Source organism: Stenotrophomonas sp. Sm10, from assembly GCF_030985515.1.
Lineage (GTDB): Bacteria > Pseudomonadota > Gammaproteobacteria > Xanthomonadales > Xanthomonadaceae > Stenotrophomonas > Stenotrophomonas hibiscicola.
In genome coordinates this window covers 1-56,554 of the sequence record NZ_JAPTFO010000001.1, presented here as the reverse complement: position 1 = coordinate 56,554, position 56,554 = coordinate 1, and the positions used below count along the sequence as shown (strand labels likewise).

Below are 56,554 nucleotides of genomic sequence, written 5' to 3'. Positions count from 1 at the left end.
GGATCATCTCCGTCGTGCTCGTGCTGATCGGCCTGGCCACGTTGAAGGTGCGCTGAGATGAACGACCTGTCCCGCCAGGCAACACGCCTTGAAGCCATCGAAGGCAGCTACGACAAGTGGCTGCTGGGCGCGATCATCGCGCTCACCGGCATTGGCGTGGTGATGGTGGCGTCCAGCTCGATCGCGCTGATGAGCAGCCCGTTCTACTACCTCAACCGCCACCTGATCTTCCTGGCGGTGGGTATCGTGCTGGCGGTGCTTGCCGCCCGTACCGAGCTGAAGTCCATCGAGCAGTACAACCAGATGCTGCTGCTGGGCTGCTTCGTGCTGCTGCTGGCGGTGTTCACGCCGGGCCTGGGCAGCACGGTCAACGGTGCGCGCCGCTGGATCAACCTGGGCATCTCCAAGTTCCAGACGGTCGAGGCGGTGAAAGTGCTCTACATCGTCTGGCTGTCCAGCTACCTGGTGCGCTTCCGCGACGAGGTCAACGCGACCTGGCCGGCGATGCTCAAGCCGCTGGGCGTGGCCGGTGCGCTGGTGGTGCTGCTGCTGCTGCAGCCGGACTTCGGCTCGTCCACCCTGCTGCTGGCGATCACCGCCGGCATGCTGGTATTGGGCGGGGTGAACATGCCGCGCATGTCGATGCCGGTGATCATCGGCCTGGTCGGCATGAGCGCGCTGGCGATCATCGAGCCGTACCGCATGCGCCGCATCACCTCCTTCCTGGACCCGTGGGCCGACCAGCAGGGCGACGGCTACCAGCTGTCCAACGCGCTGATGGCGGTGGGCCGTGGCGAGTGGACCGGCGTCGGCCTGGGCAACTCGGTGCAGAAGCTGTACTACCTGCCCGAAGCGCATACCGACTTCATCTTCTCGGTCACCGCCGAGGAATTCGGCTTCCTGGGCACCTGCGTGATCGTGGCCCTGTACGCGCTGCTGGTCGGCCGGACCTTCTGGCTGGGCATGCGCTGCGTGGAAATGAAGCGCCACTTCTCTGGCTACATCGCCTTCGGCATCGGCCTGTGGATCAGCATGCAGACCTTCGTCTCGATCGGCGTGAACCTGGGCATCCTGCCGACCAAGGGACTGACTCTGCCGCTGATTTCCTCCGGCGGTTCGTCGGTGCTGATGACCTGCGTTGCGATGGGCCTGTTGCTGCGCGTGTCCTATGAACTCAAGCGTGCCGAGCGCCGCCAGGCCGTGCGCATCGGTGGTGCCGAAGACGCAGCTGCTGAGCCGGTGGGCGAGCCAGCCGTGCAGGTGGCCGCCAGCGCGCCGATCAGCGCCGGGGCGACGGCCGCAGCTCCAGCAAACGCCGCGCGCGGCACCAGCCGCCTTCAGTCGCGTATCGAACCGACCTTCGGGAGGCTGTCATGAGCGCGGCCACCGATAGCGTGCGCCCGGTGATGATCCTGGCCGGTGGCACCGGCGGTCACATCTTTCCCGGCCTGGCTGTGGCCCGCGTGCTGCGCGAGCGCGGCGTGCCGGTGACCTGGATGGGCGCCGACGGCGCGATGGAAACGCGACTGGTGCCGCAGCACGACATTCCAATCGACACGCTGGCCATCACCGGCCTGCGCGGCAAGGGCAAGCTGGCCCTGCTGGGCGCGCCTTGGCGGCTGATGCGCGCGCTGCGCGCTGCCGGCATGATCATCCGCAAGCGCCAGCCGCGCGCGGTGGTCGCCTTCGGTGGCTTTGCCTCCGGCCCCGGTGGCATGGCCACCCGCCTGCACGGCCTCCCGCTGCTGGTGCACGAACAGAATCGCGCGCCCGGCATGACCAACCGCATCCTGTCGCGCTATGCGCGCCGCCTCCTCACCGGCTTCCCGGGTACCTTCGCCGAGCGTGAGGAGTTCGTCGGCAATCCGGTGCGCGCAGAGATCGCCGCCACCGCACCGCCGGAACAGCGCTTCGCCGACCGCCACGGACCGCTGCGCGTGCTGGTGGTTGGCGGCAGCCAGGGCGCGCGTGCACTGAACACCGGCGTGCCGCAGGCGATCGCCGCACTCGGCCCCGGCATTCCGGTACAGGTGCGCCACCAGAGTGGCGAGAAAATGCACGCCGAAGCGGTGGAGGCGTATGCAAAGGCCGGCGTGCTGGCCGACATCACGCCGTTCATCGCCGACATGGCCGAGGCCTTCGCCTGGGCCGACCTGGTGGTGTGCCGCGCGGGCGCTTCGACGCTGGCCGAGCTGTGCGCGGTCGGTGTCGGCAGTGTGCTGGTGCCATTCCCCGCTGCCGTCGACGATCACCAGACCCGCAATGCGGAGTATCTGGTCGAGCGCGGTGCTGCGGTTTTGCTGAAGCAGGACGGAACGCTGGCCGACGGCATTGCCGCACTGCTGCGCGATCTGTCCGAAAATCCCGCCCGCCGCATGCAGATGGCGCAAGCCGCGCGTGCCCTGGCCAAGGTCGATGCCGCCGAGCGCATCGCCGATATCATTCTTGAGGAAGCTGTATGAAGAAGGCATGCCACCGCGCCTGCCCTGCGCGAGGCCGCGCATGATCCGTCGCCTGCACGACACCAACGACCTGGTGCGCGCGTTCCCGCGCGTGCATTTCGTCGGCATCGGCGGCACCGGCATGAGCGGTATCGCCGAAGTGATGCTGACGCTGGGCTATGAGGTGTCCGGCTCGGACAACGCCGACAACGTGGCAACCCGTCGGCTGGCCAGCCTGGGTGCGCGCATCATGCGCGGCCACTCGGCAGCCAACGTACTGGGCACCGACTGCGTGGTGGTCTCCAGTGCCATCCGCGAAGACAACCCGGAACTGATGGAAGCGCGCAGCCAGCGCATTCCGATCATGCCGCGTGCGGCGATGCTGGCCGAGCTGATGCGCTTCCGCCGCGGCATCGCCGTGGCCGGTACCCATGGCAAGACCACCACCACCAGCCTGACTGCTGCGGTGCTGAGCGAAGGTGGCCTGGACCCGACGTTCGTGATCGGTGGCCAGCTGCTGGCGGCCGGTGCCAACGCCAAGCTGGGCGGAGGCCAGTGGCTGGTGGCCGAGGCCGACGAAAGCGATGGCAGCTTCCTGCGCCTGAACCCGCTGATGTCGATCATCACCAACATTGATGCCGACCATCTGGAAAACTACGGCAACGACTTTGCCCGCGTGCAGGCGGCGTTCGCCGAATTCCTGCAGCGCCTGCCGTTCTACGGCCTGGCCGTGCTGTGCATTGACGACCCGGAAGTGGCCGCGCTGGCCGCCAAAACCCCGCGTCACGTGATGAGCTACGGCATGAGCCCGCAGGCCGACGTGCGCGCCGAGAACGTGGTGCAGGAAGGGCCGCGCATGCGCTTCACCCTGCGCCTGCCGCAGGGCACCAGCCAGGAAGTGGTGCTGGCGCTGCCGGGCAGGCACAACGTGCTCAACGCGCTGGCCGCCGCCGCAGTGGGCTGGCAGCTGGGCGTGGCGCCGGATGCCATCGCGCGCGCGTTGGAAAGCTTCGCCGGTGTCGGCCGTCGCTTCAACGATCTGGGCGAAGTGACCACCGCCAGTGGTGCCAAGGTCCGTATCATCGATGACTACGGCCATCACCCGAGCGAGCTGGAGGCCGTGTTCGCCGCGGCCCGCGGTGGCTGGGCTGACAAGCGCCTGGTGGTGGCCTTCCAGCCGCACCGCTACAGCCGCACCCGTGACCAGTTCGACAAGTTCGCTGCGGTGCTGTCCAGCGTCGACGCACTGGTACTGAGCGAGGTCTACCCGGCCGGTGAGGAACCGATTGCCGGTGCCGACTCGCATGCGCTGGCCCGCGCCATCCGCGCCCGCGGCCGCAGCGAGCCGGTGGTGGTGGGCAAGGCTGCCGAACTGGCCAGCGTGCTGCCGGACGTGCTGCAGGACGGTGACCTGCTGCTGATGATGGGGGCGGGCGATATTGGCGCCGTGGCCACCCACATCGCGGTGGAAGGCTTCAAGGGGGAGGGCGAGGCGTGAGCACGCTGACCTTCCCGCCGCTGCGCGTGACCGACCCAGCCGAGTTCGGCCGCGTCGCCGTGCTGCTCGGCGGCAGTTCCAGCGAACGCGAGGTGTCGCTGGATTCGGGCCGCAACGTGCTCGAAGCCCTGCGGTCGCGCGGCGTCGATGCGTTCGCCGTCGATGGCATCCCGGCGTTGGCCAAGGCGCTGGCTGCCGGCGGCATCGACCGTGTGTTCAACATCCTGCACGGCCACAACGGTGGTGGTGAGGACGGCATCGTGCAGGGCCTGATGGACGCCTTCGGCGTGCCGTACACCGGCTCGGACGTGCTGGGCTCTGCGCTGAGCATGGACAAGATCCGTACCAAGCAGGTGTGGTTGTCGCTGGGCCTGCCGACCCCGCAATACCGCAAGGTCGACGCATCGAACGTGCATGCACTGGCGGCCGAGCTGGGCCTGCCGGTGGTGGTCAAGCCGGCCAACGAAGGCTCCAGCGTGGGCATCAGCCGGGTCACCGACGAGGCTGGCCTGGACGAGGCCGTGACCCTGGCCGCGCGCTACGACGGCCAGCTGCTGATGGAGCAGATGGTGGTGGGCGATGAGCTGACCGTGGCCATCCTCGGCGACGTTGCCCTGCCGTCGATCCGCATCGTGCCCAAGGGCCAGTGGTACGACTACAACGCCAAGTACATCGCCGAGGACACCCAGTACCTCTGCCCGGGCCTGGAGGGTGACGACGAAGCGGAAATCCGGCGCATCGCGCTGGCCGCGTTCCGCGCGGCCGGCTGCCGTGGCTGGGGCCGCGTGGACGTGATGCGCGACCGCAGCAGCGGCCGTTTCTTCCTGCTGGAGGTGAACACCGCGCCGGGCATGACCAGCCATTCGCTGGTACCCAAGGCGGCCCGTCAGGCCGGCATCGGTTTCGAGGAACTGGTGTGGCGCGTGCTGGAACAGACCCTGGAGGCTTCGCACGCATGAACGCGGTGCTGCGCATCTTCGTCTGGCTGTTGGCGCTGTCGGTGGTTGCACTGCCGGTGGTGGCCGTGGTCAATGGCTGGGTCGGCGCCGAGCGCTGGCCGCTGGCGAAGCTGCGCGTGCATGGCGAGTTCAAGCGGGTACCGGCCGAGCAGCTGCAGCAGGTGCTGCTGCCGTATGCGCGCGCCGGCTTCTTCGCGGTCAAGCTGCAGGACGCGCAGGACGCACTGGAAAAACTGCCGTGGGTGGAAAGCGCGCGGGTGCGCAAGCAGTGGCCGGACGTGCTGGAAGTGACCCTGGTCGAGCACAAGCCGTTCGCGCGCTGGGGCAACGACCGCCTGGTTTCCGAGCAGGGCAAGTTGTTCCCCACGCCGAAGAAGCTGGCCGACCTGGCGTTGCCCGAACTGGACGGCCCGGACAGCCAGACCGAAGAAGTGATGAAGCTGTACAGCGACTCGCGTGCATTGTTCGCACCGGCCGGCGTCGATGTGCGCCGGGTAACGATGGATGCACGCGGCAGCTGGTCGCTGGTGCTGAGCAACGGCACCGAAGTGGTGGTCGGCCGTGACGATGCGCGCTCGCGCCTGCAGCGCTTCGTCAAGGTACTGCCACAGCTCAACCGCCAGGACGCGCCGATCGAGCGCGCCGACCTCCGCTACACCAATGGTTTCACGCTGAGCTGGGGTACCCCGGCCACGCCGGCGAAAACGCCGGCGACCCCAGCCAGCAGGACGCAGGAAAGGACATGAATCGCAAGGGTGACAAATCGCTGATCGTTGGCCTGGACATCGGCACCTCCAAGGTGGTGGCGCTGGTGGGCGAGTATTCGCCGGGCAACCCGATCGAAGTGATCGGCATCGGCTCGCACGAATCGCGCGGGTTGAAGCGCGGCGTGGTGGTGGACATCGAATCGACCGTGCAGTCGATCCAGCGCGCGGTGGAAGAAGCCGAGCTGATGGCCGGCTGCGAGATCCGCTCGGTGTACGCCTCGATCTCCGGTAACCACGTGCAGTGCAAGAACTCGCCCGGCATCGTGCCGATCCGCGACGGGGAAGTGACCTGGGGCGACCTGGATCGCGTGCTCGATGCGGCCAAGGCGGTGGCGATTCCGGCCGACCAGAAGATCCTGCACGCGATCCCGCGCGAGTACGTGCTGGACGATTCGCAGGAAGGCATCCGCAACCCGGTCGGCATGACCGGCGTGCGCCTGGAGGTGCATGCGCACCTGGTGGTGTGCGCGCAGTCGGCCGCGGCCAACATCAGCAAGTGCGTACAGCGCTGTGGCCTGCAGGTGGACGACCTGGTGCTGTCCTCGCTGGCCTCCAGCGTGGCGGTGCTGACCGCTGACGAACGCGAGCTGGGCGTGGTGCTGGTCGACATGGGCGCCGGCACCACCGACATCGCGGTGTTCGTGCAGGGCGCGATCTGCCACACGGCCTCGCTGCCGATTGCCGGCGACCACGTCACCAACGATATCGCGCACATGCTGCGCACGCCCACCCCGGAAGCCGAGCAGATCAAGGTGCGCTACGCCTGCGCCCTGGCCCAGCTGGCCACCGCCGAGGAAAGCATCCAGGTGCCGTCGGTGGGCGACCGTCCACCGCGCCGCATGCCGCGCCATTCGCTGGCGCAGGCGGTGCAGGGCCGCTACGAGGAGATCTTCGAGATGGTGCAGGCCGAACTGCGCCGCTCCGGCTTCGAGGAACTGGTGCGCGCCGGCATGGTGCTGACCGGTGGCGCCTCGAAGATGGAGGGCGTGGTCGAACTGGCCGAGGAAATGCTGCAGATGCCGGTGCGCGTGGGCATCCCGCAGCACGTCACCGGCCTGGGCGAAGTGGTGGGCAACCCGGTGCACGCCACCGGCGTGGGCCTGCTGCTGATGGGCAGCCAGATCGAGCACCCGCGGCGGCCATCGCTGCCGACCGGGCGCGCTGGAAGCATGTTCAAGAAACTCAAGACCTGGTTCCGCGGCGAGTTCTGACGCGGAACCCGCAACTCCGGGCCCGGCCCGGCGCAACACCCGCAGTACCCGCATCACAACGCAACAACGCAATACACAACCCACACAGCCGCAACGGCAACATGACACGCGAAGGCAGGAGGCCCGACCGTCCATGCCACCGACAAGCGGATACAACGAGGACACGGACATGGCGCATTTTGAACTGATCGAAAAGATGGCACCCAATGCGGTGATCAAGGTGGTTGGCGTGGGCGGCGGCGGCGGCAATGCCGTGGCGCACATGGTCAACTCGGCGGTGGACGGCGTGGAATTCATCACCGCCAACACCGACTCGCAGGCCATCAAGAATTGTGGTGCCAAGCTGCAGCTGCAGCTGGGTACCAACGTGACCAAGGGCCTGGGCGCAGGCGCGAACCCGGAAGTCGGCCGCCAGGCCGCGCTGGAAGACCGTGAGCGCATCATGGACGCGCTGCAGGGCGCGGACATGGTGTTCATCACCGCCGGCATGGGCGGCGGCACCGGCACCGGCGCTGCGCCGGTGGTGGCACAGCTGGCCAAGGAAATGGGCATCCTGACCGTGGCCGTGGTCACCAAGCCGTTCCCGTTCGAAGGCCGTCGCCGCATGCAGGTGGCGCTGAAGGGCATCGAGGAACTGAGCCAGCACTGCGACTCGCTGATCACCATTCCGAACGAGAAGCTGATCACCGTGCTGGGTCGCAACGCGACCATGATCCAGGCCTTCCGCGCCGCCAACGACGTGCTGCAGGGTGCCGTGCAGGGCATCGCCGACCTGATCGTGCGTCCGGGCCTGATCAACGTCGACTTCGCCGACGTGCGTACCGTCATGTCCGAAATGGGCCTGGCGATGATGGGCACCGGCACCGCCCGTGGCGATGACCGCGCCCAGGCCGCCGCCGAAGCCGCCATCCAGAACCCGCTGCTGGATGATGTGAACCTGGCCGGTGCCAACGGCATCCTGGTCAACATCACCGCCGGCGCCGACTTCACCATGGCCGAGTTCGACGAGATCGGCCGCACCATCGATGGCTTCGCTTCCGAAGACGCCACCGTGGTGGTCGGTACCGTGCTGGATCCGGACATGCAGGACGAAGTGCGCGTGACCGTGGTCGCTACCGGCCTGAACCGCGTTTCGGCCAGCAAGACCCAGCGTCCGGGCGAGCGTGCGCCGATCAAGCTGGTCCGCAATGCCACGACCGGCCAGCCGGAGTTCGGCGACTTCGACAACGGTGGCGACGCCGTGTCCAAGGCCGTCGGCGGCATGGGCCTGGGCCTGCGTCGCGCCAGCAGCGATACCGCGGCCGCTTCGGCCCCGTCGGCGCCGTCCTCCTCGGCCCCGGCTGCGGCGGAACTGCCGAACGACTACCTGGACATCCCGGCGTTCCTGCGCCGCCAGGCGGACTGAGCGGGGCGGCCCGGGGTTGTCCTCCCCGGGTAGCGCCACCATGTCCTGAAAACGCGGGCGCCGGGCCAGGATGGGCCCGGCCGCCCTGCTTCACGCGCGTCCTGCCGGCGTTTCAGCCGGGGTAGGGGAGCGTGCGTGTTAATCTAATGTGTCACTTCCGGTCCATCCCCCATGATCCAGCAACGCACCCTCAAGAACACGATCCGCGCCACCGGCGTTGGCCTGCACAGCGGCGACAAGGTCTACATGACCCTGCGCCCGGCACCGGTCAACCATGGCATCGTGTTCCGCCGCGTGGACCTGGACCCGGTGGTGGAAGTGCCGGCCAAGGCCGAGCTGGTCACCGAAGTGACCCTGTGCACCGGCCTGACCTGCAACGACGCCAAGATCCAGACCGTCGAACACCTGATGTCGGCGCTGGCTGGCCTGGGTGTGGACAACATCATCGTCGAACTGTCCTCGGCCGAGCTGCCGATCATGGACGGTTCGGCCGGCCCGTTCGTGTTCCTGCTGCAGTCGGCAGGCATCGTGGAACAGGATGCGCCCAAGCGCTTCATCCGCGTGCTGAAGACCGTGGAAGTGACCGAGGGCGACAAGGTGGCCCGCTTCACCCCGTACGAGGGTTACAAGCTGGGCTTCACCATCCAGTTCGACCACCCGATGATCCCGGCCAAGCAGTCGCGCCAGGAAATCGAGTTCTCGACGCTGGCCTACACCAAGGAAATCTCCCGCGCGCGCACCTTCGGTTTCATGCGCGACCTGGAATACATGCGCGAGCGCAACCTGGGCCTGGGCGGTTCGATGGACAACGCCATCGTGCTGGACGAGTTCCGCGTGCTCAACGAAGACGGCCTGCGCTACGCCGACGAATTCGTGCGCCACAAGATCCTCGATGCGATCGGCGACCTCTACCTGGCCGGTGGCCAGGTGCTGGGCGCTTACGAGGGCTTCAAATCCGGCCACGCGCTCAACAACAAGCTGGTGCGGGCGCTGATGGCCGACGCCACTGCCTGGGAATGGGTCAGCTTCGACTCGCCTGCCACCCCGGGTCCGGTCGAATACGCCACTCCGGCCTATGCCTGATTCCGTAGGCCGTTGAATTTAAAGATAAAAACGCCGCCATCCAAGGCGGCGTTGTTGTTTCCGGCGCAGACGACGCATTCAGTGTGCTTGAAAAGGCATCAAGGCCGGTTCGAGGTCACGGTTTTGTGAACCTGTTGGATCCGAAGCCTGAATTTAACGCCGTTTTAACAACAATCTAACGACAGGCCCCTGGATGGCCGCTAGGATGCGACCCGGCCCCCGAAATGTTTCACGCCGTGGTGACACGCGCGACGGGGAGCGGAGCCGGATGCTCCGTTGCCATCATGACCGTTTCTTCGGTTTGGAAGGAACGTCCTGCAGGCAAGCCAAGGCGTCGCGTAGCCCTTTGTGCGTGGCGGCTGAAACTGCGTGGGGTCCATTCCGGTTGTCGAGCGCTGGGGAGCGCGTGGGAGTGGGAGACGCAGTCTTGATGGTCACCTTGGTGGCCTTCAGCCCGATGGAACGGGCCGCGTCGAGCAACTGGGCTTCGGCAAGCCGCAACTTGGCATGCCAGACCGGGGATTCGACGAGAAAAACGAGGTGTTCCCCGTCCACATTGGCCAGTCGGCAGCGGCTGCGCAGAGGTGGCGGCAACTGGGGGCGCAACTGTCGGTCCAGCGCGTCGAGCCACAGGGCACGCCGCAGCGGGTTCCCGCTTTTGTCCGCCATTACCGCATCCAGCGCCGGTTTCGGTGCCGACGCGGGGCGAACGCTGGATTTCGGCTCAGACATGAAAACTCACTGATGGCATTCAAAAAGATCGTAATCAAAACGCGTGAAGGACAGGCCAAATCGTCGCCGATCACGCGTTTGCGGTTCTATTTCGAGGACCGCCCCCGCGCCCTGCTGGGCAGCGTGCTCGGGGTAGGCTGCATTATCGGCCTTGCTGGCGGCATTGGCGTCAGCGCGCTGAATGATTCCCGGCTGCAGGCCAAGGTCGAGCGCCAGGATGCGGAGCTGGCCAAGGTCAAGCGCGATGCGCAGACCCAGGTCAACGCGCTGGCGGCCCGTCTCGGCGAGCTGCAGGCCCAGGCCACCCGCCTCAACGCGCTCGGCGAACGGCTGACCCAGATGGGCAAGCTGGAGGATGGCGAGTTCGACTTCAACGAGACCCCCGGTCTCGGTGACGGTGACGCAGGCGGTCCGACCAGCGACATCCCGGTCAAGGACGTCAACGCCGACTTACAGGTGCTGGAGCAGCGCTTCGCTGCTTCAGGCCGCCAGTTGTCGGTGATGGAGTCGCTGATGTTCGACCACCAGCTGCAGCAGAACGCCGTGCCTTCGCGCATGCCGATCCGCAACAGCTACGTGACCTCCGGCTTCGGCACCCGTGCCGACCCGTTCGGCCGAGGCGCCGCCACCCACAAGGGCATGGACTTCCACGCCAAGGTCGGTGACCCGGTGATGGCCGTGGCCGAAGGCGTGGTCAGCTTCGCCGGCGTGAAGGGGGGCTACGGCAACGTGGTCGACGTCGACCACGGAAATGGCTACGTCACCCGCTACGCGCACAATTCCCGCCTGGTGGTGAAGGCCGGCGACCTGGTCCGTGCCGGCCAGGAAGTGGCCAAGGCCGGTTCCACCGGTCGTTCGACCGGCGCCCACGTGCACTTCGAGGTGTGGGAGAACGGCAACGTGGTCAACCCGCGCAAATTCCTCGGCGACGGCGGCAACACGCCGGTCGGCCGCGTCAGCCGCGGCTGATCCCGGGTCGGATCCCTTCCGCGCCGCGGGAGGGCTCTGACCCGATGCGGTTGACCTGGTAGTGCCGGCCGCTGGCCGGCAACCTCATGATCTTCGGCAGCATCGCGGATCACCGGCCAGCGGCCGGCACTACCCCCTCGGGGTTGAAACCTCAGCCGCCCGTCCCAAGCTACAATGGGTGTTGCCATCGACAGGGCGCCAGGCGCCCTGTTTCGTTTGCGGCGGACGGATCCCCAGGGGGAGGCCGGGCGTCGTGTCCATCCAACCCGGTTCCTTCAATGATCAACAGCCTGCTTACCCGCGTATTTGGCAGTCGTAACGAACGACAGCTGCGCCAGCTCAACCGCATCGTCGCCAAGATCAATGCGCTGGAGCCGGAGATCGAGAAGCTTTCCGACGAGCAGCTTCAGGCCAAGACGCCGGAGTTCAAGCAGCGCATTGCCGGTGGTGAAGCCCTGGACAAGGTGCTGCCGGAAGCGTTCGCGGTGTGCCGCGAAGCCGGCCGCCGCGTGCTGGGCATGCGCCATTACGATGTGCAGCTGATCGGCGGCATGGTGCTTCACCTGGGCAAGATCGCAGAAATGCGTACCGGTGAAGGCAAGACCCTGGTGGCGACCCTGCCGGTGTACCTCAACGCGCTGGAAGGCAAGGGCGTGCACGTGGTCACCGTGAACGACTACCTGGCCCGCCGCGACGCCGCGCAGATGGGCAAGCTGTACAACTGGCTGGGCCTGAGCGTGGGCGTGGTGTATCCGGGCATGCCGCACAGCGACAAGCGCGAAGCCTACGCTGCGGATATCACCTACGGCACCAACAACGAATTCGGTTTCGACTACCTGCGCGACAACATGGCGCTGTCCAAGGCCGACCGCTACCAGCGCGGCCTGCACTACGCCATCGTCGACGAAGTCGACTCCATCCTGATCGACGAAGCGCGTACTCCGCTGATCATCTCCGGTCCGGCCGACGATTCCCCGGAGCTGTACATCCGTGTCAACCGCGTCGTGCCGCACCTGGTCAAGCAGGAGAGCGAGGACGGCGAAGGTGATTTCTGGGTCGATGAGAAGGGCAAGCAGGTGCACCTGTCCGAAGCGGGCATGGAGCACGCCGAGCAGCTGCTGGTTGAAGCCGGCATCCTCAACGGCGAAACCGAAGGCCTGTACGCGGCGCAGAACCTGACCGTGGTCCACCATCTCAACGCCGCCCTGCGCGCGCACGCGATCTACCAGCGCGACGTTGACTACATCGTGCGCGACGGCGAAGTGGTCATCGTCGACGAGTTCACCGGGCGTACCCTGGCCGGCCGCCGCTGGTCCGATGGCCTGCACCAGGCGGTGGAAGCGAAGGAAGGCGTGCCGGTCCAGCGCGAGAACCAGACGCTGGCGAGCATCACCTTCCAGAACCTGTTCCGCATGTACAAGAAGCTGTCCGGCATGACCGGCACGGCCGATACCGAAGCCTTCGAGTTCCAGAGCATCTACGGCCTGGAAGTGGTGGTGATCCCGACCAACCGCCCGACCATCCGCAAGGACAGCCCGGACCAGGTGTTCCTCAACCGCAAGGGCAAGTTCAATGCGGTGCTGGCCGACATTGAAGAGTGCGCCAAGCGCGGCCAGCCGGTGCTGGTCGGTACCACCTCGATTGAAACTTCGGAAATGCTGTCCGAGCACCTGAGCAAGGCCGGTGTGAAGCACGAAGTGCTCAATGCCAAGCAGCACGACCGCGAAGCGACCATCGTCGCCAACGCCGGCCGTCCGGGCGCGGTGACCATCGCCACCAACATGGCCGGCCGTGGTACCGACATCGTGCTGGGCGGTTCGCTGGAAGCAGAGCTCCACGCGCTGGGCGAGGACGCGACCGACGAGCAGAAGGCCGCGGTCAAGGCCGACTGGCAGAAGCGCCACGAGGCAGTGAAGGCGGCGGGCGGCCTGCACATCGTCGGCACCGAGCGCCATGAGTCGCGCCGTATCGACAACCAGCTGCGTGGCCGTTCCGGCCGCCAGGGTGACCCGGGTTCGTCCCGCTTCTACCTGTCGCTGGAAGACAACCTGATGCGCATCTTCGCCTCCGACTGGGTGCAGAAGGCCATGCGCATGATGGGCATGAAGGAAGACGACGTCATCGAAGACCGCCTGGTCAGCCGCCAGATCGAGAAGGCGCAGCGCAAGGTCGAGGCCCACAACTTCGACATCCGCAAGAACCTGCTGGACTTCGACGACGTCAACAACGACCAGCGCAAGGTGATCTACGCCCAGCGCGACGAGCTGCTGGACGCCGAATCGGTGAAGGACAACGTCGACGGCATCCGCGACGACGTGATCTTCGACGTGGTGGCCCGCTTCGTGCCGCCGAACTCGATCGACGAGCAGTGGGACCTGCGTGGCCTGGAAGCGACCCTCGAGTCGGACTTCGGCCTGCAGATGTCGCTGACCGACCTGGTCAAGGAACACGAGGAGCTGGACGCCGAGGCGATTGCCGCCAAGGTTCAGGAACGCGTCAACCAGCACTTCGCCGAGAAGGAAGCCGGCGTGGGCGAAGAGACCATGCGCGCGCTGGAGAAGCACGTGATGCTGACCGTTCTGGACCAGAGCTGGAAGGAGCACCTGGCGCGCATGGATTACCTGCGCCAGGGCATCTACCTGCGTGGTTACGCGCAGAAGCAGCCGAAGCAGGAATACAAGAAGGAAGCCTTCGAGCTGTTCTCGGACATGCTGGAAAACGTCAAGCGCGAAGTGGTGACCCTGCTGTCGCGCGTGCGCATCCGCAGCGACGAGGAAGTGCAGGCGCTGGAAGCGGCCGAACGCCAGCAGGCCGAAGCCCGCCTGAGCCAGTCGCAGTTCCAGCACCAGGACGTGGGCGGCTACAGCGCCGACGAGGAAGCCGCGCAGGTGCAGGCTGCCCAGCAGGGCGTGGCGCAGATGCAGCGCGACGAGCCGAAGATCGGCCGCAACGATCCGTGCCCGTGCGGCAGTGGCAAGAAGTACAAGCACTGCCACGGCCAGCTGAGCTGATGCCGAAGAGCCCCGCGAAAGCGGGGCTTTTCGTTTGTGGCAGGGGAGTTGCAGCGGATCCGTGATTGCGCCGGCCGCCCTGTTCTGGGCATGCTTCCCCCCATGCCTTCCCCCACCCGATCGATCCATGTCGTGGCCGCCGTCATCACCGACGCCCGTGGCCGCGTGCTGCTCAACCGCCGTACCGAGAACCGCGACATGGCCGGCCTGTGGGAGTTTCCCGGCGGCAAACGCGAATCCGGCGAGACCTCCGAACAGGCGCTGGTGCGCGAGCTGCGCGAGGAACTGGGCATCGAGGCCGATGTCGGCGAGTGGCTGATGGATGTGCCGCAGCGCTATCCGGACAAGCACCTGACCCTGGAGGTGCGCCATGTGCGCAGCTGGAAGGGGACACCGCGTGGGCGGGAGGGCCAGGCGATCACCTGGGTGGCGCCGGACAAGCTGGGCCGCTATTCAATGCCGCCGGCAGACCTGCCGGTGGTGGCCGCCCTGCGCCAGCCCGACCGCTACCTGATCACCCCGGCGCCGGCCGATGATGAGGGCGGAGTGCAGCATTGGCATGAACAGCTGCAGCGCGTGGTGGCTGCGGGCCAGCAGCGCATCCAACTGCGGTTGCCGACGGCCCATCCGCAGCGGCAGGCGATGGTCGAGCAGGCCCTGCGCGCGCATCGTCGCAGCGGCGTGCAGTGGCTGCTCAACCGCGATATCGAGCTGGCACGCGCACTGGGCGTGGGCGTGCATCTGGGCAGCGAACAGCTGCTGGAGCTGTCGCAGCGCCCGCTACCCCAAGGCCAGCTGGTGGCTGCATCCTGCCACGACCTGCAGCAACTGCAGGCCGCACAACAGTTGGGCTGCGACTTCGCTGTGCTGGGCCCGGTGCAGGCCACGCCCAGCCATCCAGATGCCGTGCCGATGGGTTGGGATGCCTTCGCCGAGCTGCGCGCGCAGGTGTCACTGCCGATCTACGCGCTGGGTGGCATGGGCAGTGGCCACATCAGTGAGGCGCGTCGCCATGGCGGGCAAGGCATTGCCGCCATTCGCGGGCTGTGGCCGGAGTGAGCCGGCATGCGGGGTCAGATCCCTGCGCAGCAGGGCTCTGACCCCTCCCGATCACAACGTGATCCAGAAACACCCGTACTGCCGCCGTAATCCCACCACCGTCGAGGCACGCGCCACGCTGCCTGGCAGGGTCTGCTCCAGGCGCAGGCCGACCGGATGGCGAACAGCCGTCGGCTCAGGGGCGGATCCCTGCGCAGCAGGGCCCTGGCCCTCGTCAGTCACTGCGTCCTGGCCCTGTCCTGGATACACCGGCACGACGTCCACCAGCGGCCGCCGCACCAGCGATTCCAGTTGACCGAGGATTCGCTGCGCGCCCGCATCGGAGACCGCGCCCCACAGGTACAGCGAGGACAGCCGGTTCACATCATTGCTGACGATGCCGTTGCGCAATGCGTCCACCAGTTCACTCAGCCGCCGCGGGCAGCGTGCCCCCAGGGTATCGCGCTGCAGGATGTTGCCGCTGGGCGCAGGCGGTGGCACCTGCGACCGCGCACCCACACTGTCGCAAGGTCGGTCGGTATACACGCTTTGGCCCTGCGCATCGGTACAGCGGTTCAGGCGCATGGACTGTGCCTGGGCGACGCTCGGCAGCACGCACAGCGGCAGCAGCAACAGCAGGAAGGAAAGCCGGATCATTCCTGCAGGGTAGCGCCGATCACGCTTGCGCGTCGTGCTCTCAGCCCTGCAGCAGCTTCAGCACCGAGGTGGTCGGCTTGGCCAGGTTCAGGGTGTAGAAGTGCAGGCCGGGTGCGCCGCCCTCGATCAGGCGCTGGCACAGCCGGGCCACCACTTCCGTGCCGAATGCACGCACCGACTCCGCATCATCGCCATAGGCCTGCATCTTGCGACTGATCCAGCGCGGAATCTCCGCACCACACTGTTCGGAGAAGCGGCGCAGCTGGCTGAAGTTGGCGATCGGCATGATGCCCGGCGTGATCGGCACCTGCACGCCCAGCCGCCGCACTTCATCGACGAAATGGAAGTACGCGTCCGGATTGAAGAAATACTGGGTGATGGCCGCATCGGCACCGGCATCGATCTTGGCCTTGAAGTGCTTCAGGTCAGCCAGTGAATCGGAGGCCTGCGGATGCGTCTCCGGATACGCGCCCACTTCGATGTGGAACGCATCGCCGTGCTCGGCGCGGATGAAGGCGATCAGTTCGGCGGCATAGCGCATGTCGCCGGGAAAGCCCATGCCCGAGGGCAGGTCGCCACGCAGCGCGACCAAGCGGCGGCAGCCGATGGCGCGGTACAGCTTGAGCAGCTCGCGGATCTCCTGGCGGGTGCCGCCCACGCATGACAGGTGCGGCGCCGCATCGAACCCATGGTGCTGGTTGAGGTGGCGCACGGTCTCGGAGGTGTAGCTCAGGGTCGAGCCACCGGCGCCGAAGGTACACGACACGTACTCGGGGGCGTAGTCCTTCAGCTTGGCCGCAGCACGGTCCAGCTGGCTGCGCTGTTCGTCGGTCTTGGGCGGATAGAACTCGAAGCTGATGGCGGTCATGGCGCGGATGGCGGCGGTCGGTGCGAAGCAGTATATCTCTTCATCAAGATGGATGCTTGAAGATTGCGTGAGGGCCAGCCGTCCCCAACCCGCGGCCGTTCGCCCCGCCGTCCGGCCGCTGCTCCGAAATCGCAACCGGCATGCGTCCGCCGGGCCCACGCTGCTCCCATCCCGGCAGCACCCACCCGATGAAGGAGCAGACGATGAAGATCTTCCTGGCACTGTGGTACGCAATGAAGGCGCTGGCCCGGCTGGCGATGATCGGCATGGCGATGGCGGTGCTCGGCTCCGGTTCGGCCCATGCGGCGGCCGCCACCGGCACCGGCAAGGTGCAGGTCGAGGTGGTCGGCAAGGGCCGTCCGCTGCTGATGATCCCCGGCCTGAACAGCAGCGCCGAGGTCTGGCGCGAGACCTGCCTGGCGCTGAAGGACGTGCAGTGCCATCTGGTGCAGCTGCCGGGCTTTGCCGGCGCTGCGCCTGCCGACCCGCGCCCGGCCGAATTCCTGACGGCGATGCGCGGGCAGCTGCTGGCCTACCTGCACGACCAACAGCTGGGCCCGGTGGTGGTGATCGGCCACAGTCTTGGCGGCCTGCTGGGGCTGCAGGTGGCGCAGGCCGAGCCGAAGGCGGTCAGCGCACTGGTGGTGGTCGATGCATTGCCGTTCCTGCCGGCCGCGCGTGACCCGAACGCCACCGCAGACAGCGTGCGGCCGATGGCCGACCAGCTGCGCAAGGGCATGCTCGCCGCCGATGTCGCGCAGTGGCAGGCGCAGCTGAAAGCCGGCCTGCCGGGCATGACCCGCGATCCGCAGCGGCAGGCCGAACTGGGGCGCTGGAGCGAAGCCAGCGACCGCCAGACCACCGCTGACGCCATGCATGCGGTGATGACCACTGACCTGCGCGACAGCATCGCCTCGATCACCGCACCGACACTGGTGCTAGGCAGCTGGGCCGGCTACCAGCCGATGGGCGGCACCGAGGACAGCACGCGCGCGGTGTTCCAGGCGCAGTACGCGAAACTGCAGGGCGTGCAGATCGCGATGAGCGCGCAGGGTTTCCACTTCCTGATGTGGGATGATCCGCGCTGTCTGCAGGAGCAGGTGCAGCGTTTCCTCGCCGCGCACCCCTGACCCTTGTCCTCGCCGAGAGCCCGCATGGACGCCACCACCTCATCCCGCCGTTTCTGGACGCTCAATGCATTGGCATGGGCGGGTTATGCGATGTACGGGCTGTGGGCGGGGATGCGGATCGGCGGCGGCGTGGTGTTCAGCGGCATCGTGTTGATCACCGTCAGCGTGGCCGCCTGCCTGTGGCTGTGCAGCGGCATGCTGCGCGCGGTGGCGCTGCGCCAGCGCTGGTGGGAGGGGAGCCTGGGCAGCCTGGTGTTGAAATTGGCCGCCGGTGTGGTGGCCGGTGCCAGCGTCGCACAGGCGATGACGGCGGCGTTGCTGCTGCCGGCGCTGGCACTGGGCTGGGTGCAGCTGCCCGGTGGCCACGCGGATTACCGATGGTCTTCGCTGCCGGTGTACTGGATGAACACCGCGCTGTTCCTGCTGATGTGGACCGGCCTGTGGGCCGGCCTGCACGGTCTGCGCCGGGCGCGCCACAGTGAACTGGCCCGGCTGCGAGCCGAAGCCGAACGCAGCGCACTGGAGCGCGATGCACTGCGCGCACGGCTCAACCCGCACTTCATGTTCAATGCGCTGAACAACCTGCGCGCGCTGATCCTGGAAGACCCGGAGCGGGCCCGCGACATGGTCACCCGCCTGTCGCGCACGCTGCGGCAGGCGCTGGCGAACAACCGCAGCGAGCAGGTCACGCTGGCCGAGGAACTGGCGGTCGTGGACGATTACCTGGCCATCGAGGCGATCCACTTCGAGCAGCGCCTGCAGGTAGGACAGCACATCGATGCCGGCGCCCTGCAGGCACAATTGCCGGCGATGGCGCTGCAGTTGCTGGTTGAAAATGCCATCAAGCACGGCATCGCCAGCCGCCCGGGCGGCGGCGGGATAGAGATCCGGGCCACGCTGGACAATGACGTACTGCGCCTGCAGGTGGACAATCCGCTGGGCGGCGCCAACGAGCCCACCCACGGCCATGGCGTCGGCCTTGCCTACCTGCGTGCGCAGCTTGGCACGCAGGGGAGTTTCATGTTGCAGCCGGTCGGCGACCGCATGCAGGCCCTGCTGGAGATTCCGCAATGAGTGCCATGCTGCGTGTGTTGATCGTTGATGATGCACGGCTGGCGCGCCAGGAACTGCGCACGCTGTTGTCGGCGCTGCCGTGGGTGCAGTGCGTGGGCGAGGCCGACGATGTGCCCGCTGCACGCGAGGCGATCGCCACACTGGCCCCGGACCTGGTGCTGCTGGATGTACAGATGCCCTCCGGCAGCGGCTTCGATGTGCTGGATGGGTTGGAGGCGGTGCCGGCGGTGGTGTTCGTTACTGCCTACGACACCTACGCGGTGCGCGCCTTCCAGGCCAATGCGCTGGACTATCTGGTGAAGCCGGTCGAGGCGCCGCGCTTGCTGGAAGCGTTGCAGCGGGCGCGCCAGCGCGAGGTGGTGGCGGGCGAAACGCCGGAGCCGCGCAGCACGCTGGGCGCGCAGGACCAGGTGTTCGTGCGCGAGGGCGAACGCTGCTGGTTCGTCGCGGTCTCGGAGATCCGTCGGCTGGTGGTGGATGGCAACTACACACGGCTATGGTTCCGCGACCAGAACGCCCTGCTGACCCGCAGCCTGAGCGCGTTGGAAGCACGCCTGCCGCAGGATCTGTTCTTCCGTGCCAACCGCAATACCCTGGTCAACCTGCGCCGCATCCGTGGCGTAACGCCCAGCATTGCCGATGGTTACGAGCTGACGCTGGATGATGGCAGTGAGGTGGAAGTGTCGCGGCGGCAGGCGCGTGAACTGCGCGAGCGGATGGCGTTGTAGGGGCGGCTACAGCTCGGCACTGACCGGGCTGGTGATGAAGCCCCACAGCAGGCGTGCCATTACGGCGGGTGAGCGTGCCTGCCCGCGCGCATAGGCCAGCAGCGCATCCAGCCGCGGGCGGTCATAGAGGTGGCCGGCCAGCAGTACCGCATGCACGCGACGGGTATTGGCGGTGTCGTGCAGCGGGTTGCCATCAAGCAGCACCAGGTCTGCGGCTTTGCCGACTTCGACGCTGCCATGCGATGCCTGCAACTGCAGATGACGCGCGGCCTGCAGCGTGGCTGCGCGCAGCACGTCGGCCTGGCTCAGGCCGGCGTGCCGCAGCCACTGCAGTTCATCGTGGTAGCGGAAGCCGCTCAATCCGGTATCGGTGCCGACCAGCACGGTGACGCCGGCACGATGCGCCGCACCGGTCAGTGCCAACCCATGCTCGAAGTAGGTCTTCAGTGCGTCTTCGCCGCGTCGGCCGGGATAGCGCGCCACGGTGGCCTGCAGGTCATCACGCCACGCCCAGCGTGAGAGCGGGTCCAGATAGGCCAGGCGCGGATCGTTGACGAAGGCGGGGTCGCGTGCACGTGCATCTTCTTCGCGGGTGACATGCGTTGGCACGAATGCTGCAGCACTGGCCTGCATCATACCGAACGCTTTGCTGCAGAGCGCGGGCTGATAGCTGGCCACCATGCGTTCGGCCAGTCCAGTCGGGTCTTCGCCGTCAAGCGCGCCACCGCGCCATGCCGCCGCGTTGTCGAAGCAGTGGCGCACGAACAGATGGGCGTGTTCGAAGCTTCGCTGGCCTGCCTGCACCGCGTCTTCCAGAGGCACAGCCCTGGGCAGGTGGCCGACCAGTGGACGGTGCAGTTGCCGTGCCTCGGTGGCCAGCCGCTGGTAGGTATCCGCACGCAGCTTGTTGTAGACCTTCAACGCGTCGACGCCACGGGCGCTGTACGCGTGCGCCCGCAATGCGGCAGCCTCTGGCGAGAGTGATGGATCCTCGAAATAGAAGCTGGCGATCTGCACGAAGCGTGGTGCGACCTGTTGCCCTGCGATGGCCTGTGCAGTCCAGCGGCGCTTGTCAGCCACGCAGGCGATCAGCGGGTCGGTAGCCTGCGGGCAGTCCATCATGTCGCGGGTGCCGGTAATGCCATTGGCCAGCATCAGTGCGAACTGCAGTTGCGGTGACAGCTGCAGTGCATGGGTATGCATGTCCCAGAAGCCGGGCACCAGCCAGCGGCCACCGGCATCGAGCACTGGCAATGTGGTGTCCCGTGGAGCTTTGCCAATGGCAGTGATCGTGCCGTCGCGCACTGTCACTGTGGTGGGGGCGCTGACCTGGCCACGCGCGACGTCCACCACCCGCGCGTTGACGATCACGCGGCTGTTGCCCGGCTCGGGCAACGGCGGTGCCGACAGCGGCCAGAACAGGGCGGCGGCGAACAGCAATGGCGGCGCCAGCAGGAGGATGGCCAGAACGATCGGCCATCGCCGACGGTGGGCGGAACGGGGCAACGCGCGTGCTGCATCCATGAGCCGGCAATCCTTGCATTGGGTCGTCCGCAGGGTGCTGCAAGCCGGACACGGGCACCAGTGACCATCGACATCTGCCCGGCCTGGCTCCGGGGCGGTTACCCTGTGCGGTGGAACTCCTGATCACGCCCTGCCATGTCCATCGTCCTGACCGATTTCGCCCGTCCCCGCCTGTTCCCGCGCGTGCCGCGTGGCAACACCATCCAGGACTGCACCGCCGAGCAGTTCGAGGCACATCTCAATGCGCATGCGCCACTGAAGGTACTCGACGGCTACGCCCCGTTCTGCAAGCTGTTCGTCTACGAGAACTGGACCAGCACGCGCTGCCTGACGGTGCCGGTCACCGAGGCCAACCGCCACCTGCTGCGCAGTGGTTACGAAGCGCGCAACCGCGAGGAATTGCCGGTGCTGGTGCGTTGGTTCGAGGGCGTGGAATCGCCGCGTGCGAACTACCTGGTGGTGATCCTGTACAGCGCCGAGCAGCTGGCCAGGGAAGGTTCGCCGATCGAGGCCGACTGGGGCATCGTCGGCTGCATCTACACCCCCGAACCGGAAGAGGTGCCAATGGCGCCGATCACGATGATGCGCAATGCGCTGGGCGTGGAGGAGGGCGGCTCCGGCGTGCCGCTGGACCGTGAGGCGTACCGGCGTTCTGTCGAGTTCTGGGAGAACAACGCGAACTGGCGGCCGTGAGCAATATTTGCCATCCACGCATCGCGTGAATGTGCGGACCGCAGTAGAGCCACGCCATGCGTGGCTGCTTGGCCTTCAGGCAGCTTTCCATTCCCACCATGGGTAATGGTACTCGCGGTCGATGGCCTGCCAATGCTGGCCGCATTGCGTGCAGGCAACGGTGTGGCAATCGCCCCAACCATCCTCGGCCTCCTGCAACGAGAGCAGCTGCATCTGCCCTTGTTCGATCAGGCGACGCGGATCGAAGAACGAGTAGCCGGGGTTGAGCGCACACAGGCATCCCTTACGCGCCTGCCAGTAGCGTAGCCGTTGCAGGCCCGCCTTGAGGTGTGCCTGGTTGCTGATCAGCATGCCGCCCAGGGCGATGCCCTCGCAGCTGCGTTCGATCAGGTCGACATGTGTGGCCAACGTGTCCAACGATGAGGCACTGAACAGCCGTGCGACGCTACGTGCGGCATCGGTGATGCGCGTTGCGTCGCGCGACAGCAGGTCCTGCAACAGCACATCGGCCTGTGCATCGTCGAGACGGGGAATCGGTGCTGCAGACCACGGCCAGCGCATCAGCGAGACTTGCCGATGGCAGCGTAGTGGCCGGCGGTGAGGCGCAGCAGGTCAGCCGGAGCCAGTTCCACTTCCAGGCCGCGGCGACCGGCGCTGACATGCAGCGCGGGCAATGCCTGAGCGCTGGCATCCAGGAAGGTGCGCAGGCGTTTCTTCTGCCCGAGCGGGCTGATGCCACCGACCAGGTAACCGGTCGCGCGCTGCGCGGCGTCAGCAGCAGCCATCTCGCACTTCTTGCAGTCGGCCGCTTCGGCCAGTGCCTTCAGGTCCAGCTGGCCGGCCACCGGTACGATCGCCACCAGCAGTTCGTGTGTCTCGGTGCTGGCCAGCAGGGTCTTGAACACCTGGGCTGGATCGAGGCCGAGCTTGTCCACGGCTTCGCCGCCATAGGATTCGGCGTGGGCGTCGTGCACGTAGCTGCGCACGGTGTGGGCGATCTTCTCGCGCTTGAGCAGGTTGATGGCCGGGGTCATGGCTGCATCGTAGCGCGCGCTGGGCGCGTTGCCTTGACCGAAGCTACTGCCGGAGCATCCACGCATGGCGTGGATCTACCAGTGGGGACTGGATGCGGGGTGTACGACCACACGCCAACGCAGAACGGGCGCCCGAAGGCGCCCGTCCGTGTCGCATGCACCGGTAGTGCCGGCCGCTGTCCGGCACCCTGCAGGCATCAGTAGCGATAGTGGTCCGGCTTGAACGGGCCTTCCACCGGCACGCCGATGTAGTCGGCCTGTTCCTGGGTCAGGGTGGTGAGCTTCACGCCGATCTTTTCCAGGTGCAGGCGCGCCACTTCCTCGTCCAGCTTCTTCGGCAGCAGGTAGACCTTCTTCTCGTAGCTGTCCTTGTTCGCCCACAGGTCGATCTGCGCCAGGGTCTGGTTGGCGAAGCTGTTGGACATCACGAAGCTCGGGTGGCCGGTGGCGCAGCCCAGGTTCACCAGGCGGCCTTCGGCCAGCAGGAAGATCGCGTTGCCGTTCGGGAAGATGTACTTGTCCACCTGCGGCTTGATGTTGACGTGCTTGATGCCCGGGTAGGACACCAGTGCGTCGACCTGGATCTCGTTGTCGAAGTGGCCGATGTTGCAGACGATGGCCTGGTCCTTCATCGCGCTCAGGTGCTCGATGCGGATGATGTCGCGGTTGCCGGTGGTGGTGACGTACAGGTCGGCACGGCCCAGGGTCGATTCGATGGTGTTGACTTCATAGCCTTCCATCGCCGCCTGCAGGGCGCAGATCGGGTCGATCTCGGTGACGATCACGCGTGCACCGTAGGCACGCAGCGAGGCCGCGCAGCCCTTGCCGACGTCGCCGTAGCCGCAGACCACGGCCACCTTGCCGGCCAGCATCACGTCCATCGCGCGCTTCAGGCCGTCGGCCAGCGACTCGCGGCAGCCGTACAGGTTGTCGAACTTGCTCTTGGTGACCGAGTCGTTGACGTTGATCGCCGGGATCAGCAGGGTGCCGGCCTGGGCCAGCTGGTACAGGCGGTGCACGCCGGTGGTGGTCTCCTCGGAGACGCCCTTCCAGTCCTTGACCACGCGGCCCCAGTAACCCGGGCGCTCCTTGGCCACGCGCTTGAGCAGGTTCTTGATGACCTGTTCTTCGTGCGAGGCGGACGCGGTGTTGACCCAGTCGCTGCCGTTTTCCAGCTCGTAGCCCTTGTGGATCAGCAGGGTCACGTCACCGCCGTCGTCGACCACCAGTTCCGGGCCGGTCAGGGTGCCGTCGGCCAGGGTGAAGGTCAGCGCGTCCAGGGTGCAGTCCCAGTACTCTTCCAGGGTCTCGCCCTTCCAGGCGAACACCGGGGTGCCGGTGGCGGCGATGGCGGCAGCCGCGTGGTCCTGGGTCGAGAAGATGTTGCACGAGGCCCAGCGCACGTCGGCGCCGATGTCCTTCAGGGTCTCGATCAGCACTGCGGTCTGGATGGTCATGTGCAGCGAGCCGGTCACGCGCACGCCCTTCAGCGGCAGCTCGGCCTGGTACTTGCGGCGGATCGACATCAGGCCCGGCATTTCGTGCTCGGCGATGTCCAGTTCCTTGCGGCCCCAGTCGGCCAGCGTGATATCGCGGATCTTGTAATCACCTTCGGTGGAGAAGGTCTTGGCAACAGCGTTCATTCGTGTGCTCCGGTTGTGGGCGAGCGGATGCTCGCATCTAGCCGGGCGCCGTTGTTACAAAGCCACCTTACCGAGCCTGGCCGGGCCTCGTGGGATCCGGTCGCAGCGCCCCTCGGCAGGGGAGAACCCCCATTATATCGCGGCCCCGGCATGACATCGGCATGACCCAACCATCGGCAGATGGGGCCGCGTGCACGGCCTGTTAAGGTCGGTGTTTTCACGCATCACACAGGTGGAACGATGAGCATGCACGCGCGCCGTACGCGGCGGTGGACCGGCCTGGTCCTGTCGATGGGGCTGCTGGCGGTGGCCCCGCTGGCCTGGGCGGCCGCCTCGCAGCCAGCTCCGGCGCAGGCGCAGGGCGTCAATGGCTACGAACTGCCATCGGCCGCACTGCAGGCAGTGGTCGACGCCCCGCGCGCGCCGTCGCTGTTCCTGTCGCCGCGCCGCGACGTGGCCGCGATGATGCAGATGCCGTCGCTGCCGTCGATCCAGGTGGTGGCGCAGCCGGAACTGAAGCTGGCTGGCCTGCGCATCAACCCGCGCACGTTCTCCGACAGCCGCTTCAGCTTCGGCGAGAAGCTGTGGCTGATGAACGTGGCCGACGGCAAGGAGCGGCAGATCAGCGGCCTGCCGGCCAAGCTGTCGATCGCCAGTGTGATGTGGTCGCCGGACCAGAAGTGGCTTGCCTTCAACCAGCTCGACGCTGCCAGTGGCGCCAATGAACTGTGGCTGGTGGACGTGGCCGGCGGCAGTGCCCGCCGCCTGGTTGCCGGCCTGAACACGGTGATCGGCAGCGGCTACCAGTGGCTGCCGGACAGCCGCGGCCTGGTGGTGTTCACCCGCCCGGCCAACCTCGGTGCGGCCCCGCCCGCCGACGGCATTCCGACCGGCCCGGCCGTGCAGCAGACCAGCCAGGGCGGCGGCGTGGTGTCGATCCGTACCTACCAGGACCTGCTGAAGAACGAGGCCGACGCACGCCAGTTCGACTACTACGCCACTACCCAGCCAATGGAAGTCGGCCTGGATGGCAGCACCCGCGCGATCGGCGCGGCCGGCATCTTCATGGGCTTCTCGGTGTCGCCGGATGGCCGCTTCGTGCTGCGCCAGCCGGTGCAGCGCCCGTACTCCTACGTGGTGCCGGTGAGCAGTTTCCCGCGCCGCATTGAAGTGATCGACCGTGCCAGCGGCAAGCTGGTGCACACCGTCGCCGTTCGCCCGCTGGTGGAAGGGCTGCCGACCGGCAACGATGCCGAAGTGACCGGCGTGCGCGACATCAGCTGGCGCGGTGATGCCGACGCCACCCTGGTCTGGGCCGAAGCGCAGGACGGCGGCGACCCGAACAGGGACGCCAAGGTGCGCGATGCGGTGCTGATGCAGGCCGCGCCGTTCGACAAACCGCCGGTCACCCTGGCCCAGCTTGGCAGCCGCCTGGCCGGCATCAGCTGGGGCCGCGGTGACCTGGCCCTGCTGACCGAATCGTGGTGGAAGACCCGCAGGACCAAGACCTGGCTGATCGCCCCGGACAACGCCGGTGCCGAGCCGCGCCTGCTGTGGGATCGTGACGCGCAGGACCGCTATGCCGATCCGGGCCGGCCGCTGCTGGCCAGTGACGAGCGGGGTCGTTCGCTGCTGCAGACCAGCCCCGATGGCAGCAGCCTGTACCTGGCCGGTGCCGGTGCTTCGCCGGAAGGCGACCGTCCGTTCGTGGACCGCTTCGACATCGCCAGCGGCAAGGCAACGCGCCTGTTCCACTCGCAGGCGCCGAGCTATTCGCTGCCGGTGGCGTTGCTGGACGACCAGGCCAGCTCGCTGCTGCTGAGCCGCGAGAGCCCGGATGAGCCGGCCAACTTCTACGTGCAGTCGCTGGCCGATGCCGGTGCTGCACCGCGCGCGCTGACCCATTTCGCGCACCCGCTGCCGCAGTTGAAGGGCGTGCAGAAGGAGCAGATCCGCTACAAGCGCAAGGATGGGGTCGACCTGACCGCGACCCTGCTGCTGCCGCCGGGCTACGACCCCAAGCGGGACGGCCCGCGGCCGCTGCTGATGTGGGCCTACCCGGGTGAGTTCAAGAGCGCGGCTGCGGCCAGCCAGGTGACCGATTCGCCGTACCGCTTCAACGCGGTCAGCTACTGGGGCCCGCAGGCGTTCCTGGCCAAGGGCTATGTGGTGCTGGCCAGCCCGTCGATGCCGATCATCGGTGAGGGCGACAAGGAGCCGAACGACACCTACATCGAACAGCTGGTGGCCAACGCGCAGGCAGCGGTGGATGAGGTGGTGCGCCGTGGCGTGACCGATCGCGATCACATCGCCATCGGCGGCCATTCCTACGGTGCGTTCATGACCGCCAACCTGCTGGCACACACCCGCCTGTTCAAGGCCGGCATCGCCCGCAGCGGCGCCTACAACCGCACGCTCACCCCGTTCGGCTTCCAGGCCGAGGAACGCAACTACTGGCAGGCACAGGAGGTCTACCAGAAGATGGCGCCGTTCAACTACGCCGACAAGATCAAGGATCCGATCCTCTTCATCCACGGCGTGGACGACAACAACTCCGGCACGTTCCCGATCCAGAGCGAGCGCATGTTCGCCGCGGTGAAGGGCCTGGGTGGCACCGCGCGGCTGGTGATGCTGCCGAACGAATCGCATGCCTACCGCGCACGCGAATCGATCATGACCATGCTGGCCGAGAGCGAGCGCTGGCTGGAGCAGACCATTGGCCCGGCCGAGCAGGGCAAGGCGAAGAAGAAGCGCTGACCGGACCCGGTAGTGCCGGCCGCTGGCCGGCAACCTCATGGACTCACGCAAGCTGAGGTTGCCGGCCAGCGGCCGGCACTACCAGATGAAACCATTTTTGCATCGCAGCACGCTGCCCGTTCTGGTTTAGGCTTGGGGTCTGGATCCGTTGACCGAGGCCTGTGCGTCGCCGATGAACGAGTACCGCAGCAGCATCGAGTTTGCTTCTCCCGATCTTCCGCTTCGCGATGACGTGCGCCGGCTCGGCGCGCTGGTCGGCGACCTGCTGGTTGAACAGGTCTCCGCCGCGTTTCTCGACGATGTCGAGGACGTGCGCACCCGCGCCATCGCCCGTCGCGAGAACCAGGCGGCGTTGTCCGAGCTTGCCGATGGCCTGGCCGGACGCACGCCGCAGCAGGCCGAGACCATGGTGCGGGCGTTCAGCACCTATTTCCAGGTGGTCAACATCGCCGAGCGCGTGCATCGCATCCGCCGCCGCCGTGACTACCAGCGTGCCGGTACCGCAGGGGCGCAGCCCGATGGCCTGCAGGATGCGCTGCAGCACCTGAAGGCGCAGGGCGTGACGCTGGACGAGCTGGCGCAATGGCTGCCGCGCATCGACATCGAACCGGTGTTTACCGCGCACCCGACCGAAGCGGTGCGCCGCGCGCTGCTGGAGAAAGAGCAGCTGATGGTGGCCAGCCTGGTCGACAACCTTGATGGCCAGCGCACGCCGGGGGAAGCGGCCGCCGATGCCGCGCGCTTCCGCATGGCGCTGACCGCTTCGTGGCAGACCACCGATTCCTCGCCGGTGCGGCCCACCGTGGACGACGAGCGCGAGCACGTCGGCTTTTATCTGGTACAGGTGCTGTACCGGGTGATCCCGGTGCTGTACGAATCGCTGCAGCAGGCGCTGCGCGATACCTTCGGCGAAGAACTGCCGCTGCCGCGCCTGCTGCGCTTCGGCACCTGGGTGGGCGGCGACATGGACGGCAACCCGAACGTGGATGCCACCACCATCCGCAACACGCTGGATGCACAGCGGCAGGCAGTGCTGGGGCGCTACCAGAAGGAACTGCTGCAGCTGGCCAGCCTGCTCAGCCAGTCTACCGAGCGAGTGGGCGTGAGTGATGCGTTGCAGGCACGCGTGGCGCAGTACCAGCAGCTGCTGCCGCAGGTGCAGTCGCGCCCGCGCCATGCCGACATGCCGTACCGCCTGCTCAACGACCGCATGCGCGCACGCCTGCAGGCCACGCTGGATGATGGCAGCGGCGCCTACGCCGGCCCCGCCGAACTGATCGACGATCTGCAGCTGATCCTCGACAGCCTGCGCGCCAATTGCGGCGAACATGCCGGCGGCTTTGCCGTGCAGCGTCTGCTGTGGCGGGTGAAGACGTTCGGCTTCCATCTGGCGCGGCTGGATGTGCGCCAGGAATCGAGCGTGCATGCGCGTGCGCTGGCCACGGTGCTGGGCAGTGACGTAGCGTGGGACGATCTCGATGCCGTGGGGCGTGCGCGCCTGCTGGCGCCGCATGCGAGTGGTGACACGCCGTTGCCGAAGGGCGACGACGAAGGCAACCAGCGGCTGGATGCGGTGTTTGCCGCGCTGGCTGATGCACGCGCACGCCATGGCGGCGATGCACTGGGCAGTTACATCATTTCGATGGCGCACGACCGCAGCGACGTGCTGGCGGTACTGGCGCTGGCGCGGCGTGGTGGCCTGGTCGACGCCGATGACACGGTGCCGCTGGACATCGCGCCGCTGTTTGAAACCGTGGATGACCTCAAGCGCGGCACCGCCACGCTGCGCGACCTGCTGGACGACCCGGTGTATCGCACCCATCTGCGCGCGCGCGGCGACGTGCAGATGGTGATGCTCGGCTACTCGGACAGCAGCAAGGACGGTGGCATCGCCGCCTCGCGCTGGGGCCTGCAGCGCGCGCAGGTGGAACTGCTGGAGGTGGCGGCCGAGGCGGGCATCCGCCTGACCTTCTTCCATGGCCGTGGCGGCTCGATCAGCCGTGGCGGTGGGAAGACCACGCACGCGGTGGATGCTTCACCGCGCGGCAGCATCGATGGCCGCCTGCGGGTGACCGAGCAGGGCGAAGTGATCCATCGCAAATATGGCATCCGCGCGCTGGCCCTGCGCTCGCTGGAACAGGCCACCGGTGCGGTGCTGCGCGCCAGCCTGCGCCCGCGTGCCGCCGAGCCGCGCGAGGATGCGTGGCGGCCGGTGATGGACGCGGTGTCATCGGCCAGCAGCGAGGTGTATCGCGCCTTTGTTGGCCAGGCCGGCTTCATGGACTACTTCCGTACCGCCACACCCATCGACGTGATCGAGCGGATGACGCTGGGCTCGCGTCCTTCGCGCCGGCTCGGCCAGGATGCGGCACTGGGCAACCTGCGTGCGATTCCCTGGGTGTTTGCCTGGAGCCAGGCGCGTGCCGTCATTCCCGGCTGGTACGGCGTGGGCAGCGGCCTGCAGGCGGCGGTGGACGCTGGCCATGAAGAGACCCTGCGCGAAATGGCGCGTGACTGGCCGTTCTTCCGCACCTTCCTGGACGACATCGCGATGGTGCTGTCCAAGGGCGATATCACCATCGCCGAGCAGTTCTCGCTGTTGTCTGGCGACCTGCACGGGCGCTTCTTCCCGCAGGTACAGCGCGAACTGGAACTTACCCGGCACTGGCTGCTGGCGCTGATGGACCAGAAGACGCTGCTGGACCATGATGCGCGGCTGGCGCTGTCGATCCGCCTGCGCAATCCCTACGTCGATCCGATCAGCGTGCTGCAGGTGGATCTGCTGCAGCGCTGGCGGGCCAGCGGGCGCGAGGATGACGAGCTGCTGCGCGCGCTGGTGGCGTGCGTGAACGGAGTTTCGCAGGGGGTGCAGAACACGGGTTGATGCGTATCCGCCGGGCATGGCCCGGCGCTACCTGCCTCGGTGGGTGCGGGGCGTGCCCCGCACACCCTCACTCCTCCGGCGACGGAGGATTCGATGCCAGCAGTTCCAGGTGGCGCTGTTCCATTTCCTGGCGCAGTTGGCGGCGGATCAGCGCTGCGGCCTGGCGGCGCTTCTCGTCCGAGGTGACCGGCTGCAATGTTGGCACCGGCGTCGGCCGGCCTTCCTCATCCACGGCCACCATCGTGAAGAAACAGCTGTTGGCGTGGCGCACGCTGCGCTTGAGGATGTCTTCGGCCACCACCTTGATGCCGATCTCCATCGACGAGGTGCCGGTATGGTTCACCGAGGCCAGGAAGGTGACCAGCTCGCCCACCGCGATGGGCTGGCGGAACATCACCTGGTCCACCGACAGGGTGACCACATAGCTGCCGGCGTAGCGGCTGGCACAGGCATAGGCGACCTGGTCGAGCAGCCTCAGGATCGCGCCACCGTGGACCTTGCCGGAGAAATTGGCCATGTCCGGCGACATCAGCACGGTCATGGACAGCTGGTGGGTTTTCAGTTCGGTCGACATGGGCCGATTGTATCGGCGTGGCGTAGCTCTTGTAGAGCCGAGCCCATGCTCGGCTGCTCTTGTCGCAAGAAAAAGAAAGCCGAGCATGGGCTCGGCTCTACAGAAAGCAGAAGGGCCGCGTGAGCGGCCCTTCGTGTTTCTTACTTCAGCTTCGCATCGGCGCGCAGGGCGGCGGCGCGGTCGGTCTTCTCCCAGGAGAAGGCCGTGGCGTTGACGGTCTCGCCTTCGCCGTTGAGGTAGCTGAACTCCTTCGGCTTGCGGCCGAAGTGGCCGTAGGCCGCAGTCTGCTGGTACATCGGGTGGATCAGGTCCAGCATCTTGATGATGCCGTACGGGCGCAGGTCGAAGTGCTTGCGGATCAGCTTCTCGATCTTGTCATCGCTGATCTTGCCGGTGCCGAAGGTGGTGACCGAGATCGAGGTCGGCTCGGCCACGCCGATGGCGTAGGAGACCTGCACTTCGCAGCGGTCGGCCAGGCCGGCAGCAACCACGTTCTTGGCGACGTAGCGGGCCGCGTAGGCAGCCGAACGGTCGACCTTGGACGGGTCCTTGCCGGAGAACGCGCCACCACCGTGACGGGCCCAGCCGCCGTAGGTGTCGACGATGATCTTGCGGCCGGTCAGGCCACAGTCGCCCACCGGGCCGCCGATCTCGAACTTGCCGGTCGGGTTGATGTGGAACTTGGTGCCCTTGTGCAGCCACTTGGCCGGCAGCACCGGCTTGATGATTTCTTCGCGGACGGCCTCGATGAGGTCCTTCTGCTTGATGCCCGGGGCGTGCTGGGTCGACAGGACCACGGCGTCGATGGCCGAGACCACGCCGTTTTCATAGCGCAGGGTGACCTGGCTCTTGGCGTCCGGGCGCAGCCACGACAGCGGCGAGTTCTTCTTCTTGCGGATCTTGGCCTGCTGCTCGACCAGGCGGTGCGACAGGTGGATCGCGGCCGGCATGTAGCTGTCGGTCTCGTTGGTGGCATAGCCGAACATCAGGCCCTGGTCGCCAGCGCCCATTTCTTCCGGCTTCTTGCGGTCCACGCCCTGGGCGATGTGCGGCGACTGCTTGCCGATCAGGTTCAGCACGCCGCAGGTGGCGCCGTCGAAGCCGACGTCGGAGCTGTCGTAGCCGATGTCCGTGATGACCTTGCGGGTCAGCGCTTCCAGGTCGATCCAGGCGCTGGTGGTGATTTCACCGGCCACGATGGCAACGCCGGTCTTGACCATGGTCTCGCAGGCCACGCGGGCACGCTGGTCCTGGGTCAGGATCGCGTCCAGCACCGCATCGGAGATCTGGTCGGCAACCTTGTCCGGATGGCCTTCAGAGACCGACTCGGAGGTGAAGAGATAGCTGGACATCAGGCGTAATATCCCTTGATTCGGATGGAAAGATGGGCGCGCATGATACACGGGGTGCGCCGCCTGTGCATTGTGAACCGGTACCGGTTGCCGGTGGTTAAGCCCGCGTAGGCCTGGCAGGGGCCGTCGTGACGGGATTGGGGCCCGGCCTCGAGGCCCAGTGTTCCACCAGCGTGACGACGGACGGGGCTGTCCAACCCCGGACCGCGCAGGCCGCGACCCTGCCGGACCGGCCGTCATCGTTCTGCCCCGAAACCGCCATCTGGCTGCCGCCTGCCGGGCGCAGGCTGTCGGCCAATCCGGCCGCCGGGCATGAGTGGATCCGCCATGCAGGAACTCGAACAGCGTCTCCAGCAACGCTTCCCCGATTGGTTCCATGGCCGTCGTGGCCAGCTGGCACGGCCGCTGCTGCGCAGCGTCGGTCGCTGGTCGCGGTTGGACCAGATCGAGGCCTTCCTGAAGCGCAGTGCAGGGTTGCGCGGATTCGGCTTCGTCGCCGCCGCCCTGGAATTCGTCGATGGCCAGTACCAGGTGGATCCGGCCGCGCTGGCGAAGATCCCGGCCACCGGCCGCCTGCTGATTGTTGCCAACCATCCGTCCGGGGCGCTGGACGCGCTGGCGCTGCTGGACGCGGTCGGACGCATCCGCCGTGACGTGCGGATCGTGGCGAACGATCTGTTGGGGGCTATCGCGCCACTGCAGGATCTGCTGTTGCCGGTGCGCATCCTTGGCGGCAAGGCCCAGCGCGGCAGTCTGCACGCGGTGGAGGAGGCGCTGGCCGCCGAGCAGTGCGTGATCGTGTTCCCGGCCGGCGAGGTCTCGCGCCTCTCGCTGCGAGGCATCCGCGATGGTCGCTGGCAGCGCGGGTTCGTGCGCTTTGCCCGCGCCGCCGGGGCGCCGGTGCTGCCAGTGCGGGTGGAAGCGCGCAACTCGGCGCTGTTCTACGGCGCATCAACCCTGTTCAAGCCGGCCGGCACCGCCCTGCTGGCACGCGAGATGTTCACCCGTCGTGGCCGCCCGCTGCGGCTGAGCATCGGCGAGCCGATGCGGCTGGGCGATGGCGGTGACCCGGGCGCACAGCTGCTGGCGGTACGTCGCGCGCTGTATGCGCTGGGCCGCAATGGCGCGGCCGGCAATGCCGCTGCCTGCGCAGGCCCTGAGCCGCTGGCCGCCCCGGTGCCCCCTTCGCAGGTCGCTGCAGGGATTGCCGCAGCGACCCAGCTGGGCCAGACCGCCGATGGCAAGCAGATTCTGCTGGCCACCTGTACTGCCGATTCGCCGCTGCTGCTGGAGCTGGGCCGCCTGCGCGAACTGACCTTCCGCCAGGTGGGCGAGGGCACCGGGCGCAGCCGTGACCTCGACAACTACGACCCGCAGTACGAGCACATCGTGATCTGGGACGCCGCCGCGCAGCGCATCGCCGGCGCGTACCGGATCATGCGCGGCGCCCACGCACTGGCCCGGCACGGCCTGTCCGGGCTCTACAGCGCGTCGCTGTTCCGCTATTCCGACGATGCCATCACCCACATCGCCGAGGGCCTGGAACTGGGCCGCAGCTTCGTGGTGCCCGACTACTGGGGCAGCCGCAGCCTGGACTATCTGTGGCAGGGCATCGGCGCCTACCTGCAGTGCCGGCCGGGCATCCGCTACCTGTTCGGCGCCGTGTCGATCAGCGCGGCGCTACCGCGTGAAGCGCGCGAGCAGCTGGTGGCGTACTACCAGCGCTATTACAGCGGTACCGCTGGCCTGGCCGAATCGAACCGCCCGTTCCAGTACTTCGCCGCACCGCCCAGTTTCGGTGAGCTGGATGCAGGCGCCGCGTTCGAGGTGCTCAAGGCCAACCTGGCTGCGCTCGGTACCGGCGTACCCACGCTGTACCGCCAGTACACCGATCTGTGTGAACCCGGTGGTGCCCGCTTCCTCGCCTTCGGTGTCGACCCGGACTTCAGCGATTCGATCGACGGCCTGATCGAAGTGGACCTGTGTGCGATCCGGCCGAACAAGCGCAAACGCTACCTGCGCGACGCGGGGACGCCGGCATGAGCGCGCTGGCGAACCTGTCGCCGCGCCGGCGCGCAGTATTCGTCTCCGATGTGCATCTGGGTTCACGTCATTGCCATGCCACCGAGCTGGCACGGTTCCTCTTGCAGCTGCGTTGCGAACGGTTGTACCTGGTCGGCGACATCATCGACCTGTGGTGGATGGCGCATCGCCGGGCCAATTGGCGGCAGTCACACAGCGAAGTCATCCAGGCCCTGCATGCATTGCGCCGTGCGGGTACCGAGATCATCTACATCCCCGGCAACCACGATGCCTCGCTGCGCCAGGTCTGTGGGCTGATGCTGCCGGCGATGCAGGTCCGCCGCCGCGCCATCCACGTGACCGCCGATGGCCGCCGGCTGCTGGTCGCGCATGGGGACGAGTACGACGGCGTGACCCACTTCGGTGGCCTGCAGGAGAAATTCGGCGATTGGCTGTACTACCGCATCCTGACCGGCAACCAGGCGCTGAACGCGGTGCGGCGGCTGCTGGGCATGCGCTACTGGTCATTGTCTGAATTCCTGAAGAAGCGCAGCGGCGCCGCCGAACGCTACATCGAGCGCTTCGTGCAGGCCGGGCTGGACGATGTCCGCCGTCGCGGGCTGGATGGCATCGTCTGTGGCCACATCCACCGAGCTGCGTTGATTGAACGCGATGGCCTGGTCTACGCGAACGACGGCGACTGGGTGGAAAGCCTGACCGCGCTGGCCGAAGACCATGATGGCGCGCTGCGCCTGCTGGACCACAACGGCCAGACGCTGGCGGAGCTGCCGGGCGCACGCATGTCGCAGGCGGCGTAACCCGCCCGCGTCTGTACCCTTGTAGAGCCGAGCCCATGCTTGGCTGCCGTTACACGCAATGAAGAGCAGCCGAGCATGGGCTCGGCTCTACATGCACCGCCCGCAAGCCGCTAGCATCGGCCCATGGACTCCCTGACCCAGATCGTGCTCGGTGGCGCCGTCGCTGCTGCCATCGCCCCGCCTGGCCACCGCCGCGCGGCCCTGCTGGCCGGTGCCGCGCTTGGCACCCTGCCGGACCTCGACGCCCTGTGGCTCGGTTTCACCGCAGCCGATCCGGTGGCGAACATGATCGAGCACCGCAGTTTCAGTCATTCGCTGCTGGTGCTGCCCTGGGTGGCCGCATTGATCTGGTGGCTGTTCAAGCGCTTCGGCAATGGCCGCGTCGCGCAGTCACCGCTGCGCTGGTTCTGGGCGATCCAGCTGGCGCTGGTCACCCATCCGCTGTTGGATGCGTTCACCGTCTACGGTACCCAGCTGTGGTGGCCGTTGCGGCCACATCCGACCATGGGTTCCAGTGTCTTCATCATCGATCCTGGCTACACGGTATGGCTGCTGCTGGGCTGCGTGCTGGCCTGGTTCGGTCGCGCCCGGTCCTGGGTGGGCAAGGTGCTGGGCGTGGCGCTGCTGATCAGCAGTGGCTACCTGGGCTGGGGCCTGATCGCCAAGGCACTGGTCGACCGTGCCGCGCAGCAGAGCCTGTCCGCGATGGGCCTGGGCGATGCGCCGCGCTTCTCGGTGCCGATGCCGTTCAACACCCTGCTGTGGCGGGTGGTGGCGATGACGCCCAACGGCTACGTGGTGGGTGATCGCTCGCTGGTGGCCGACCACGGGCCGATGCGGTTCGAAGGCCATGCGTCCAACGTGCAGGCCTTGCGCGAAGCGGGGGGCATTCCGGCAGTGCGGCGCCTGCAGTGGTTCAACCGTGGCTTCATGCGTGCGCAGGTCGTGGACGGCCGGCTGGTGCTGAGCGACCTGCGCATGGGCCTGGAGCCGGACTACACCTTCAACTTCGCCGTGGCCGAGCAGGTCGACGGGCAGTGGCGGCCAATCACGCCCGAGCAGCTGCGGGCGGATTACAGCAGTCCCGCCGCGCGCGCTGATGCCGGGCGCCGGCTGGCGGCGATGTGGCAGCGGATCTGGCATGCGCCCGTAGTCGGCGCTGTCGAGTAGATCCACGCCATGCGTGGATGCGGGAGCATTGGTGCCGCGTCGGCTCAATACACCGTGGCGCGGCCCTGCACGAACGAATAGAAGAACACCGCATTCGGGTCGTTCTGCACCAGGCGGAACTCGCGGCGCATGCCTTCCACGGTTTCCTCGTCCACCGAGCCGGCCTGCAGCAGCTGGTCGGCCGCCGACAGCAGCAGCTGCTCCCAGAACGCGATCATCGTCTTGCGGCGCGCCGGTTCACGGTTGTCCAGGTGGATGGTCTTGATCTCGGTGTGCACGTCGCGGAAGCCGCCGGCCAGCAGCAGGTTGCCCAGCTTGGCGCCGACGAACGGGTCGCCACCATGGTCGTACTGGAAATCGTTGAACGCCATCCAGTAGCGCCAGATGTGCGGCGAATACGGATCGAGCAGGAAAGAGGCGTTCATCACCTCGGTGATGTACACCGGCGAACCCGGTGCCAGCACGCGGCGCACTTCGCTGAGTACGCGCGCCGGTGACGGCACGTGTTCCAGCACCCAGCACAGGAACGCGGAGTCGAAGCTGCGGGCCTCGAACGGCAGCTCGCCGGCATCGGCCTGCTGCAGGGTGTACCGGTCGCTGCACCATGGCGTACGCGCCAGGTTTTCGCGTGCGGTAGCCAGCTGCGCTTCGCTCAGGTCCACGCCGGTCACGTGCAGCTCGGGAAAGCGGCGCAGCAGGATCTCGGTCTGTGCACCAACGCCACTGCCGACTTCCAGCAGGCGCCGCGCGCCGCTGTAGTCGATCTGGCCGAAGATGCTCGATTCCAGCAGCCGGGCCTGGGTCATGAGGCGCTGCTGCTCGGTGCCGGAAAACCCGTGGAGGTACGTGGGAGAGGAGATCGGCGGGGTCATGGAGGCGGGCTCTCGGAGTTCAATTCGGTCGAGCAGGCTCGACGTTGCGACGCGGCAGGGCGGTCAGGCGGCCGAAGGCAGCGCCGGTTCCCCGGCGATCAGGCGGTCGAAGTACTCGGTGGTCAGCGCGATCTGGCTCTGTGGGTCTTCGGCACGGTTGACCACGGCGCGGAAGGCGGCGTTCTCCGGCCGGTCCTTGGCATACCAGCCCAGGTGCTTGCGCGCGATGCGCACGCCCTGCGGCTCGCCATAGAACGCATGCAGCGCATGCAGGTGGCCGAGCAGGATGTCGCGCACTTCCGCCAACGACGGCGGTGGCAGTTCGTCGCCGGTGGCCAGGTAGTGCGCCACCTCGCGGAAGATCCACGGCCGGCCCTGTGCGGAGCGGCCGATCATCACCGCGTCCACGCCGGTTTCCTTCAGCACGTAGGCCGCCTTCTGCGGCGAATCGATATCGCCGTTGGCGATCACCGGAATGCGCAGTGCGGCCTTGATCTCGCCGATGGTGGCGTACTCGGCCTGGCCGGTGTAGTGCTGGTCGCGGGTGCGGCCGTGCACGGCCAGTGCAGCGATACCGCTGTCCTCGGCGATGCGCGCGATCAGCGGGCCATTGCGGTGGTCACAGTCCCAACCGGTGCGGATCTTCAGCGTGACCGGCACGTCCACCGCGTTGACCACGGCTTCGAGGATGCGCGCCACCAACTGCTCGTCGCGCATCAGCGCCGAGCCGGCCCAGGCGTTGCACACCTTCTTGGCCGGGCAGCCCATGTTGATGTCGATGATCTGCGCGCCGTGGTCGACGTTGTAGCGCGCGGCCTCGGCCAGCTGCTGCGGCTCGGTCCCGGCGATCTGCACGCTGATCGGTGCCGGTTCGCCGTCATGGTCCATGCGGTGGATCGACTTGCGCGTGGTCCAGAAGCGCGGGTCGCTGATGGTCATTTCCGAGGCGGCCAGGCCCGCGCCCAGCCGTTTGCACAGCAGGCGGAAGGGTTTGTCGGTGACGCCGGCCATGGGCGCCAGCACGACGTTCGGAGCAATGGTGTACGGGCCGATCTGCATGCGCCCATTGTAGGGCGCCGACAGCGACGCGGCCGTATCGGCTGCGCCCCGGTTCAGGCCGATCGGCACCGACCTCATGCCGTACCGGCATCAGCAGATGCTTGACGGTTGCTTCCGCCGCCCCCAAGGGCGGGCGAAGGTGGGCGGCTACCCCAGGCGCTGCCAGGCCTGGCGGGTACCCAGGGCGAAGGCCAGCCCCAGGCTGAGGCAGACCAGTGAACTGACCATCCAGAAGCGCCGGCCGTTGTGGCCGGGCCGCAGCAGCGCCAGCCCGAAGCCCATCGCGGCGCGCAGCAGCAACAGCAGGGCGATGCCCGACAGGACCAGACGACTGGCCGGCAGTGGCGAATGCCAGCCCGCAGCGGCCAGTGCGTACAGCGTCCAGGCCACCAGCACGGCCGTGATGCCGGCGGTCATCAGCGGTGGCCACCAATGCCCGGCCTGTGCCAGCCGGACCACGCGCTGGGCGGCACCGAAGTACCTGTACCACGCGGCGCCGAAGGCGATGCAGCCGATATGCAGCAGCGCCGCAGCGGCACTGCCTGCGGCCGCGACCAGCAACCAAGGGAATCCGTCCATGTCCTGCCCGTGCAAGGAAGCTGCGCGGATCGTGAGCGAGGGGCAGGATGTGGGCAATGCGACAGGCGGTCGCAGGGGCTGGGCAATGGGCGAAAGAAAGGCCCAGGTGCCTGTGCACCCGGGCCTTGTCATCCACGCGTGGCGTGGAATTACTTGGCTTCGGCGTCGGCCGGGGTGAAGCGCGGCATCGCCGCTGCAGCGCCTTCCTTCTCGGTCGAGCGACCGGCGAACTGGTTGGCAAAGCGCACGTGGCGGGCGAACGGTGCATCGGCCACCTGTGCCAGCGACGCAGCCAGCGCACCGTTGAAGGCATCACCAGCACCGGTGGTGTCGATGGCCTGCACCTGTTCGGCACCGACGCGGTAGTACGGCTGGGTATCGCCGCGCAGGTTCTCGTCGGCGTGAGAGACGAACACGCCCACCGAACCCAGCGTCACCACCACCGTGCCGTTGCCGACCAGCTTGCGGCACAGCGCATGCAGGCTGGCGCCATCCAGCGCCGCGACGTCGTTGGCATCCACGCGCTCGCCGACATGGCGGCCGAGCAGGGCGGCGAACTCGGTCTCGTTCGGGGTGATCACATCGGCCAGCTTGAGCAGGCCGATGGTCGAGGGCGCATCGGCCGGCGCGGTGTTGAGCACGGTGGTGACACCGGCCTCGCGGGCCGTGGCCAGCGCCGCTTCGATGGTCTGCACCGGCGATTCCAGCTGCACCAGCACCACCTTGGCACCGGCCAGCAGGGCCTGCTGCTGTTGCAGGAAATCGGTGCCCAGCGCGGCATTGGCGCCGGGGCCGATCACGATCGTGTTGCGGCCACGGGCATCGACGTAGATGCCGGCGGTGCCGGTCGGCTCGCTGCTGGCCTCGGCGATCAGCGCGAAGCCATCGTGCGCAGCCAGTTCGCGCGCAGTGGCGCCACCGGCGTCATCGCCCAACGCACACACGAAGTGGGTGTCCGCACCAGCGCGGCAGGCCGCCACGGCCTGGTTGAAGCCCTTGCCACCGGGGCCGGTGCTGTAGCGGCCGGCAATGGTCGCACCCGGTGCCGGCAGCGTTTCGCACCGCCACACGTGATCGACATTGAAGGAACCGACGACAACGACACTGCTGCTCATAGGAAATCTTTTCTCAACCAGGGGTTCAACTGAAGTGCGTCAGCACGCCGGCGATGGTCGCCGTCATGAAGGTGGCAATGGTACCGCCCAGCACCGCGCGCAGGCCGAACTTGGCCAGGTCGTGGCGGCGCTCCGGCGCCAGGCCACCGATACCGCCGATCTGGATCGCGATCGAGCTGAAGTTGGCGAAGCCGCACAGCGCGTAAGTGGCAATCAGGCGGCCTTCGGCGGACAGGCTCACGCCCGGGATCTGGCCGTTCACGATCTGCGACAGTTCGGTGTAGGCGACGAACTCGTTGATCACGACCTTCTGGCCGATCAGCGAGCCGACGGTGGTGGCGTCGGCCCACGGCGTGCCGATCACCCAGGCGATCGGGGCCAGCAGATAGCCGAAAATGGTCGACAGGTTGGTCGGCTTGCCGATGGCAGCGGCCAGGCCGGTCACTTCGCCCACCCAGGTCAGCGGCGCGTTCAGCAGCGCGATAAGGGCGATGAAGGCCAGCAGCATCGCGCCGATGTTCAGTGCCAGCTTCAGGCCGTCACCGGCGCCGGCAGCGGCGGCATCGATGATGTTGCTGGAGGTCTTTTCGACTTCCATCTTCACCGTGCCGCGGGTCAGCGGGGTGCCGGTTTCCGGAATCAGCAGCTTGGCCACGACCAGGGTGGCCGGGGCCGCCATGATGCTGGCCGCCAGCAGGTGCTTGGCGTAGAAAGCCTGCTGCGCCGGATCGCCGCCGCCCAGCATGCCCACGTAGGCCGCCAGCACGCCGCCGGCGATATGCGCCATGCCGCCGATCATCATGGTCAGCAGTTCGGACTGGGTCATCCTGGCGATGTACGGGCGAACGGTCAGCGGCGCCTCGGTCTGGCCGATGAAGACGCTGGCGCAGACGCTGGTGGTTTCCGCGCCGGACACGCGCATCACCTTGGTGATCGACCAGGCCATCACGCGCACGATCGCCTGCATGACGTTGAGGTGGTACATCACCCCCATCAGCGCCGAGAAGAAGATGATGGTCGGCAGCACCTGGAAGGCGAAGATGAAGCCGTAGTTCTTGGTGTCCATCAACGAGCCGAAGATGAAGCCCGAGCCCTCGTTGACGAAGCTGAGGATCTTGACGAAGCCCTTGCCCAGCGCATCGAACACGTCGCGCCCGCCCGGCACCAGGATCACCAGCGCCGCAAAGGCGATCTGCAGGGTGATACCGGTGGCAACCAGCTTCCAGTCAACTGCACGCTTGTTGTTGGAAAACAACCAGGTGATGCCGATCAGCACCGCCAACCCGAACAGGCCGAAGCCGATCCTGCCCAAACCTTCGACCATGTGAGTGACTCCCCTGGGGCGTCGCGAAAAACGGGAAGCCTAGTGCAGGGCAGGGGCCGGGGCAAGAAAAAGCAGCGTGCGCGCACCCAACGGTACCGATCGGGCCAGCAACGGCAAGGGCTTGCGGCCGGCGGCGGCAGGTAGAATGGAGTTCGATCCCGGCCCGGATGCGGGCCCGCAGCAGGAGATTCGCATGCAATACCGTCGCTTGGGCTCCACCGGCCTGCCGATTTCCGCCCTGTCCTTCGGCGCCTGGGTGACCTTCGGTGACCAGATCCCGCGCGACGAGGCCCGCAACCTGGTGGCGGCCGCCTGGGATCATGGCGTCAACTTCTTCGACAATGCCGAGGGCTATGCCAACGGCCGCGCCGAACAGGTGATGGGCGATGTGATCGCCGACCTGCGCCTGCCGCGCGACGGTTTCTGCGTCTCCAGCAAGGTGTTCTTCGGCAGCGCCAAGGACCCGCGGCCGACCCAGCGCGGCCTGTCGCGCAAGCATGTGACCGATGCCTGCCACGCCGCGCTCAAGCGCCTGCGGGTGGATTACCTGGACCTCTATTACTGCCACCGCCCGGATCCGGACGCACCGGTCGCCGAGACCGTGCATGCCATGGACACCCTGGTGCGGCAGGGCAAGATCCTCTACTGGGGGACCTCGGAGTGGTCGGCCGTGCAGATCCAGCAGGCGCTGGACATCGCGCAGGCGCGCAACCTGCAGGGCCCGTCGATGGAGCAGCCGCAGTACAACCTGCTGCACCGCGAGCGCGTGGAGGTCGAGTACGCGCCGCTGTATGCCGGCGCCGGACTGGGCACCACCATCTTCTCGCCGCTGGCCTCGGGCCTGCTCACCGGCAAGTACGACCAGGGCATTCCGGCCGATGCGCGGCTGGGCCGGGAAGGCATGCAGTGGTTGCAGGACCTGGTGCTGGGTGCCGACGCCGAAGCCCGCCTGGCCCAGGTGCGCCGCTTCAGCGAGGTGGCGCGTGCGCTGGGGCAGGCGCCGGCCACGCTGGCCATCGCCTGGTGCCTGCGCAACCCGAACGTCTCCAGCGTGATCCTCGGTGCCAGCCGGGTCAGCCAGCTGCTGCAGAACCTGCAGGCACTGGAAGCGCTGGAGCAGGTCGACGCCGCCCGCTGGGCCGACGTCGAAGCCGCCTTCGCCTGAATCCCGGGGCCGACCGGGCCTGGGCCTCGGTCGGGCCGGCTCGGGCCCGTGCCTCGGTAGAGTCGGCTGTTGGTCGACTGCTGTTGCTCGAAGCAGTCGACCAACAGTCGACTCTACACACATGCGGCGCCATTTGATTGATGCGATCTATCGAATCTGAAGATTCGATCATTAATCCAATCAATCAAGTTGAGAATGGTTGTTGATTGTCAACTGAGAATCATTATCATTTAACTCGTCCCTCGCACGAGTCCAGATGCTCATGAATGCTCAACCTGTACTGCTGCGCCCCGAAACGCTGACCCTCCGCGATCGTCCGGTCCGTGTCGTTCCGCCGGAAGAGGTCATCGACAGCGAAGCCCTGCTCAAGGGCCGTCGTGAAATCCTGATCCAGCACGGCGACCGCTTCTATCGCCTGCGGCACACCAGCAACGACAAGCTGATCCTGACCAAGTAATCGCGGTCTGGTCGCCCGCCTCCCTCCCTCCTGCCGGCAGCGCCGACAGGGTGGGCGACCCGTCCGCTCCCGCTCTCTCCCCCTCGGTCTACCGCGTGCACCTTCCGGGTGCGCCGGTAACCGGGGGTTCCCCTGCCTGACCGAACGAACCCGATGACCCGCCATACCGCCCTTTGCCTTGCTGTCTGGATGGCGCTGCCGCTGTCCGCCCACGCTGCTGCCACTGCTGCCCCCGATGCGCGCGAATTCGATCGGGTGCAGGTCACCGCCACCCGCACCGAGCGGGCGCTGAGCGACGTGGCGGCCACCGTGGATGTCATCGACCGTGAGCAGATGGACCGGCACCTGGTGCAGGACATCAAGGATCTGGTGCGCTACGAGCCGGGCCTGTCGGTCACCCGCAGCGCGACCCGCTTCGGCCTGGATGGTTTCCGCATCCGTGGCCTGGACGGCAACCGCGTGCGCATCCAGACCGACGGCATCGTCATGCCGACCCGGTTCGACATCGGTTCGTTCGCCAGTTCCAACCGCAACTTCACCGACCTCGATACGCTCAAGCGCGTCGAGATCGTGCGTGGACCGGCCAGCCCGCTGTACGGCTCCGATGCACTCGGTGGCGTGGTCGCGTTCGTGACCAAAGACCCGGCCGACTATCTCAAGGACGGCAAGAACAGCTACTTCGGCCTGAAGTTCGGCTACGACGGTGAGTGGAAGGGCCTGCTCGGCGGTGCCACGGCCGCCTTCGGTTGCGACCACTGGAGCGGCCTGGTCAACGTCAATCACCACCAGGGCCAGGAAACGGACAACAAGGGCACGGTTCGCAGCGACAACGACACCCGCACCGCGTCCAATCCGCAGGATCGCGACGGCCGCAGCCTGCTCAGCAAACTGGTCTATGCACCCAGCGAGGACCAGCGCTTCCGCCTGACCGTGGAAGGCAACGAAGACACCACCGATACCAATGTGCTGTCGGCGATCGCCAGCGTTGCACCGCGCCCCGGCGCGATGGCTGCGGCCACTGGCATGAAGTCCCACGACACCCAGAAGCGCAACCGCGTCTCCTTCGCCCACGAGATGGATGCGCTGGACCAGCCGTTCGCCGACAGCCTGCATTGGCAGGTGTACGCGCAGAACAGCGAAACCCGGCAGCAGACCGACGAGACCCGCACCGACGGCACCCGTCGCCACCGCGTGTTCTCCTTCGACCAGCATGCCTATGGCCTGCAGGCGCAGTTCAACAAGGCGTTCGCCACCGGCAGCGTCGAGCACGCTTTGACCTACGGTTTCGAAGGCACCCGTACCGAGATCCGCCAGAAGCGCGACGGCTATCAGGTCAGTAAGGCTGGCGTGGTCAGCAACACGGTGCTGCCGGACACCTTCCCGGTGCGTGACTTCCCGATCAGCAAGACTACCGAGCTGGGCCTGTATGCACAGGATGAGATGCGCTTTGCCGATGGCAGGCTGTCGCTGGTGCCGGGCGTGCGCGTGGACCGCTACGAGCTGAAGCCGGAAGTGGACAGCATCTTCGCCGAAGACAACCCGACCACGGCCGTGGCGCAGCTGAAGAAGACCAGCGTGTCGCCGAAGCTGGGCATGGTCTGGCGCTTTGCCGACGAATGGTCGCTGTTCGCCGGTTATGCGCGTGGCTTCCGTTCGCCGCCGTACAACGACGTCAACATCGGCCTGACCAACATCGCCTTCCGCTATACCGCCATCGCCAATCCGGACCTGAAGCCCGAAACCAGCGACGGTTACGAACTGGGCCTGCGCTTCATCGCGCCGGCGGCGTACGTCAGCGTCAGCGGCTACTACAACGACTACAAGGATTTCATCGAGTCCAACGTCGATACCGGTCGCAACGCGCAGGGTTTGACCGTGTTCCAGTCGCAGAACATCGCCGACGCGCGCATCTATGGCGCGGAAATGAAGGCCGGCATCGAGTTTGGCGAACTCAGCCCGGCGCTGAAGGGCTGGGCGCTGCGCAGTGCGTTGGCATGGTCGCGTGGTGACAACCGGACCGATGACGAACCGCTGGCCTCGGTCGATCCGCTGCGTGGCACGCTGGGCCTGATGTACGACACCGATACCTGGGGCGTCGAACTGGCCGGTACCTTCGTGCAGCGCAAGAAGCGCCTGCCGCCGCCTGCGGCGCAGACCAATCCGAACGCACCGGCGCCGTTCGTCTACCAGCCGGCCGGCTACGGCGTGCTGGACCTGATGGCGCACTGGAACTTCGCGCCGGGTGCCACCTTCAATGTCGGCGTGTTCAACCTGGCCGACAAGCGCTACATCGAATGGTCGTCGATCACCCCGAGCCTGATCACCGATCGCGCACTGAGCGATCGTTTCAGCAGCCCGGGCCGCACCTTCTCCGCCAGCCTTGCCGTTTCCTGGTGATCTCATGAGCCGAGCCTTGTCCGCACGCAGGAATGACTCCATCGCCGCGCCGAACAGCGCGGCCTGGCCGACCCCGGCACAGCTGGCCACGCTCGGCACCGTGTTGTGCCTGTACCACGCCGACGGCAACGAGCTGGGCGGCTGGCGCCAGGCCGTACGCGTACACGCCTGCCAGGGCGTGGACAGCGAGGGCCTGCGCGAAAGCCTGTGCTTCCTTGATGGCCGCGGCCGCTGCGTGTGGCGCCTGTACCTGCTGCCCGACAGTGATTTCCTGGCCTGGGACCGTCTGGTCGCGCCGCTGCCGCCGGGACCGGAACACGACAGCGAGGCGAGCGTTGGCGAACGCCTGTGGCGGCGCCTGGCCGGCCATCTTGGCGGCCAGCGCTGGCGCCTGTGCGCGCTGCGCCTGCATGCCGCCGACGACGGACGCACGCTGGCCGCCAGTCTGTCGACCCTGTCCTCGCTGGGCGCGGCCACCGCGCGCCGCATCGCACGCCTGGAAGGTGCTGAAGGCGAGCTGGTGATCGACGACTGCTGCTGTGCCGACGCCGCCTGGCGTCCGGCGCCCCAGATTCCCGGCGACCTGCCGCTGATCCGCCTGTGACCCTCTCCTGATGGAACGCCCGTTGGCCACGGATGGCCCCTCAATGAATCTGCAACCCCGAAGGAAGACCCCGATGAAGCTCCAGACAGCCAGCGCCATGCTGCTGCTCGCCGCCAGCGGCGTGGCCAGCGCGCAGCCCTCCGATATCGCCCGCGACCACGACAGCATCCTCGCCATGCAGGGTGAGTACACCGTGGACTTCGCCTTCGACGAGACCGTGCGGCTGAAGCCGGGCTACGAGCGTGCACCGGCGATGCGCAGCGGCGGCAGCGAAGTGGTCATCGTGGTCGAGGACACCCCGAAGCGCATCGTGCTGCAGCACCTGCTGCTGGATGAAAAGAGCGGCCACATCACCAAGCACTGGCGCCAGGACTGGGTGTACGAAGCACCGAACCGTTTCGAGTTCAGCGCCGACCAGACCTGGAAGGTGCGCAGTATTCCGTCGGCGGTGAACCAGGGCGCCTGGACCCAGTGCGTGTACGAAGTGAGCGACGCACCGCGCTACTGCGGCACCGGCACCTGGACCTACGCCAACAACGTGCCGAGCTGGACCAGCGATCTGAGCTGGCGCCCGCTGCCGCGCCGTGAGTACACCAAGCGCAGCGACTACAACGCGCTGGCCGTGATCAACCGCCACACGCTGACCCCGAACGGCTGGACGCACGAACAGTTCAACACCAAGGTGCAGCGCAACGCCGATGGCAGCCAGGTGGAGATCGCACGCGAGTTCGGCTTCAACGACTACGTGAAGACCACCGAGGTCGACTTCACCCCGGCGCGCAACTACTGGAAGGCCACCGCCGGTTACTGGGCCAAGGTGCGCCAGCGTTGGGATGGTTTCCTGACCCAGGCGCCGGGCGTGCACCTGAAGACCAGGATCGACGGCATGGCGATGATCATCCCGCTGTTCACCCAGGCCGAAGAGATCCAGTCCGGCAAGAAGGTGAAGGACAAGCAGATTGACGACGTGTTCGCCAAGTACGTGGAAAAGGCCCAGTAGAGCCACGCCATGCGTGGATGTGCTTGTTCCTTGAACACTGGCAACGCCGTCATGTGCACTTGGTAGGTGCCGAGCTTGCTCGGCACGCGCCCCGGTCCGGCGCCGCCTCAGGCCTCACGCAGCGCCAATGCCGGCGGCGTATGCAGGATCGCCCGCGTACCCCACCAGCCTGCCAGCAGGCTCAGCCCGATGCCGACCACGCCGCCGATCAGCAGGCCCGGCCACGGCGGCAGCAACGGCAGCTCGAACACCTTCTGCGAGACTGCCACGCCGATGACGGCCGCCGCGCCCACCGCGAGCAACGCGGCCAGCGTGCCCAGTGCGCCGAACTCCACCAGCACCGCGCCACGCAGCTGGCGCCGGGTCGCGCCCAGCGTGCGCAGCACCGCGCTGTCGTAGCGGCGCTCGCCCGCCGTGGCCTGCAGTGCGGCGAGCAGCACCAGCACGCCGGCCAGCAGGCTGAACACCATCACCAGCTGCACCGCCTGCGCGACCCGCTCCATCACATCGCGCACCTGCGAGATCACCGCGTCCACGTCCAGCAGCGACAGGTTGGGCTGCGCGCGCACCAGCTCGCCCAGCCCAGCCGCGTTGCCGGCCGGCAGATGGAACGCCGACAGCAGGTTGTGCGGGGTGTCGCCCACCGCATTGGGATTCAGCAGCACGAAGAAGTTCGGCCGGAAGGTGTTCCAGTCGGCCTTGCGCACACTGGTGACGGTGAACTCGCGCTCCTGCTCGCCTACTGAAATGGTGATGCGGTCGCCCGGATACACGCCGTAGCGCTTGGCCCAGCCGATTTCAACCGACGCCTCCGCCGCCGTGCTGTCGGGCGTCCAGAAGGTGCCGTTCATCAGCGTGTTGGCCGGCGGGAAGCTGCTGCGCCAGCTGAAGTTCAACGGCCGGTTCTCGTCGTCGTCATCGCGCTGGGCTTCGCCTGACGCCGGCTGCCCGCTCTGGTCCGGCAAGCGATCCACGCGCAGCGGCGGCTTGCCGTTGATCGCGATCAGGCGACCGGTCGCCATCGGTTCGATGCTGGCGTCGTTGGCCCCCAGTCCGCGCAGCGCGGCCAGCACGTTGTCACGCTGTCCGGGCTGGATGTTGATCAGGAAGTAGTTCGGCGTATCCGCGGGCAGGCGTTCGCGCCACTGCTGCAGCAGGCCGGGGCCGGTCACCGCCAGCAGCAACAGCGCGCACAGCGACAGCGACAGCCCGACCAGCTGCATCACCGCCAGCATCCGGCGCCGGGTCAGCGCCGCCAGGCCCAGCCGCCAGTGGCCGTGCAGACGGTGCTGCAGGCCGCGCAGCAGCTGCAGCAGCACGAAACCGACCACGCCGGCCGCCACCGCCAACGCGGCCAGGCCGCCCAGCACCCACAACGCCAGCTTGAGATCACCGGTCACCTGCACCGCCAGCAGCAGGCTGGCCGCCAGCGCTGCTACGTAGGCCAGCAGCGAGGCCGGGGGCAGGGCGGCGAAGGAGCGGTTGAGCACGCGCATCGGCGGCACCCCACGCAGGCGCAGCAGTGGCGGCAGGCCGAAGCCGAACAGCAGCAACAGGCCGATGCCGGCGCCGGTCAGCGCCGGCATTGCCTCGGGTAGCGGCAAGCGCTGCGGCACCAGGCTGCCCAGTACCTGCACCAGACCTTCCTGCGCAGCCATGCCCAGGCCGATGCCGAGTGCGCAGGCCGGCACTGCCAGCATCAGCAGCTGCAGTGCCAGACCGGACAGAATGTCGCGCTGGCGCGCGCCCAGGCAGCGCAGGATCGCCACCTGGTCGATGCGGCGCAGGGCAAAACGGTTGGCCGCCAGCGCGGTCGCCACGCCGGCAAGCAATACCGCCAGCAGCGCGCTCAGGCCGAGGAAGCGCCCGGCAAGATCAAAGGCCTGGCGCACGCCGCGCTGGGTGTCGTCCACGCTCAGCAGGCGAAGGCCTTTCACCTGTGGCAGCAGCCACTGGCGCAACGCGGCAACCTGGTCGGCGGAGCCGGCGAACATCAGGCGGTAGTTGATGCGGCTGCCGGGGCCAAGCAGGCCTGTGCCTTCCACATCGGCGCGGTTGACCAGCAGGGTGGGGGAGAGCGTCAGCAGGTCGCCACCGGTATCCGGTTCGGCCTCGATGATGCCGGCGATGCGCAGCGTGCCGGCGCCGAATTCGAGGTCATCGCCGGCTTTCAGCCCCAGTCCCTGCAACAGGCGCGGGTCGGCATAGGCCTGGCCCTTGGGCGGCATGCCGGCATCGGCGATCAGGGCGCCGCCGGGTGTGGCCCGCACCCGCAGCGCGCCACGCAGCGGATAGCCCGCCTGCACCGCCTTGATGCTGGCCATCTGGCTGGCATCACCGTTGAACAGCACGCTGCCGAAGCTGGCGATGCGGGTGTAGGCCAGTCCACGCCGCTGTGCCTCGTCGGCGAACGCCTGCGGCGGGTCATCGCGCCCGACGATGCCAAGGTCGCCGCCGAGCATTTCCGCAGCGCTGCCGGTCAGCGCCAGGTTGACCCGGTTGACCAGCGTGCCCACCGCGGTCATCACCGCCACGCCCAGCACCAGTGCGGCGAACACGGTCAGCAGGTCACCGGCCAGGGCCTCGCGACGCAGCGCGCGCCACGCGTGCCGCAGCAGGTTCATGCCTGCGCCCCATGCTCGACCGGCAGCAGCCGGCCCTCGTCGATGCGATGGATGTACTGGCAGCGCTGGGCCAGGCGCAGGTCGTGGGTGACCAGCACCAGGGTGGTGCCGCTGCCGGCGTTGAGTTCGAACAGCAGGTCGCTGATGTGCTGGCCGGTGGCGTGGTCCAGCGAGCCGGTCGGTTCGTCGGCGAACAGGATGCGCGGGCGGGTGACGAACGCACGCGCCAATGCCACGCGCTGCTGCTCGCCGCCCGACAACTGGCGCGGATAGTGGCGGGCGCGATGGGCCAGCCCGACCTGGGCCAGCACTTCATCGACCCGCGCACGGTCTTCGCGCCCGGCCAGTTCCAGTGGCAACGCGACGTTTTCGGCGGCGGTCAGCGCCGGTAGCAGGTGGAAGCTCTGGAACACGAAGCCAACCTCACGCGCGCGCAGCTGGGCCCGCGCTTCTTCATCGAGGTCGCCCAGGTCCTGGCCCGACAGCGCAATGCGGCCGCGGCTGGGCAGGTCCAGCCCGGCCAGCAGCCCGAGCAGGGTGGTCTTGCCCGAACCGGAGGCGCCGACGATGGCCGCGCTGGTGCCTTCATGGACGGTCAGGGTGATGTTGTCCAGTATGTGGACTTCACCCTCCGGGCCCTGCACGGATTTGCCGACCTGGTCGACGGCGATGGCGACGGGCGTGCTGCGGGGGGACAGGCTGTCGATGAGGAGACTCCAATGCGCAAGACGGGATGGAGCCGGCGAGCCGGCGCGATGGTGGTGCTGCTGCTAGGGTTCCTGCTGTTGCCGGGGCTGGCCTGTGCCAAAGGTCCGGCCCGCACCGTGCTGGTGCTCGGCGACAGCCTCAGTGCCGCCCACAATATCCCTGCCGACGCCGGCTGGGTCAGCCTGCTGCAACAGCGGGTCAGGCAGCAGTCGAAAACCCCGGCGCGCATCGTCAACGCCAGCATGAGCGGCGAGACCACCGCCGGCGCGCTGACCCGCCTGCCGGGCCTGCTGGCGAAGGAAAAGCCGACGGTGGTGGTGATCGCGCTGGGCGGCAATGACGCATTGCGTGGGCTGACCCCGGCGCAGGTGCAGGGCAACCTGGAAAAGATGGTGCAGGTTAGCCAGAAGGCCGGCGCGAAGGTATTGCTGCTGGGCATCGACGTACCGCCCAACTACGGGCCGGCCTATCGCCAGCGCCTGGCTGCGGCCTACAAGGCGCTGGCCACGCAGTACGAGGTGCCGCTGCTGCCCTTCCTGCTGGAAGGCGTGGCCCTGCAGCCGGGCATGATGCAGGCCGACGGCCTGCACCCCACGGCGCAGGCGCAACCGAGGGTGCTGGACAACGTCTGGCCGCTGCTCAGGCCGCTCCTCTGAACCGTTTGTGTACCTCTTGACGGAACTTCACATCGCGTCCACCGTCGATCCGGCATGTTTCACAAAGCTGAAGTTAGAGGGAATCACATGCGTCAGACGAAGGAGACCTCCGGCTTGGTGCTGGTGGTCGAAGACAACCGCAACATCTCCGAGATGATCGGCGAATACCTGGAAGGTCGCGGCTTCGAAGTCGACTATGCACAGGACGGCCTGGATGGCTACCGCCTTGCGGCGGAGAACAGCTATGACGTCGTGGTGCTCGACTTGATGCTGCCGCGCCTGGATGGCATCGAAGTGTGCCGTCGCCTGCGCAACGATGCGCGCAAGTCCACCCCGGTGCTGATGCTCACGGCACGCGACACGCTGGACGACAAGCTCACCGGCCTCGGGTTCGGCGCCGATGACTACCTGACCAAGCCGTTCGCGATCCAGGAGCTGGAAGCCCGCCTGCGCGCGCTGATCCGCCGCGAACGTCGCCAGGTGGGTTCGGAGGTGCTGAAGGTCGCCGACCTGGTGCTCGATCCGGTCAGCATGCGGGCCACCCGTGCCGGTACCGAGCTGCAGCTGTCGCCGATCGGCCTGCGCCTGCTGACCATCCTGATGCGCGAATCGCCGCGCGTGGTCACCCGCCAGGAGATCGAACGCGAGATCTGGGGCAATGGCCTGCCGGACTCGGACACGCTGCGCAGCCATCTGTACAACCTGCGCAAGATCATCGACAAGCCGTTCGACCGTCCGCTGCTGCACACCGTGCAGAGCGCCGGCTACCGCATTGCCGATATCGCACAGCCGATGGCCTGATCGGGGCCGGGCCGGTGCAGCATCAGGCCCGGCCGGGCAACGACCCCGCATCGGGCACGGATGACCGGCCGGCGCTGCCGCCGGTCAGCGTCCGTGCACTACTACGGCGCAGCGCGCTGCCTATAATCGCAGCGCTCTGACCGGGACCCCGCAATGCCGCACGGCCTGCCGCGCAAGATCCGTATCGCCTTCATCCTGCAGGCAGTCCTGGCCAGCCTGGGCATCCTGCTCGGTGCCTGGCTGGTGTCGCTGGTCATCAAGCACAGCCTGGTCGGCGCCGCCCTGCGCGAGGAAGCGGCCTATTACTGGACGCTGCACGAGGCGTCGCCGGTGCAGCCGCCGCCCAACACCCAGAACATCCGCGGCTACCTGCTGGAAAGCGGGCAGTCGGCGCTGTCATTGCCGGCCAACCTGCGCAACCTGGAGCCCGGCTTCCACGAACTGCCTCAGGATGACCAGCTGGTGCTGGTCGATGTGCGCCCCGCCGGTCGCCTGTACCTGGTGTTCCTGCGTTCGCGTGCGGAGATGCTGGCGTTCTGGTTCGGCATCGTGCCGGTGCTGCTGACCCTGTTGGCGGTGTATGGCGCCAGCTGGGTGACCTATCGGGCTTCCAAGCGCCTGGTGTCGCCGGTGAACTGGCTGGCACGGCGCGTCTCGCGCTGGGACCCGGGCCACCCCGAAGCGGCCGATCTGGAGCCGAACAAGCTGCCGGCGGACATGCAGGGCGAGACCCGCCAGCTGGCGGCCGCACTGCATTCGCTGGCCAACCGGGTCAGCGCGCATGTGGCGCGCGAGCGCAATTTCACCCGCGACGCCAGCCATGAACTGCGCACACCGCTGACCGTCATCCGCGTCGCCAGCGACATGGCCCTTGGCGATGAAACCCTGCAGCCGCGCCTGCGCCGCAGCCTGCAGCGCATCCAGCGGGCTGGCCGCGACATGGAGGCGGTGATCGATGCGTTCCTGATCCTGGCCCGCGAGGCCGATGTCGAACCGCAGATCGAGCTGTTCGACGTCAACGACATCGTCCGCTACGAGGTGGACAATGCCAACGAACTGCTGGGGTCTCGCCCGGTGTCGGTGCACCTGCACAGCGACGGCCCGGTGCAGTTGCATGCGCCGCCGCGGGTGCTGCAGGTGGTGATCAGCAACCTGGTGCGCAATGCCTGCAGCTACACCGACGAGGGGCGCATCGACGTGCATGTGCACAACGACCGGGTGGTAGTGCGCGATACCGGTATCGGCATGTCTGCCGACGCCCTGTCGCGGGCCTTCGAACCGTTCTACCGCGCCGAGCCGAGCCGCCCGCAGGGCACCGGCCTGGGCCTGTCGATCGTGCGCCGGCTGTGCGACCGCTTCGGCTGGAAGGTCAGGCTGGCCAGCGAGCCAGGCCAGGGCACCGAGGCCACGGTGATCTTCCGCTGATCCTCCGACCCCATTGCCCGTGATTCAGTAGATCCACGCCATGCGTGGATGGGGTTGCGGTAGCGCCGGGCCATGCCCGGCGTCCGCAGTCCCTCAGTTGCAGTTGACCTTCGGCGCCAGCGCCTTGGTCCAGATCGCATAGCCGGCCGGGGTCATGTGCAGCATGTCCTCGCGGAACAGCGTTGCATCCGGCTGGCCATCAGTGCCCAGCATCGGCGTGTAGATGTCGGTGAAGCCGGTGTTGGGCAGCGTGGCCAGGGCGGCCTTGATCAGCGTATTGGCCTCGTTGATCGCCGGCAGCAGATGCGCACGCGACGGGCTCGGCTTGATCGACAGGTACTCGACCCGGGTCTTCGGCAGGTCGCGATGCACGCGCTGCACGAAGGCAACCACATCGTCGCGCACCTGCACGGCGCTGCGGCCGCTGTTGAGGTCGTTGTCGCCCGCGTAGAAGAACACCTTGCACGGTGCATACGGCACCACGATGCGATCGGCATACCAGGTGCTGTCACGCACTTCCGAACCCCCGAAGCCGCGGTTGAACACCGGCTGGCCGGGGAAGTCGGTGGCCAGGCTCTCCCACATGCGGATCGAGGAGCTGCCGATGAACTCGATACCGCCACGCGGCGGCGGGCTGGCCTGGTCGGCGCTGGCGAAGTGGGCCATGTCGCTGGCCCAGGCCACGTTGGAGACCTGTTCGGGTACCCGCGGTGACTTGGCCGGGCCCAGGGCCTGGGCAAGGGGGGCGGCGGTCAGCAGGCCCAGCATCAGCAGGCAGGTACGGCGATGGGACATCAGGCGCTCCGGCAGGGTAGGGACGACCATGATAGAAGCTGGGGCAGGTCGAAGCTTGCCCCTGGCAGTCCGTTCACCGGGCCGGTGCCGGGCGGCGGCGGGCGGCCTTGTGGCAAAATGGCGGCCATCTGCCTATTCCTGTGCGCCCATGATCCCCTGCCGTGCGTCTGAGCGGTCGCTGCGCCGCGTCCCTGTTGCTGGATGTTCGCCCCGTGGCTGATCAGTTCGGCCATCTGCCGCGCGGCCCGCGCCGCATCTTCCAGGCCGCCCGCTGGTCCTGGCAGGGCCTGCGCGCTGCCTGGCTGCACGAGTCGTCGTTCCGGCTGGAGGTCTACCTGCTGATCCTGCTGACGCCGCTCGCGATCTGGCTGGGCCAGACGCCGGTCGAACGCGCGCTGCTGATCGGCTCGATGCTGCTGGTGCTTGCGATGGAGCTGGCCAACTCGGCCATCGAAGCGGTGATCGAACGTTACGGCAGCGAGATCCATGAACTGGCCGGCCGCGCCAAGGACATGGGCTCGGCGGCGGTCTTCGTGCTGATGATGAACGTGCTGCTGTGCTGGGCGCTGGTCGTGGTTCCGCACGCGCTGGCCGGCAACTACGGCTGAAACCCCATTCCCCCACTGCCTTGAAGAGTTTCCATGTCCTTTGAGTTCCTCGCCGACCCCAATGCCTGGGTAACCCTGTTCACGCTCAGCGCGCTGGAAATCGTGCTCGGCATCGACAACCTGGTGTTCATTTCCATCGCGGTCAGCAAGCTGCCGGAAGAGCGTCGCCCGTTCGCCCGCAAGCTCGGCATCGCGGTGGCCTGCATCACCCGCATCGCGCTGCTGGTGTCGCTGGCCTACCTGGCGCACATGGCGGCCAACCTGTTCACCGTGGCCGGCATGGGCATCTCCATCCGCGACCTGGTGCTGATCGTTGGTGGCCTGTTCCTGATCATCAAGGGCTGCATGGAGATCAAGGAGCTGATCAGCGGCGGCGAGGATGAAGATCCCAGCACCACCAAGGCCTCGGCCGTGTTCGGCTACGTGATCGCGCAGATCGCGGTGATCGACATCGTGTTCTCGCTGGACTCGGTGATCACCGCCGTCGGCATCGCCGACCACATCCCGGTGATGGTCGCCGCGATCCTGCTGTCGGTGATGGTGATGCTGCTGGCCGCCAACCCGCTGGGCCGCTTCATCGATGCCAACCCGACCGTGAAGATGCTGGCCCTGGCCTTCATCCTGATGATCGGTGCGGTGCTGATCCTGGACGGCCTGGACGTGCACGTGCCCAAGCCCTACATCTACGCCGCGATGGGCTTCTCGGTGCTGGTGGAGTGGCTGAATCTGCTGATGCGCCGCCGCGCCCGCGAGCACAACGTGCCGGGTGCCGGCAACTGGTAAGCGCGCCACAGGCGTGTGAGTCCCTCAGAACCCCCGGCATGCCGGGGGTTCTGCGTTGTGGGGGAGGTTGGCTCTGCAACGGCACTGCGGTTTTTGCACTTTTGGCTGCGTTCCGGCCTCCACTTGTGAATCAGGATCAACAGTGTTTTCCCGGGGCGAGGCTTAATCCGGCGCAGCAAAGCGCGCAGGCTACGCACTCCCGATTCCCGCCCCCCAGGACTCCCCCATGAATTCCAGAGCCGCCTTGCTGGCGCTTGCCGTTGGCGCCTTCGCCATCGGAACCACCGAGTTTGCCCCGATGGGCCTGTTGCCGGTCATCGCCGACGGCGTCGGCGTTGGCATCCCCACTGCGGGCATGCTGATCACCGCCTATGCCGTGGGCGTGATGCTGGGCGCGCCGGTGATGACCCTGCTGATGGGGCGTTTCGGCAAGCGCACCGCGCTGATGCTGCTGATGTCGATCTTCGTCGCCGGCAATCTGTTGTCTGCGCTGGCGCCGAACTACGGGATGCTGCTGCTGTCGCGCCTGGTCACCAGCCTCAACCACGGTGCCTTCTTCGGCATCGGTGCGGTGGTCGCTGCGAGCCTGGTGCCGAAGGAAAAGCAGGCTGCGGCCGTGGCCACCATGTTCATGGGCCTGACCATCGCCAACATCGGCGGCGTGCCGCTGGCGACCTGGGTCGGCCAGCAGCTGGGCTGGCGCCTGTCCTTCGCCGGGACTGCGGCGCTGGGCCTGGTCGCGATCACTGCGTTGGGCTTCGCGCTGCCCGCGTCCGCACCGGGACCGCGCCCGGACGTGCGCCGCGAACTGAAGGCGATCCTGCAGCCGCAGGTGCTGCTGGCCATGGCCACTACCGTGCTTGGTGCGGGTGCGATGTTCACGCTGTACACCTACGTCGCACCAGTACTGACCGAGTTGACCGGCGCCTCCAATACCTTCATCGCGATGGCGCTGGCCCTGATCGGCATCGGCTTCACCCTCGGCAACGGTATCGGCGGGCGCATGGCTGACTGGTCGCTCGATGGCGCCACCCGTATCCTGCTGGCTGCCCTGGCGGTGCTGATGTTCGTGCTGCCGCTGGCTTTCATGAGCCACGCCACCGCGGCGCTGGGTGTACTGCTGTTCGGCGCGGCGACCTTCGCCCTCGTGCCGCCGCTGCAGATCCGGGTGATGCAGGTGGCCAGCGAGGCGCCGGGCCTAGCGTCGTCGATCAACGTGGGTGCATTCAACCTGGGCAATGCGGTAGGTGCTGCGCTGGGTGGTGCGGTGATCAGCTCGGGACTGGGCTACGCCGCGATTCCGGTGGCCGGTGGCCTGCTGGCCGCGTCGGGCCTGCTGCTGGCATGGCTGGGGCGTAGCCGCACCGCGGTGGCTGAGGCCTGCTGAGGGGTGTTGGATTCCGGCAGGGCTTGCAGCCCTGCACCCGCCGAATCAACGTCAACGTCAACGGCAAAAGCCTGCATTCCGTGGGTTGGCGGGGTGGGTCCGGTTGAGGGGGACGCTGCAAGTACGTCCATGTAAGCTCGGTCGCCGCATCCA

At 67.3% G+C, this 56,554-nt stretch carries 48 protein-coding genes, 1 pseudogene and 1 riboswitch (1 of these 50 cut by a window edge); of the genes and pseudogenes, 32 read left to right on the top strand and 17 right to left on the bottom strand.

The features are described from left to right. The 9 genes and pseudogenes from mraY to lpxC all read left to right on the top strand — a co-directional run. On the top strand, positions 1-56 hold the 3' end of the coding sequence (gene mraY / locus O0J15_RS00245) for a phospho-N-acetylmuramoyl-pentapeptide-transferase (RefSeq protein ID WP_019661070.1). Its footprint begins 1,030 nt before the window's first position; 56 of the gene's 1,086 nt are visible here — the last part of the coding sequence; its start codon lies beyond the left edge, outside the window; the stop codon is at positions 54-56. A gap of 1 nt (position 57) precedes the next feature. After that, positions 58-1,377, top strand: coding sequence for a putative lipid II flippase FtsW (ftsW, locus tag O0J15_RS00240; protein ID WP_308304884.1), 1,320 nt, complete (start codon positions 58-60; stop codon positions 1,375-1,377). Then, on the top strand, positions 1,374-2,462 hold the full coding sequence (gene murG / locus O0J15_RS00235) for an undecaprenyldiphospho-muramoylpentapeptide beta-N-acetylglucosaminyltransferase (RefSeq protein WP_155028955.1): 1,089 nt from the start codon (positions 1,374-1,376) through the stop codon (positions 2,460-2,462). The genes ftsW and murG overlap by 4 nt, the downstream gene beginning before the upstream one ends. A gap of 40 nt (positions 2,463-2,502) precedes the next feature. Continuing rightward, positions 2,503-3,939 carry a UDP-N-acetylmuramate--L-alanine ligase gene (murC, locus tag O0J15_RS00230; RefSeq protein WP_019661073.1) on the top strand — a complete coding sequence of 479 codons (1,437 nt, stop codon included), beginning with the start codon at positions 2,503-2,505 and terminating at the stop codon, positions 3,937-3,939. Beyond that, positions 3,936-4,898, top strand: coding sequence for a D-alanine--D-alanine ligase (locus O0J15_RS00225; RefSeq protein ID WP_180877114.1), 963 nt, complete (start codon positions 3,936-3,938; stop codon positions 4,896-4,898). The genes murC and O0J15_RS00225 overlap by 4 nt, the downstream gene beginning before the upstream one ends. Beyond that, positions 4,895-5,569: pseudogene (locus O0J15_RS00220) on the top strand (cell division protein FtsQ/DivIB); the annotation flags it as partial. The gene O0J15_RS00225 and the pseudogene O0J15_RS00220, both read left to right, overlap by 4 nt. Before the next feature lie 71 nt (positions 5,570-5,640). Then, positions 5,641-6,876, top strand: coding sequence for a cell division protein FtsA (gene ftsA / locus O0J15_RS00215; RefSeq protein WP_005408083.1), 1,236 nt, complete (start codon positions 5,641-5,643; stop codon positions 6,874-6,876). 169 nt (positions 6,877-7,045) lie between these two features. Further along, positions 7,046-8,281: a cell division protein FtsZ gene (ftsZ, locus tag O0J15_RS00210; protein ID WP_058980418.1), complete on the top strand. Its 1,236-nt coding sequence runs from the start codon at positions 7,046-7,048 to the stop codon at positions 8,279-8,281. Between the two features lie 171 nt (positions 8,282-8,452). After that, positions 8,453-9,364 (top strand): UDP-3-O-acyl-N-acetylglucosamine deacetylase, encoded by a 912-nt coding sequence (gene lpxC / locus O0J15_RS00205; protein ID WP_019661076.1) that lies wholly within the window; start codon positions 8,453-8,455, stop codon positions 9,362-9,364. A gap of 282 nt (positions 9,365-9,646) precedes the next feature. Here lpxC and O0J15_RS00200 read toward each other — a convergent pair whose 3' ends face one another. Further along, positions 9,647-10,096, bottom strand: coding sequence for a DUF721 domain-containing protein (locus tag O0J15_RS00200; protein WP_026347140.1), 450 nt, complete (start codon positions 10,094-10,096; stop codon positions 9,647-9,649). 12 nt (positions 10,097-10,108) lie between these two features. Here O0J15_RS00200 and O0J15_RS00195 point away from each other — a divergent pair, with 12 nt between their 5' ends. From O0J15_RS00195 to O0J15_RS00185, 3 genes are all read left to right on the top strand, one after another. Beyond that, on the top strand, positions 10,109-11,065 hold the full coding sequence (locus O0J15_RS00195; protein WP_019661077.1) for a M23 family metallopeptidase: 957 nt from the start codon (positions 10,109-10,111) through the stop codon (positions 11,063-11,065). Between the two features lie 278 nt (positions 11,066-11,343). Continuing rightward, the gene (gene secA, locus O0J15_RS00190) at positions 11,344-14,076 is read left to right on the top strand and encodes a preprotein translocase subunit SecA (protein ID WP_111108789.1); all 2,733 of its coding nucleotides are present in this window, start codon (positions 11,344-11,346) and stop codon (positions 14,074-14,076) included. Positions 14,077-14,178: 102 nt separating this feature from the next. Beyond that, the gene (locus tag O0J15_RS00185) at positions 14,179-15,135 is read left to right on the top strand and encodes a Nudix family hydrolase (protein WP_308304883.1); all 957 of its coding nucleotides are present in this window, start codon (positions 14,179-14,181) and stop codon (positions 15,133-15,135) included. A 51-nt stretch (positions 15,136-15,186) separates the two neighbouring features. Here the strand turns inward: O0J15_RS00185 and O0J15_RS00180 are convergent, their stop codons facing one another. Together O0J15_RS00180 and metF are read right to left on the bottom strand one after the other, a co-directional pair. Next, entirely contained in the window at positions 15,187-15,771 is a 585-nt protein-coding gene (locus O0J15_RS00180; protein WP_308304882.1) for a DUF4124 domain-containing protein, read from the bottom strand. 40 nt (positions 15,772-15,811) lie between these two features. Beyond that, positions 15,812-16,639 carry a methylenetetrahydrofolate reductase [NAD(P)H] gene (gene metF / locus O0J15_RS00175; RefSeq protein WP_019661081.1) on the bottom strand — a complete coding sequence of 276 codons (828 nt, stop codon included), beginning with the start codon at positions 16,637-16,639 and terminating at the stop codon, positions 15,812-15,814. A gap of 203 nt (positions 16,640-16,842) precedes the next feature. Between metF and O0J15_RS00170 the strand changes: the two genes are divergently transcribed. Genes O0J15_RS00170 through O0J15_RS00160 form a run of 3 tightly spaced genes read left to right on the top strand, consistent with a single transcriptional unit; the run spans position 16,843 to position 19,571 of the window. Next, entirely contained in the window at positions 16,843-17,769 is a 927-nt protein-coding gene (locus O0J15_RS00170; RefSeq protein WP_308304881.1) for an alpha/beta hydrolase, read from the top strand. A 24-nt stretch (positions 17,770-17,793) separates the two neighbouring features. Further along, positions 17,794-18,843, top strand: a complete 1,050-nt coding sequence (locus O0J15_RS00165; protein ID WP_308304880.1) for a histidine kinase — start codon at positions 17,794-17,796, stop codon at positions 18,841-18,843. Next, positions 18,840-19,571, top strand: a complete 732-nt coding sequence (locus tag O0J15_RS00160; RefSeq protein WP_308304879.1) for a LytTR family DNA-binding domain-containing protein — start codon at positions 18,840-18,842, stop codon at positions 19,569-19,571. Before O0J15_RS00165 ends, O0J15_RS00160 begins: the two co-directional genes overlap by 4 nt. 6 nt (positions 19,572-19,577) lie before the next feature. Here O0J15_RS00160 and O0J15_RS00155 read toward each other — a convergent pair whose 3' ends face one another. Next, positions 19,578-21,095: an amidohydrolase family protein gene (locus O0J15_RS00155; protein WP_308304878.1), complete on the bottom strand. Its 1,518-nt coding sequence runs from the start codon at positions 21,093-21,095 to the stop codon at positions 19,578-19,580. Between the two features lie 135 nt (positions 21,096-21,230). Here O0J15_RS00155 and O0J15_RS00150 point away from each other — a divergent pair, with 135 nt between their 5' ends. Next, entirely contained in the window at positions 21,231-21,788 is a 558-nt protein-coding gene (locus O0J15_RS00150; protein ID WP_155028964.1) for a DUF3228 family protein, read from the top strand. Positions 21,789-21,863: 75 nt separating this feature from the next. Here the strand turns inward: O0J15_RS00150 and O0J15_RS00145 are convergent, their stop codons facing one another. The 3 genes from O0J15_RS00145 to ahcY all read right to left on the bottom strand — a co-directional run bounded on the left by O0J15_RS00145 (position 21,864) and on the right by ahcY (position 24,465). Beyond that, on the bottom strand, positions 21,864-22,349 hold the full coding sequence (locus O0J15_RS00145; RefSeq protein WP_308304877.1) for a hypothetical protein: 486 nt from the start codon (positions 22,347-22,349) through the stop codon (positions 21,864-21,866). Then, positions 22,349-22,822 carry a Cys-tRNA(Pro) deacylase gene (gene ybaK / locus O0J15_RS00140; RefSeq protein WP_134731248.1) on the bottom strand — a complete coding sequence of 158 codons (474 nt, stop codon included), beginning with the start codon at positions 22,820-22,822 and terminating at the stop codon, positions 22,349-22,351. The genes O0J15_RS00145 and ybaK overlap by 1 nt, the downstream gene beginning before the upstream one ends. 197 nt (positions 22,823-23,019) lie before the next feature. Further along, complete coding sequence (gene ahcY / locus O0J15_RS00135) at positions 23,020-24,465, bottom strand: adenosylhomocysteinase (protein WP_019661087.1); 1,446 nt, start codon at positions 24,463-24,465, stop codon at positions 23,020-23,022. A gap of 36 nt (positions 24,466-24,501) precedes the next feature. After that, positions 24,502-24,585, bottom strand: a riboswitch (S-adenosyl-L-homocysteine riboswitch). Between the two features lie 120 nt (positions 24,586-24,705). Between ahcY and O0J15_RS00130 the strand changes: the two genes are divergently transcribed. Next, on the top strand, positions 24,706-27,222 hold the full coding sequence (locus O0J15_RS00130; protein ID WP_308304876.1) for a prolyl oligopeptidase family serine peptidase: 2,517 nt from the start codon (positions 24,706-24,708) through the stop codon (positions 27,220-27,222). A 172-nt stretch (positions 27,223-27,394) separates the two neighbouring features. Beyond that, complete coding sequence (ppc, locus tag O0J15_RS00125) at positions 27,395-30,106, top strand: phosphoenolpyruvate carboxylase (RefSeq protein ID WP_308304903.1); 2,712 nt, start codon at positions 27,395-27,397, stop codon at positions 30,104-30,106. 67 nt (positions 30,107-30,173) lie between these two features. On the opposite strand, the gene O0J15_RS00120 is transcribed toward ppc, so the two are convergent. Both O0J15_RS00120 and metK read right to left on the bottom strand, forming a co-directional pair. Beyond that, entirely contained in the window at positions 30,174-30,680 is a 507-nt protein-coding gene (locus O0J15_RS00120; RefSeq protein WP_019661090.1) for an acyl-CoA thioesterase, read from the bottom strand. A 140-nt stretch (positions 30,681-30,820) separates the two neighbouring features. Continuing rightward, entirely contained in the window at positions 30,821-32,032 is a 1,212-nt protein-coding gene (metK, locus tag O0J15_RS00115; protein ID WP_005408103.1) for a methionine adenosyltransferase, read from the bottom strand. 327 nt (positions 32,033-32,359) lie between these two features. On the opposite strand from metK, the gene O0J15_RS00110 reads away from it, so the two are divergent. The 3 genes from O0J15_RS00110 to O0J15_RS00100 all read left to right on the top strand — a co-directional run bounded on the left by O0J15_RS00110 (position 32,360) and on the right by O0J15_RS00100 (position 36,042). Continuing rightward, on the top strand, positions 32,360-34,075 hold the full coding sequence (locus O0J15_RS00110; protein ID WP_019661091.1) for a lysophospholipid acyltransferase family protein: 1,716 nt from the start codon (positions 32,360-32,362) through the stop codon (positions 34,073-34,075). Continuing rightward, complete coding sequence (locus O0J15_RS00105) at positions 34,072-34,872, top strand: UDP-2,3-diacylglucosamine diphosphatase (RefSeq protein WP_308304875.1); 801 nt, start codon at positions 34,072-34,074, stop codon at positions 34,870-34,872. Before O0J15_RS00110 ends, O0J15_RS00105 begins: the two co-directional genes overlap by 4 nt. Positions 34,873-34,995: 123 nt before the next feature. Further along, positions 34,996-36,042 (top strand): metal-dependent hydrolase, encoded by a 1,047-nt coding sequence (locus O0J15_RS00100; protein WP_308304874.1) that lies wholly within the window; start codon positions 34,996-34,998, stop codon positions 36,040-36,042. A gap of 44 nt (positions 36,043-36,086) precedes the next feature. Here the strand turns inward: O0J15_RS00100 and O0J15_RS00095 are convergent, their stop codons facing one another. From O0J15_RS00095 to O0J15_RS00075, 5 genes are all read right to left on the bottom strand, one after another. Continuing rightward, a complete protein-coding gene (locus tag O0J15_RS00095; RefSeq protein ID WP_019661094.1) occupies positions 36,087-36,914 on the bottom strand; it encodes a class I SAM-dependent methyltransferase in 828 nt (275 codons plus the stop codon). A gap of 63 nt (positions 36,915-36,977) precedes the next feature. Then, positions 36,978-37,973 carry a tRNA dihydrouridine synthase DusB gene (gene dusB, locus O0J15_RS00090; protein WP_031270248.1) on the bottom strand — a complete coding sequence of 332 codons (996 nt, stop codon included), beginning with the start codon at positions 37,971-37,973 and terminating at the stop codon, positions 36,978-36,980. Between the two features lie 147 nt (positions 37,974-38,120). After that, a complete protein-coding gene (locus O0J15_RS00085) occupies positions 38,121-38,552 on the bottom strand; it encodes a hypothetical protein (RefSeq protein WP_308304873.1) in 432 nt (143 codons plus the stop codon). Positions 38,553-38,701: 149 nt separating this feature from the next. Then, entirely contained in the window at positions 38,702-39,667 is a 966-nt protein-coding gene (locus O0J15_RS00080; RefSeq protein WP_019661097.1) for a ribokinase, read from the bottom strand. A 25-nt stretch (positions 39,668-39,692) separates the two neighbouring features. Continuing rightward, positions 39,693-40,991, bottom strand: a complete 1,299-nt coding sequence (locus O0J15_RS00075) for a NupC/NupG family nucleoside CNT transporter (protein ID WP_019661098.1) — start codon at positions 40,989-40,991, stop codon at positions 39,693-39,695. Positions 40,992-41,184: 193 nt separating this feature from the next. Between O0J15_RS00075 and O0J15_RS00070 the strand changes: the two genes are divergently transcribed. From O0J15_RS00070 to O0J15_RS00050, 5 genes are all read left to right on the top strand, one after another. After that, a complete protein-coding gene (locus O0J15_RS00070) occupies positions 41,185-42,156 on the top strand; it encodes an aldo/keto reductase (protein WP_308304872.1) in 972 nt (323 codons plus the stop codon). Positions 42,157-42,418: 262 nt separating this feature from the next. Next, complete coding sequence (hemP, locus tag O0J15_RS00065; RefSeq protein ID WP_005412278.1) at positions 42,419-42,613, top strand: hemin uptake protein HemP; 195 nt, start codon at positions 42,419-42,421, stop codon at positions 42,611-42,613. A gap of 153 nt (positions 42,614-42,766) precedes the next feature. Beyond that, the gene (locus O0J15_RS00060; protein ID WP_308304871.1) at positions 42,767-45,010 is read left to right on the top strand and encodes a TonB-dependent hemoglobin/transferrin/lactoferrin family receptor; all 2,244 of its coding nucleotides are present in this window, start codon (positions 42,767-42,769) and stop codon (positions 45,008-45,010) included. Between the two features lie 4 nt (positions 45,011-45,014). Then, the gene (locus O0J15_RS00055; protein WP_308304870.1) at positions 45,015-45,614 is read left to right on the top strand and encodes a Hemin transport protein; all 600 of its coding nucleotides are present in this window, start codon (positions 45,015-45,017) and stop codon (positions 45,612-45,614) included. Between the two features lie 73 nt (positions 45,615-45,687). After that, positions 45,688-46,614, top strand: a complete 927-nt coding sequence (locus O0J15_RS00050) for a DUF6607 family protein (RefSeq protein WP_308304869.1) — start codon at positions 45,688-45,690, stop codon at positions 46,612-46,614. Between the two features lie 107 nt (positions 46,615-46,721). Here O0J15_RS00050 and O0J15_RS00045 read toward each other — a convergent pair whose 3' ends face one another. Together O0J15_RS00045 and O0J15_RS00040 are read right to left on the bottom strand one after the other, a co-directional pair. Further along, positions 46,722-49,238: an FtsX-like permease family protein gene (locus O0J15_RS00045; protein WP_308304868.1), complete on the bottom strand. Its 2,517-nt coding sequence runs from the start codon at positions 49,236-49,238 to the stop codon at positions 46,722-46,724. After that, complete coding sequence (locus O0J15_RS00040) at positions 49,235-49,882, bottom strand: ABC transporter ATP-binding protein (protein WP_019661104.1); 648 nt, start codon at positions 49,880-49,882, stop codon at positions 49,235-49,237. Before O0J15_RS00040 ends, O0J15_RS00045 begins: the two co-directional genes overlap by 4 nt. A 75-nt stretch (positions 49,883-49,957) precedes the next feature. On the opposite strand from O0J15_RS00040, the gene O0J15_RS00035 reads away from it, so the two are divergent. The 3 genes from O0J15_RS00035 (at position 49,958) to O0J15_RS00025 (ending at position 52,828) form a co-directional block, all read left to right on the top strand. Beyond that, positions 49,958-50,602 carry an arylesterase gene (locus tag O0J15_RS00035; RefSeq protein ID WP_308304867.1) on the top strand — a complete coding sequence of 215 codons (645 nt, stop codon included), beginning with the start codon at positions 49,958-49,960 and terminating at the stop codon, positions 50,600-50,602. 87 nt (positions 50,603-50,689) lie between these two features. Further along, on the top strand, positions 50,690-51,403 hold the full coding sequence (locus tag O0J15_RS00030; RefSeq protein ID WP_002811889.1) for a response regulator transcription factor: 714 nt from the start codon (positions 50,690-50,692) through the stop codon (positions 51,401-51,403). A 153-nt stretch (positions 51,404-51,556) separates the two neighbouring features. Then, positions 51,557-52,828, top strand: a complete 1,272-nt coding sequence (locus tag O0J15_RS00025) for a HAMP domain-containing sensor histidine kinase (RefSeq protein WP_019661107.1) — start codon at positions 51,557-51,559, stop codon at positions 52,826-52,828. Positions 52,829-52,921: 93 nt separating this feature from the next. Here the strand turns inward: O0J15_RS00025 and O0J15_RS00020 are convergent, their stop codons facing one another. Further along, complete coding sequence (locus tag O0J15_RS00020) at positions 52,922-53,623, bottom strand: SGNH/GDSL hydrolase family protein (RefSeq protein WP_019661108.1); 702 nt, start codon at positions 53,621-53,623, stop codon at positions 52,922-52,924. Between the two features lie 212 nt (positions 53,624-53,835). Here O0J15_RS00020 and O0J15_RS00015 point away from each other — a divergent pair, with 212 nt between their 5' ends. The 3 genes from O0J15_RS00015 (at position 53,836) to O0J15_RS00005 (ending at position 56,401) form a co-directional block, all read left to right on the top strand. Beyond that, positions 53,836-54,231, top strand: coding sequence for a diacylglycerol kinase (locus O0J15_RS00015; protein WP_019661109.1), 396 nt, complete (start codon positions 53,836-53,838; stop codon positions 54,229-54,231). A gap of 33 nt (positions 54,232-54,264) precedes the next feature. Next, entirely contained in the window at positions 54,265-55,014 is a 750-nt protein-coding gene (locus O0J15_RS00010) for a TerC family protein (RefSeq protein WP_019661110.1), read from the top strand. 226 nt (positions 55,015-55,240) lie between these two features. Beyond that, positions 55,241-56,401 carry an MFS transporter gene (locus O0J15_RS00005; RefSeq protein ID WP_111102172.1) on the top strand — a complete coding sequence of 387 codons (1,161 nt, stop codon included), beginning with the start codon at positions 55,241-55,243 and terminating at the stop codon, positions 56,399-56,401. Positions 56,402-56,554 lie beyond the last annotated feature (153 nt).

Bases quoted from the DNA above. Each gene is read 5' to 3' on its own strand.
- O0J15_RS00160 (WP_308304879.1), top strand. From the start codon at position 18,840: ATGAGTGCCATGCTGCGTGTGTTGATCGTTGATGATGCACGGCTGGCG.
- O0J15_RS00120 (WP_019661090.1), bottom strand. From the start codon at position 30,680: ATGTCGACCGAACTGAAAACCCACCAGCTGTCCATGACCGTGCTGATG.
- O0J15_RS00155 (WP_308304878.1), bottom strand. From the start codon at position 21,095: ATGGATGCAGCACGCGCGTTGCCCCGTTCCGCCCACCGTCGGCGATGG.
- ftsZ (WP_058980418.1), top strand. From the start codon at position 7,046: ATGGCGCATTTTGAACTGATCGAAAAGATGGCACCCAATGCGGTGATC.
- dusB (WP_031270248.1), bottom strand. From the start codon at position 37,973: ATGCAGATCGGCCCGTACACCATTGCTCCGAACGTCGTGCTGGCGCCC.
- lpxC (WP_019661076.1), top strand. From the start codon at position 8,453: ATGATCCAGCAACGCACCCTCAAGAACACGATCCGCGCCACCGGCGTT.
- murC (WP_019661073.1), top strand. From the start codon at position 2,503: ATGATCCGTCGCCTGCACGACACCAACGACCTGGTGCGCGCGTTCCCG.
- hemP (WP_005412278.1), top strand. From the start codon at position 42,419: ATGAATGCTCAACCTGTACTGCTGCGCCCCGAAACGCTGACCCTCCGC.
- O0J15_RS00130 (WP_308304876.1), top strand. From the start codon at position 24,706: ATGAGCATGCACGCGCGCCGTACGCGGCGGTGGACCGGCCTGGTCCTG.
- O0J15_RS00195 (WP_019661077.1), top strand. From the start codon at position 10,109: ATGGCATTCAAAAAGATCGTAATCAAAACGCGTGAAGGACAGGCCAAA.
- O0J15_RS00060 (WP_308304871.1), top strand. From the start codon at position 42,767: ATGACCCGCCATACCGCCCTTTGCCTTGCTGTCTGGATGGCGCTGCCG.
- O0J15_RS00150 (WP_155028964.1), top strand. From the start codon at position 21,231: ATGTCCATCGTCCTGACCGATTTCGCCCGTCCCCGCCTGTTCCCGCGC.
- ftsA (WP_005408083.1), top strand. From the start codon at position 5,641: ATGAATCGCAAGGGTGACAAATCGCTGATCGTTGGCCTGGACATCGGC.
- O0J15_RS00035 (WP_308304867.1), top strand. From the start codon at position 49,958: ATGCGCAAGACGGGATGGAGCCGGCGAGCCGGCGCGATGGTGGTGCTG.
- secA (WP_111108789.1), top strand. From the start codon at position 11,344: ATGATCAACAGCCTGCTTACCCGCGTATTTGGCAGTCGTAACGAACGA.
- O0J15_RS00025 (WP_019661107.1), top strand. From the start codon at position 51,557: ATGCCGCACGGCCTGCCGCGCAAGATCCGTATCGCCTTCATCCTGCAG.
- O0J15_RS00180 (WP_308304882.1), bottom strand. From the start codon at position 15,771: ATGATCCGGCTTTCCTTCCTGCTGTTGCTGCTGCCGCTGTGCGTGCTG.
- O0J15_RS00110 (WP_019661091.1), top strand. From the start codon at position 32,360: ATGCAGGAACTCGAACAGCGTCTCCAGCAACGCTTCCCCGATTGGTTC.
- O0J15_RS00075 (WP_019661098.1), bottom strand. From the start codon at position 40,991: ATGGTCGAAGGTTTGGGCAGGATCGGCTTCGGCCTGTTCGGGTTGGCG.
- ybaK (WP_134731248.1), bottom strand. From the start codon at position 22,822: ATGACCCCGGCCATCAACCTGCTCAAGCGCGAGAAGATCGCCCACACC.
- O0J15_RS00085 (WP_308304873.1), bottom strand. From the start codon at position 38,552: ATGGACGGATTCCCTTGGTTGCTGGTCGCGGCCGCAGGCAGTGCCGCT.
- O0J15_RS00030 (WP_002811889.1), top strand. From the start codon at position 50,690: ATGCGTCAGACGAAGGAGACCTCCGGCTTGGTGCTGGTGGTCGAAGAC.
- O0J15_RS00010 (WP_019661110.1), top strand. From the start codon at position 54,265: ATGTCCTTTGAGTTCCTCGCCGACCCCAATGCCTGGGTAACCCTGTTC.
- O0J15_RS00200 (WP_026347140.1), bottom strand. From the start codon at position 10,096: ATGTCTGAGCCGAAATCCAGCGTTCGCCCCGCGTCGGCACCGAAACCG.
- O0J15_RS00145 (WP_308304877.1), bottom strand. From the start codon at position 22,349: ATGCGCTGGCCGTGGTCTGCAGCACCGATTCCCCGTCTCGACGATGCA.
- ftsW (WP_308304884.1), top strand. From the start codon at position 58: ATGAACGACCTGTCCCGCCAGGCAACACGCCTTGAAGCCATCGAAGGC.
- ahcY (WP_019661087.1), bottom strand. From the start codon at position 24,465: ATGAACGCTGTTGCCAAGACCTTCTCCACCGAAGGTGATTACAAGATC.
- O0J15_RS00055 (WP_308304870.1), top strand. From the start codon at position 45,015: ATGAGCCGAGCCTTGTCCGCACGCAGGAATGACTCCATCGCCGCGCCG.
- O0J15_RS00095 (WP_019661094.1), bottom strand. From the start codon at position 36,914: ATGACCCCGCCGATCTCCTCTCCCACGTACCTCCACGGGTTTTCCGGC.
- O0J15_RS00005 (WP_111102172.1), top strand. From the start codon at position 55,241: ATGAATTCCAGAGCCGCCTTGCTGGCGCTTGCCGTTGGCGCCTTCGCC.
- O0J15_RS00105 (WP_308304875.1), top strand. From the start codon at position 34,072: ATGAGCGCGCTGGCGAACCTGTCGCCGCGCCGGCGCGCAGTATTCGTC.
- O0J15_RS00045 (WP_308304868.1), bottom strand. From the start codon at position 49,238: ATGAACCTGCTGCGGCACGCGTGGCGCGCGCTGCGTCGCGAGGCCCTG.
- O0J15_RS00185 (WP_308304883.1), top strand. From the start codon at position 14,179: ATGCCTTCCCCCACCCGATCGATCCATGTCGTGGCCGCCGTCATCACC.
- O0J15_RS00100 (WP_308304874.1), top strand. From the start codon at position 34,996: ATGGACTCCCTGACCCAGATCGTGCTCGGTGGCGCCGTCGCTGCTGCC.
- O0J15_RS00020 (WP_019661108.1), bottom strand. From the start codon at position 53,623: ATGTCCCATCGCCGTACCTGCCTGCTGATGCTGGGCCTGCTGACCGCC.
- O0J15_RS00050 (WP_308304869.1), top strand. From the start codon at position 45,688: ATGAAGCTCCAGACAGCCAGCGCCATGCTGCTGCTCGCCGCCAGCGGC.
- O0J15_RS00070 (WP_308304872.1), top strand. From the start codon at position 41,185: ATGCAATACCGTCGCTTGGGCTCCACCGGCCTGCCGATTTCCGCCCTG.
- O0J15_RS00080 (WP_019661097.1), bottom strand. From the start codon at position 39,667: ATGAGCAGCAGTGTCGTTGTCGTCGGTTCCTTCAATGTCGATCACGTG.
- O0J15_RS00170 (WP_308304881.1), top strand. From the start codon at position 16,843: ATGAAGATCTTCCTGGCACTGTGGTACGCAATGAAGGCGCTGGCCCGG.
- metK (WP_005408103.1), bottom strand. From the start codon at position 32,032: ATGTCCAGCTATCTCTTCACCTCCGAGTCGGTCTCTGAAGGCCATCCG.
- ppc (WP_308304903.1), top strand. From the start codon at position 27,395: ATGAACGAGTACCGCAGCAGCATCGAGTTTGCTTCTCCCGATCTTCCG.
- O0J15_RS00165 (WP_308304880.1), top strand. From the start codon at position 17,794: ATGGACGCCACCACCTCATCCCGCCGTTTCTGGACGCTCAATGCATTG.
- murG (WP_155028955.1), top strand. From the start codon at position 1,374: ATGAGCGCGGCCACCGATAGCGTGCGCCCGGTGATGATCCTGGCCGGT.
- metF (WP_019661081.1), bottom strand. From the start codon at position 16,639: ATGACCGCCATCAGCTTCGAGTTCTATCCGCCCAAGACCGACGAACAG.